48 protein-coding genes and 1 pseudogene are annotated in these 52,817 nt (G+C 70.9%); 27 read left to right on the top strand and 22 right to left on the bottom strand.

The window, feature by feature from the left end:
- Nucleotides 1-40 precede the first annotated feature (40 nt).
- From ACGF0D_RS35340 to ACGF0D_RS35330, 3 genes are all read right to left on the bottom strand, one after another.
- Nucleotides 41-397, bottom strand: coding sequence for a hypothetical protein (locus tag ACGF0D_RS35340; protein ID WP_392923320.1), 357 nt, complete (start codon nt 395-397; stop codon nt 41-43).
- Nucleotides 394-564 carry a hypothetical protein gene (locus tag ACGF0D_RS35335; protein ID WP_392923317.1) on the bottom strand — a complete coding sequence of 57 codons (171 nt, stop codon included), beginning with the start codon at nt 562-564 and terminating at the stop codon, nt 394-396. The genes ACGF0D_RS35340 and ACGF0D_RS35335 overlap by 4 nt, the downstream gene beginning before the upstream one ends.
- Nucleotides 565-1,021: 457 nt before the next feature.
- The gene (locus ACGF0D_RS35330; protein ID WP_392923314.1) at nt 1,022-2,053 is read right to left on the bottom strand and encodes a PucR family transcriptional regulator; all 1,032 of its coding nucleotides are present in this window, start codon (nt 2,051-2,053) and stop codon (nt 1,022-1,024) included.
- Nucleotides 2,054-2,170: 117 nt separating this feature from the next.
- Between ACGF0D_RS35330 and ACGF0D_RS35325 the strand changes: the two genes are divergently transcribed.
- The 7 genes from ACGF0D_RS35325 to ACGF0D_RS35295 all read left to right on the top strand — a co-directional run bounded on the left by ACGF0D_RS35325 (nt 2,171) and on the right by ACGF0D_RS35295 (nt 11,493).
- Complete coding sequence (locus tag ACGF0D_RS35325) at nt 2,171-3,085, top strand: alpha/beta hydrolase (RefSeq protein WP_392923311.1); 915 nt, start codon at nt 2,171-2,173, stop codon at nt 3,083-3,085.
- A gap of 46 nt (nt 3,086-3,131) precedes the next feature.
- On the top strand, nt 3,132-4,370 hold the full coding sequence (locus ACGF0D_RS35320) for a serine hydrolase domain-containing protein (protein ID WP_392923308.1): 1,239 nt from the start codon (nt 3,132-3,134) through the stop codon (nt 4,368-4,370).
- Between the two features lie 862 nt (nt 4,371-5,232).
- Nucleotides 5,233-5,568, top strand: a complete 336-nt coding sequence (locus tag ACGF0D_RS35315; protein WP_392923305.1) for a hypothetical protein — start codon at nt 5,233-5,235, stop codon at nt 5,566-5,568.
- Nucleotides 5,569-5,932: 364 nt separating this feature from the next.
- On the top strand, nt 5,933-7,171 hold the full coding sequence (gene fxlM / locus ACGF0D_RS35310) for a methyltransferase, FxLD system (RefSeq protein WP_392923302.1): 1,239 nt from the start codon (nt 5,933-5,935) through the stop codon (nt 7,169-7,171).
- 75 nt (nt 7,172-7,246) lie between these two features.
- Nucleotides 7,247-7,414, top strand: a complete 168-nt coding sequence (locus ACGF0D_RS35305) for a hypothetical protein (RefSeq protein WP_392923299.1) — start codon at nt 7,247-7,249, stop codon at nt 7,412-7,414.
- A gap of 73 nt (nt 7,415-7,487) precedes the next feature.
- Complete coding sequence (locus tag ACGF0D_RS35300) at nt 7,488-10,277, top strand: lantibiotic dehydratase (protein WP_392923296.1); 2,790 nt, start codon at nt 7,488-7,490, stop codon at nt 10,275-10,277.
- Nucleotides 10,270-11,493 carry a lanthionine synthetase LanC family protein gene (locus ACGF0D_RS35295; protein ID WP_392923293.1) on the top strand — a complete coding sequence of 408 codons (1,224 nt, stop codon included), beginning with the start codon at nt 10,270-10,272 and terminating at the stop codon, nt 11,491-11,493. Before ACGF0D_RS35300 ends, ACGF0D_RS35295 begins: the two co-directional genes overlap by 8 nt.
- 238 nt (nt 11,494-11,731) lie before the next feature.
- Here the strand turns inward: ACGF0D_RS35295 and ACGF0D_RS35290 are convergent, their stop codons facing one another.
- The 9 genes from ACGF0D_RS35290 to ACGF0D_RS35250 form a co-directional block, all read right to left on the bottom strand.
- Complete coding sequence (locus tag ACGF0D_RS35290) at nt 11,732-13,093, bottom strand: hypothetical protein (RefSeq protein ID WP_392923290.1); 1,362 nt, start codon at nt 13,091-13,093, stop codon at nt 11,732-11,734.
- 382 nt (nt 13,094-13,475) lie between these two features.
- A complete protein-coding gene (locus ACGF0D_RS35285; RefSeq protein WP_392923287.1) occupies nt 13,476-13,601 on the bottom strand; it encodes a hypothetical protein in 126 nt (41 codons plus the stop codon).
- A gap of 168 nt (nt 13,602-13,769) precedes the next feature.
- Nucleotides 13,770-14,321, bottom strand: a complete 552-nt coding sequence (locus ACGF0D_RS35280; protein ID WP_392923284.1) for a hypothetical protein — start codon at nt 14,319-14,321, stop codon at nt 13,770-13,772.
- A 74-nt stretch (nt 14,322-14,395) separates the two neighbouring features.
- Nucleotides 14,396-14,887 carry a hypothetical protein gene (locus ACGF0D_RS35275; protein WP_392923281.1) on the bottom strand — a complete coding sequence of 164 codons (492 nt, stop codon included), beginning with the start codon at nt 14,885-14,887 and terminating at the stop codon, nt 14,396-14,398.
- 560 nt (nt 14,888-15,447) lie between these two features.
- Nucleotides 15,448-16,191 carry a hypothetical protein gene (locus ACGF0D_RS35270; RefSeq protein WP_392923278.1) on the bottom strand — a complete coding sequence of 248 codons (744 nt, stop codon included), beginning with the start codon at nt 16,189-16,191 and terminating at the stop codon, nt 15,448-15,450.
- A gap of 273 nt (nt 16,192-16,464) precedes the next feature.
- On the bottom strand, nt 16,465-17,370 hold the full coding sequence (locus tag ACGF0D_RS35265; protein WP_392923276.1) for a phosphotransferase family protein: 906 nt from the start codon (nt 17,368-17,370) through the stop codon (nt 16,465-16,467).
- A 32-nt stretch (nt 17,371-17,402) separates the two neighbouring features.
- Nucleotides 17,403-18,593, bottom strand: coding sequence for an XRE family transcriptional regulator (locus tag ACGF0D_RS35260; protein WP_392923274.1), 1,191 nt, complete (start codon nt 18,591-18,593; stop codon nt 17,403-17,405).
- 440 nt (nt 18,594-19,033) lie between these two features.
- Entirely contained in the window at nt 19,034-19,582 is a 549-nt protein-coding gene (locus ACGF0D_RS35255) for a hypothetical protein (RefSeq protein WP_392923271.1), read from the bottom strand.
- Nucleotides 19,583-19,873: 291 nt separating this feature from the next.
- A complete protein-coding gene (locus ACGF0D_RS35250; protein ID WP_392923268.1) occupies nt 19,874-21,055 on the bottom strand; it encodes a helix-turn-helix domain-containing protein in 1,182 nt (393 codons plus the stop codon).
- 301 nt (nt 21,056-21,356) lie between these two features.
- Here ACGF0D_RS35250 and ACGF0D_RS35245 point away from each other — a divergent pair, with 301 nt between their 5' ends.
- From ACGF0D_RS35245 to ACGF0D_RS35185, 13 genes are all read left to right on the top strand, one after another.
- Nucleotides 21,357-21,746: a 6-pyruvoyl tetrahydropterin synthase family protein gene (locus ACGF0D_RS35245; RefSeq protein WP_392923265.1), complete on the top strand. Its 390-nt coding sequence runs from the start codon at nt 21,357-21,359 to the stop codon at nt 21,744-21,746.
- Entirely contained in the window at nt 21,743-22,462 is a 720-nt protein-coding gene (locus ACGF0D_RS35240; RefSeq protein ID WP_392923262.1) for a 7-carboxy-7-deazaguanine synthase QueE, read from the top strand. Before ACGF0D_RS35245 ends, ACGF0D_RS35240 begins: the two co-directional genes overlap by 4 nt.
- A gap of 46 nt (nt 22,463-22,508) precedes the next feature.
- Nucleotides 22,509-23,123: a GTP cyclohydrolase I gene (gene folE / locus ACGF0D_RS35235; RefSeq protein WP_392923259.1), complete on the top strand. Its 615-nt coding sequence runs from the start codon at nt 22,509-22,511 to the stop codon at nt 23,121-23,123.
- A gap of 37 nt (nt 23,124-23,160) precedes the next feature.
- Nucleotides 23,161-23,685 (top strand): phosphoribosyltransferase, encoded by a 525-nt coding sequence (locus ACGF0D_RS35230; protein WP_392923256.1) that lies wholly within the window; start codon nt 23,161-23,163, stop codon nt 23,683-23,685.
- Nucleotides 23,682-24,500: a class I SAM-dependent methyltransferase gene (locus ACGF0D_RS35225; RefSeq protein WP_392923253.1), complete on the top strand. Its 819-nt coding sequence runs from the start codon at nt 23,682-23,684 to the stop codon at nt 24,498-24,500. The genes ACGF0D_RS35230 and ACGF0D_RS35225 overlap by 4 nt, the downstream gene beginning before the upstream one ends.
- Nucleotides 24,497-25,219, top strand: coding sequence for a thymidylate kinase (locus tag ACGF0D_RS35220; RefSeq protein ID WP_392923251.1), 723 nt, complete (start codon nt 24,497-24,499; stop codon nt 25,217-25,219). Before ACGF0D_RS35225 ends, ACGF0D_RS35220 begins: the two co-directional genes overlap by 4 nt.
- A complete protein-coding gene (locus ACGF0D_RS35215; RefSeq protein WP_392923248.1) occupies nt 25,209-26,273 on the top strand; it encodes a radical SAM protein in 1,065 nt (354 codons plus the stop codon). The genes ACGF0D_RS35220 and ACGF0D_RS35215 overlap by 11 nt, the downstream gene beginning before the upstream one ends.
- Complete coding sequence (locus ACGF0D_RS35210; RefSeq protein ID WP_392923246.1) at nt 26,270-27,382, top strand: DegT/DnrJ/EryC1/StrS family aminotransferase; 1,113 nt, start codon at nt 26,270-26,272, stop codon at nt 27,380-27,382. The genes ACGF0D_RS35215 and ACGF0D_RS35210 overlap by 4 nt, the downstream gene beginning before the upstream one ends.
- 70 nt (nt 27,383-27,452) lie before the next feature.
- Nucleotides 27,453-28,226, top strand: a complete 774-nt coding sequence (locus ACGF0D_RS35205; protein WP_392923243.1) for a dTMP kinase — start codon at nt 27,453-27,455, stop codon at nt 28,224-28,226.
- The gene (locus tag ACGF0D_RS35200; RefSeq protein WP_392923240.1) at nt 28,223-28,930 is read left to right on the top strand and encodes an HAD family hydrolase; all 708 of its coding nucleotides are present in this window, start codon (nt 28,223-28,225) and stop codon (nt 28,928-28,930) included. Before ACGF0D_RS35205 ends, ACGF0D_RS35200 begins: the two co-directional genes overlap by 4 nt.
- Before the next feature lie 32 nt (nt 28,931-28,962).
- Nucleotides 28,963-29,928, top strand: a complete 966-nt coding sequence (locus ACGF0D_RS35195; RefSeq protein ID WP_392923238.1) for a phosphoribosylaminoimidazolesuccinocarboxamide synthase — start codon at nt 28,963-28,965, stop codon at nt 29,926-29,928.
- 97 nt (nt 29,929-30,025) lie between these two features.
- Nucleotides 30,026-30,688, top strand: coding sequence for a PolC-type DNA polymerase III (locus ACGF0D_RS35190; protein WP_392923236.1), 663 nt, complete (start codon nt 30,026-30,028; stop codon nt 30,686-30,688).
- A gap of 54 nt (nt 30,689-30,742) precedes the next feature.
- Nucleotides 30,743-31,378, top strand: coding sequence for a disulfide bond formation protein DsbA (locus ACGF0D_RS35185; protein WP_392923233.1), 636 nt, complete (start codon nt 30,743-30,745; stop codon nt 31,376-31,378).
- A gap of 102 nt (nt 31,379-31,480) precedes the next feature.
- Here the strand turns inward: ACGF0D_RS35185 and ACGF0D_RS35180 are convergent, their stop codons facing one another.
- Nucleotides 31,481-32,029, bottom strand: coding sequence for an NUDIX hydrolase (locus ACGF0D_RS35180; protein ID WP_392923231.1), 549 nt, complete (start codon nt 32,027-32,029; stop codon nt 31,481-31,483).
- Between the two features lie 575 nt (nt 32,030-32,604).
- On the opposite strand from ACGF0D_RS35180, the pseudogene ACGF0D_RS35175 reads away from it, so the two are divergent.
- Nucleotides 32,605-34,089, top strand: a pseudogene (locus ACGF0D_RS35175) (ATP-binding cassette domain-containing protein); the annotation flags it as partial.
- On the opposite strand, the gene ACGF0D_RS35170 reads toward ACGF0D_RS35175, so the two are convergent.
- The 4 genes from ACGF0D_RS35170 to ACGF0D_RS35155 form a co-directional block, all read right to left on the bottom strand.
- Nucleotides 34,013-34,228 carry a hypothetical protein gene (locus ACGF0D_RS35170; RefSeq protein WP_392923229.1) on the bottom strand — a complete coding sequence of 72 codons (216 nt, stop codon included), beginning with the start codon at nt 34,226-34,228 and terminating at the stop codon, nt 34,013-34,015. The pseudogene ACGF0D_RS35175 and the gene ACGF0D_RS35170 sit on opposite strands and share 77 nt — an antisense overlap.
- Entirely contained in the window at nt 34,158-35,138 is a 981-nt protein-coding gene (locus ACGF0D_RS35165) for a hypothetical protein (RefSeq protein WP_392923226.1), read from the bottom strand. Before ACGF0D_RS35165 ends, ACGF0D_RS35170 begins: the two co-directional genes overlap by 71 nt.
- Nucleotides 35,139-35,184: 46 nt before the next feature.
- Nucleotides 35,185-36,423: a helix-turn-helix domain-containing protein gene (locus tag ACGF0D_RS35160; RefSeq protein ID WP_392923224.1), complete on the bottom strand. Its 1,239-nt coding sequence runs from the start codon at nt 36,421-36,423 to the stop codon at nt 35,185-35,187.
- A 95-nt stretch (nt 36,424-36,518) separates the two neighbouring features.
- Nucleotides 36,519-36,953 (bottom strand): hypothetical protein, encoded by a 435-nt coding sequence (locus ACGF0D_RS35155; RefSeq protein ID WP_392923221.1) that lies wholly within the window; start codon nt 36,951-36,953, stop codon nt 36,519-36,521.
- Between the two features lie 370 nt (nt 36,954-37,323).
- Here ACGF0D_RS35155 and ACGF0D_RS35150 point away from each other — a divergent pair, with 370 nt between their 5' ends.
- Entirely contained in the window at nt 37,324-37,986 is a 663-nt protein-coding gene (locus ACGF0D_RS35150; RefSeq protein WP_392923219.1) for a hypothetical protein, read from the top strand.
- A 245-nt stretch (nt 37,987-38,231) separates the two neighbouring features.
- Here ACGF0D_RS35150 and ACGF0D_RS35145 read toward each other — a convergent pair whose 3' ends face one another.
- Nucleotides 38,232-39,398 (bottom strand): hypothetical protein, encoded by a 1,167-nt coding sequence (locus ACGF0D_RS35145; RefSeq protein ID WP_392923217.1) that lies wholly within the window; start codon nt 39,396-39,398, stop codon nt 38,232-38,234.
- 204 nt (nt 39,399-39,602) lie between these two features.
- Here ACGF0D_RS35145 and ACGF0D_RS35140 point away from each other — a divergent pair, with 204 nt between their 5' ends.
- Nucleotides 39,603-40,043, top strand: coding sequence for a hypothetical protein (locus ACGF0D_RS35140; RefSeq protein ID WP_392923214.1), 441 nt, complete (start codon nt 39,603-39,605; stop codon nt 40,041-40,043).
- 337 nt (nt 40,044-40,380) lie between these two features.
- Here ACGF0D_RS35140 and ACGF0D_RS35135 read toward each other — a convergent pair whose 3' ends face one another.
- The 4 genes from ACGF0D_RS35135 to ACGF0D_RS35120 form a co-directional block, all read right to left on the bottom strand.
- Entirely contained in the window at nt 40,381-41,460 is a 1,080-nt protein-coding gene (locus ACGF0D_RS35135; protein ID WP_392923212.1) for a hypothetical protein, read from the bottom strand.
- A gap of 151 nt (nt 41,461-41,611) precedes the next feature.
- Nucleotides 41,612-41,761: a hypothetical protein gene (locus ACGF0D_RS35130; protein WP_392923210.1), complete on the bottom strand. Its 150-nt coding sequence runs from the start codon at nt 41,759-41,761 to the stop codon at nt 41,612-41,614.
- Nucleotides 41,758-43,203 (bottom strand): hypothetical protein, encoded by a 1,446-nt coding sequence (locus ACGF0D_RS35125; protein WP_392923208.1) that lies wholly within the window; start codon nt 43,201-43,203, stop codon nt 41,758-41,760. The genes ACGF0D_RS35130 and ACGF0D_RS35125 overlap by 4 nt, the downstream gene beginning before the upstream one ends.
- Before the next feature lie 183 nt (nt 43,204-43,386).
- Nucleotides 43,387-44,691 carry a replication-relaxation family protein gene (locus ACGF0D_RS35120; protein ID WP_392923205.1) on the bottom strand — a complete coding sequence of 435 codons (1,305 nt, stop codon included), beginning with the start codon at nt 44,689-44,691 and terminating at the stop codon, nt 43,387-43,389.
- Nucleotides 44,692-45,572: 881 nt separating this feature from the next.
- Between ACGF0D_RS35120 and ACGF0D_RS35115 the strand changes: the two genes are divergently transcribed.
- The 4 genes from ACGF0D_RS35115 to ACGF0D_RS35100 all read left to right on the top strand — a co-directional run bounded on the left by ACGF0D_RS35115 (nt 45,573) and on the right by ACGF0D_RS35100 (nt 52,474).
- On the top strand, nt 45,573-46,427 hold the full coding sequence (locus ACGF0D_RS35115) for a hypothetical protein (RefSeq protein ID WP_392923202.1): 855 nt from the start codon (nt 45,573-45,575) through the stop codon (nt 46,425-46,427).
- An 89-nt stretch (nt 46,428-46,516) separates the two neighbouring features.
- Nucleotides 46,517-47,812 carry a helix-turn-helix domain-containing protein gene (locus ACGF0D_RS35110; protein WP_392923199.1) on the top strand — a complete coding sequence of 432 codons (1,296 nt, stop codon included), beginning with the start codon at nt 46,517-46,519 and terminating at the stop codon, nt 47,810-47,812.
- A 298-nt stretch (nt 47,813-48,110) separates the two neighbouring features.
- Complete coding sequence (locus ACGF0D_RS35105; RefSeq protein WP_392923197.1) at nt 48,111-48,533, top strand: hypothetical protein; 423 nt, start codon at nt 48,111-48,113, stop codon at nt 48,531-48,533.
- Nucleotides 48,530-52,474, top strand: coding sequence for a hypothetical protein (locus ACGF0D_RS35100; protein WP_392923194.1), 3,945 nt, complete (start codon nt 48,530-48,532; stop codon nt 52,472-52,474). The genes ACGF0D_RS35105 and ACGF0D_RS35100 overlap by 4 nt, the downstream gene beginning before the upstream one ends.
- The last annotated feature ends 343 nt before the right edge of the window (nt 52,475-52,817 follow it).

The following is a 52,817-nucleotide window of genomic DNA, read 5'->3' as shown; positions in this document are numbered from 1 at the left end:
CGCCAGCAACCCCACCCGGTCAAACCTCGATGGCAGGAACCTAGCGGTGATCAAACTTCGGTGACAAACGGTGAAGCTTCGCTGTCACAAGACAGTCACCCACCGCAATCGACCTGGCCGATCGTCGGATCATCGACCCGCAAACGTTTCGGCCGAAACGCTTGCGGGCTGGCGTTCGAATCTCGGGCGCACGTCCAGGAAGAGTTTCGACCGAAACTCTTCCTGGACGCCCGAGCACCCGCAGCGGCAGCACGAGGCCCTCGGCCGCAACCAGGGCACGGGCCTGCCCGGCCGCGTACTTGGCCAGCGGGGTCCGCGCCGCCTCGTCGGCGGGCAGCTCGCACTCGACGCCGTTCAGGAAGCCCTTGAGCTCGGCCACCAGCATCGACGCGGTCACGAACCCTCCCAGCCGACCAGCGCGGAGATCAGCTTGCGCGCTGCTGCCTTCGTCAGTCGCTTGGCGGCGGTCGCGGTCCGCTCCCGGGGACGGCGCGGCTCGATGCCGGTGCCCTCGACAGCCCTGGCGAACTCGGCGTCGAAGCGCTCCTTGCCTACTTGCCCCACGAGGTTGGTGAGGTACTTCAGCTGCGCGGGGGTGGCCGGCTCGATCTTCGCCGCGGCCTTGCGCTTCGCGCTCTCCTCGCGGATGCGCCCGTAGTACTCGTCGTTGGCCGCCTTGCGGGCCGCCTCGGCCTTCGGGCTGCGGCAGGTGACGTGAACGGTCTCGTACCTGGTCTGGGCATCGGGCTGGCCGGTGACCGCCTCCCACAGGGCGTTCGCCGTCAGCGCCGACTCGTCGACGCCTCCGTCAGCCCGGGGCCGACAAGGCCGTAGTAGCCGGTCCTGCCCCGCGGTAGGACGGTGAAGCCGGCGGGGATGGCGTGGGCTTCGAGCCAGTCCTGTTCTGTGGCAAGTTCGAGCGTGTTGTGCTTGGCATGATGTTCACGGAGGCAGGGCCTAAACCTCCCCCTCCCCCCTCTGCTCGTTGGCCCCCAACGAGCGGGCGCGGGTGTCTCCAGGGTCAGTCGCCGAGGAGGCGCCAGGCGGTGAGGGCTAGCTTGGCCCGGGTCAGGCCGGTGGGGTCGGTGAGATCAGTTCCCAGGGTCTTCGCGATCTGGTCGAGTCTGCGGGCGACGCTGCTGTGGTGCAGGTGGAGCAACTCTGCGGCGCGGCGCAGGGAACCGGTAGCACAGTAGGCGTCCAGGGTGTCAAGCTCCTCCGAGCTGCCGGCGATCCGGGCGATGGCGGCGATGTCGGCGATGTCGCGCAAGCTCTCCGGCGGCACCTCTGCCAGCAGCGCCAATGCGCCCAAGTCGCCGTAGTGGACGGCTGGTTCGCGCTCCGTGGTGAAGCGCAGGGCAGTTCTGGCCTGCCGCCAGGACCGGTCGGGGCTCCCAGGCATGCCGAGGCCCGCGCGGACGCCGGCCGGCAGGCTGGCCAACTCCATGGTGGTGGCCAGGATGACGCCCACGTCGGTGAGCGGCGCAGCCTTCACCAGGTGGGCCGGGCAAATCAGCAGCCCGATCCGGTCGAGCGGCAGCGGCGAGCGCACAGCAGCCACGCTGAGCGGCCCAGGGGCGAAGCCCAGCAGCCGCAGCGCCCGTGCTCTGGCCACCTCGTCGCTGTCGGCACTGATGGCGAGCTCGACCAGCGCCGGGTCGGCCATGGTGGTGCGGGCCGGGCCGTACCGTTCGACGGCAGCCGCGGCGGCGATGGCGAGCCGGTCGAGGAGGACGTCGTCCAGCGAGCCCGGCGGGCCGGGGCGTTCCAGCCACACCGTGCCGATCTCCTCCTCGTCGAGGGTGATCGGTACGGCACTGGACGCGGGTGCCGGCGGGCCGGACGCCTCCGTGCCGTGGGGTGAGACGCGGGTGCTCTCGCCCGTACCGTGCAGCCGGATCCCGGCGACGCACTCGGCCAGGCCCGCCGAGGCCCGCGCGAGCGCGGGCAGGTCGACCCGGCGGCGCATCAGCGTGTCGTAGAACGTGACGATGCGGATCGCCCCGTCAACGTACGGATCAAGCCCCGACAGCCGTACGGCCAGTGCCTCCATGCCAGCAGGATAGAAGGACCGTTAGGGTGGCAGGTGCGCCGATCGGCGCACGATCGGCACGGGACGCGCGACAGTTGGCGGCCGACCCACGCGGCGGCGGTCGCCAGGATGGTCGTCATGGATCCCGAACTCGAGGCGTTCATCCCGCTGTTCCCACGAACCGACCTGGCCGACCCGGTTGCCGCCCGCGGCAGGTTCTCCGAACTGGCCGCCGCAGTACCGGTACCGGACACCACGGACCTGGACGTCGAGGACCGCACGGTGCCCGCCGACCCGGCCGTGCCGGTACGGATCTACCGGCCGCGCCGGGCCGACCCCGTGAAGCGCGGCCAGGCCGCCCTGGTCTGGCTGCACGGCGGCGGGTTCGTCATGGGCGACCTGGACACCGAGCATCCCTGGGCCACGCTGATCGCCAACGGCTCCGGCGTGACGGTGATCTCGGTGGGCTACCGACTGGCACCCGAGCACCCGTTCCCGGCCGCCCTGGACGACGCCTATGCCGTCCTGCGCTGGACGGCCGAGCACGCGGCCGCCCTCGGCATCGACCCGGAGCGGATCGCCGTCGGCGGTCACAGCGCCGGGGGCGGGCTCGCGGCGGGGGTGGCACTGCGGGCGCGGGACGAACGGGGCCCCGCGATCCGCTTCCAACTGCTCAACCAACCGGGACTCGACGACCGTCAGGAGACCTGGTCGGCGCGCAACTTCACCGACACGCCCTGGTTCAACCGCGACAAGGCCCGCGCGGCATGGCGGCACTACCTGGGTTCGGCCCCCGCCACCCCGTACGCGGCCCCGGCGCGGGCCGAGGACCTGTCCGCTCTGCCGCCGGCCTACATCGCCACCGCGGAACTCTGCCCGAACCGCGACGAAGACCTCATCTACGCGCAGCGCCTGCTGCAGGCGGGCGTGTCGGTCGAACTGCACCAGTGGCCCGGGACCTTTCACGGGTCCCAGGCGATCGTGTCCGCGGAGGTGTCCCAGCGGCAGAACGCCGAACTCGGCGCCGCTCTGCGCCGCGCCCTGGCCGGCTGAGCCGGGCATCCCGTCCCACGCTTCAACCCACGAGAGGGAGAACGTCATGAAGACCCGACTCGCCCTGGCCGCAAGCGCAGCCGCGCTCTGCGTCTGCGCGGGCACCGTGGCAGCGGCGCCCGCACCCGAGGAAGGCACCGCCCAGTCCACCGGTCTCGACACCGAGAAGCTCCAGGCCGCCCTGGACGACGTCCACCAGGCGGGCGTTCCGGGGGTGTTCGTGGAGGTCCGCGATGCGGACGAGACCTGGCGCGGCGCCTCCGGCGTCGCCGACCTCGACACCGGCCGGCCCGTCCGGCCCGGCATGCGCCAGCGCGTCGGCAGCGTCACCAAGACCTTCACCGCTGCCGCGATCATGCAGCAGGTCGAGCAGGGCCGGATCAGGCTGGACGCGCCGATCGGCGACTACCTGCCGCAGCTCGTACCCGGCGACCGCGGCCGGAAGATCACGGTGCGGATGCTGCTCAACCACACCAGCGGCATCGCCGACTACATCCCGTACGCGTTCCCGTCAATGGTGAAGTACCCGCACGTGCCGGAGATGTCGCCGCAGAGCATCGACGACAACCAGTTCCGGCACTTCGAACCGGCCGAGCTCATCAAGCTCGGGCTCGACGCGCCGCCCGCCACCGAACCTGGCGCCGCCAAGGGCGTGTACTCCAACACCAACTACCTCCTGCTCGGGCAGCTCCTGGAGCACGTGAGCGGCGTCCCGGCCCAGGAGTACATCACCCGCAACGTCATCGAACGCGCCGGCCTGCGGCACACCGGGTTCCCGACCAGCCCGTACATCGAGGAACCGCACCCGCGGATGTACGAGTCCTTCTACGGGAAGATCGACCCGCCGCGCGACTACAGCGCCTACGACGACTCCTGGGTGGGCGTGTCGGCCGGACTGGTGTCGACCACGGCCGACCTCGACCGCTTCTTCGCCCAGCTGCTCGACGGCAGGATCGTCAGCCCCTCGTCCCTGACGGACATGCAGCGCACCGGCCCGGTCGTGGCCCTGGACGGCTCCAGGATCCAGTTCGGCCTCGGCCTGGAGAAGGTCGACGTCGGCTGCGGCACCTTCTGGGGCAAGGACGGCTCAGCCTGGGGCGCCGGGACGATATCCCTGATCCGGGCCGACGGCAGGCGCCAGATGTCCGTCGCGATCAACCTCCAGCGGTGGAACAAGCCGGACGCCTCCGGCCGGCCCCAGCCCCACCCCATCGACGGCGCGCTCACGGCCCTGTACCGGCAGGCGATGTGCGGCGGCGCCACCGACGCCGAGGACGCCTTGTAGGTCCGGGTCCCATCCCCCGCTCGCTCGTTGGCCTCCAACGAGCGAGCGGGAGTCGTTCCTGGCCGTGCAACACGACCTGCCGCAACCCGGGGAACGTACACGGAAGTCGCCCCCGCAGCCGCAGTGCGTGGCGTGGTACTGGCTCCACTTGCTCTCCAACGGCTCGTACATCAGACGGTCGCCGTAGTACTTCGTATCCCGTGTGAATCCTGACAGCGCGCACTGCTACAAGCCGCTGCGGGCGACTGTCCGCAGCGACGCACGGTTCTGCGACCGCGCGTGCAAGCAGGCCGCCCGCCGACAGCGGCGCCACACCGCGGAGGCCATCCGGATCGGGCTGGCCCTGATCAGCGGCGAGGATGACGAGCGGGTGGCGCGCTGCCCGTCGTGCCGGCGCCGCTTCGTTCTTGGCCACCTCCACAGACGCGACTCGAAGTTCTGCGGCCCGCGGTGCAGGCAGGCCGCTTATCGGGCCCGCCAGCGGGTCCGCGAAGCCGTCACCACCCCCGCCCGCCGTGACGGCTCCCATCCCCCTCTACGGGCCGGGTGACCAGCGCAAACGCCAACGGGAAGACCCCGGCGACGGGGCCGCCACCGCGCCCGGGCTCACGATTCGGCCTGCTCCGGGTCGCGCAGCGGCCTGAGTCCGCCGGGCATCTCGGGCGGCAGGAAGCTATCCCGGCCGAGCATGTTCACGTGGTGCCGCACAAACGGGGGAGAGGCGGGGTCGCAGCTCCGAATCCGACCCGGCCGGCAGGACGCGCCCGTGCGAATCTCCCTCGCCCACTGATTATCGTCTAGGTGACGATAATCTGCTAGCTTCGATGGCATGAGAGTCGTAGTGACCCGAGACAGCGTGTGCATGGCGGACGACGTCGATGCCCCGCATGAGGCCGTGTTGGAAGTCAATGGCACGGCCACGCTGCCGAACTTGCTGGACCAGACCGCTGGCCACTGCCTGCGAACGCAGGGCTCTTGCTGGGTCGCCTACCTCGGATACAACCGGGCTGACGGTCAGCCGCTTGCGCTGGCCGCCCCGCAGTGGCCGCGGCCCCGCATGCTGCCCGGTGTGAGCACCGCCGCTCAGCTTGGTACGCCCTCTGACACGGTGGAGATCTTCTGGGCCTATCGGAACCTAGTGGATGCGGAAAACCTGTGGCGGCAGCTGGGCAGAACCGTTGGAAACGGGGGCGGCTAGGTTCGGCGCGCTCCGAATCCGACCCGGCCGGTAGGACGTGCCCGTGCGAATCTCCCTCACCGCCGCTGGTCTTCAGCAGCTCGCGCAGACGCCGGCAGACCAAGCCGCCAACACCTGCTTCCGACTCAACCGCTGGGGCTGGCCCCTGGACCCGCGCAAGCCCGACCAGCAGCACGCCGGCCTGGTTACTGGCGCCTCCGTGGGGCCCGGGACGCCAGCGCGAGGACCCCGCTGATCAGTCCTCGTCCGCGTCCATGTCGCCGATGAACACGCGAACGCGACTGGCCGAAAGGTGCCTCCGCGAGCATCCCTCTCTTCTGCGAACCGGCCTCCTCGAGGTCTGCCGGTGTCTAAGCTCCCCAACATGAACACCCTCAGTGACTCGAACGTCACCGAAGAGCAGACCGCCCAGGCGGGTGAGCTGAACGAGCGCCTGGTCTCGGCATTGGAGCGGGCCGGCAGGATCACCACCCCGGAGGTCGCAGCGGCGTTCCGGGTCACGCCCCGACACCTCTTCGTCCCGGACGTCGCGTTGGCCGAGGCGTACAAGGACGACTACCAGCCCACCGACCGCGATGGAGAGGGCCGGCTCCTCAGCTCGGTCAGCGCCCCGTGGCTGGTCGCGCAGATGCTCGAGTACCTGCGCCCGCGTCCCGGAGACAGCGTGCTGGAGGTCGGATCCGGCGGCTTCAACGCCGCCTTGCTCCACCGACTCGTCGGCGAGGCGGGCTCGGTGACCAGCATCGACATCGACCCTGCGGTGACCGAGCGCGCCCGCCGCTGCCTGCAAGCCGCTGGCCTGGAGGACTCCGTCCGCGTCCTCACCGGCGACGGCGCACATGGTGTGCCCGAGCGGGCGCCGTACGACCGGATCGAAGTGACGGTGCAGGCGGCCGCGATCGAACAGGCCTGGCTCGACCAGCTTGCCCCCGACGGCGTGCTCGTCGTCCCGCTGCGCGTGCGCGGACTCGGCCGCCTCGTCGCCCTCGTCCCCGACGGCACAGGGCACTACACCGGTGGCGGCTGGCTGCCCTGCGGTTTCGTGGCGATGCGTGGGGAGGCGGCGAGCTCCACCCAGGTGCACGCGCTGACCCCCGGGGCCCGCGTGCGGGTGGACGGCGCCCCGCCGTTCGACCCCGAGGCCCTGACGAAAGCCCTCGACAGCGCCGGCAGCGCCTACTGGTCCGGGGTCGAGGTGGGCGCGAGTGAGGGCACCAGGCCCGTCATCGATCTGTGGTTCGCCACTGTCCTCGACACCTACGGCACCCTGCTGGTGGACCCACAGAAGTCCGCGCTGCGGGCGCTGCCCGGCGGCACCCCGCTCACCTGGAACACCGACTCCAGCTCCGCGGCCTACGTGACGATGCGTCCGGTCGAGGGGCAGACCAGCCGGTACGAGTACGGCGTCGTCCTCCACGGAGAGGACCACGCTCTGGCCGAGGCCCTGGTGGCGAGTCTGCGGGAGTGGAACCGGGACCACCGGGGACGCCCCGGCCCCGTCCTCCACGTCTACTCCGAGGGCACCGACCCCGCCGCCATGGCCCCCGGCCGGGCGCTGGAGCGGCCCGGAGCACCGATGGTCCTCACCTGGCCGAAGGGCTGACGGCCACCCCGCACTCCCGGACCCGCGCGGTCCGGGCGCACCATCCCCACCCGGACGATGGAAGGAGGACGCACCATGAGCACCGCACTGCTGGACGCCTTCGCGCTCGACGCGGTGAACACGCCGCTGACCGGTGTGCGCGAGACCTACGCGGACACCGAGGGCGACACCACCGGTGACGGTTGCGGGGAATCGCCCCCGGCCGGCCCGACCAGCGGCTGTCTGATCCCGGACCAGCTGTAGCAGCACGCGGGTGTGCGGCACCGGCGTCCCCGGTGCCGCACACCCGGCCGTTGAGCCAAGAGGGGAACCGCCTGTGCGCAGCCGTTTCGTGCCCGACCCGGTGGTACTTGCTCGCCTGCCACTGCTGGCGGCCGACAGCACGAAGGGCGGCGGGCTGGTCACCGAGGGGCTGTTCCTCACCTCCCGAGACCTCGATGGCGCACCCGACGGAGCACTGGCGAGGGCCGCCTACGACCTGCGTGCTCGCACCCGCACCACCCCCAACGGTGTCTGGGCCGCCACCACCACCGCCCGCCTGGCCCCCGGGGAACCGGTCCTGCTGCTGGGTGAGGAGCACCGCTGCGCCACGCTCCCCAGCCCGGCCTGGCTCGCGGCAGCCGCGGACCGCGCCCTTGACCTCCCGGACGTCCACGACCGCCTGCGCCTGTTCGCCAACCCGGCCGCGCTGCGGCGCGGCGGGGTGCTGGAGGCCGAGCACCCGGGGCCGGACGGCACGGCGCAGCTGGGAACGGTCCGGGTGACCGAGGTGTCCACCTGGCTGCTGAGCGAGTGCGGCCGCACCGGCGGCGCTGCGGCCGGGCGGGTCGTGAGCGCGGCGCTCGAGCGTTGGCCCGGGGCCGACGCCGCGGCCGTGCGGGCCGCGATCACCGCGCTGGTCCGCACCGGCCTGCTCCTGACCGACCTTCTGCCCGCCGACCTCATCGACGACCCCCTGGGCCACCTCGCCACGAAGCTTCCGTCGGCAGCGGGCCTGTGTGCCGCGGTCCTCGGCCTGCGCGCGCTGCTGGCCGACGCGGACCGGTACCGGCCCGGCGCACCCGAGCGTCTGCCGCTCCTGGCCGCCGCCCGCCGGGCCGCCGACGCGATCCACACCACCGACCGCCCGCTGACCTGCGACACCGTCGCCGACGGCGAACTGCGCCTCCCGGCCACGGTGGGCAGGGCGGCGGCGGGGACGGTCGATGTCCTCTGGCGCATCGGCCACCGCACGGTCCCGCTGCAGGCGTGGACGGCGAAGTTCCAGGAGACGTACGGGCCGCACCGCATGGTTCCGCTGCTGGAGGCCGTCGACCCGGCCACCGGGATCGGCTCGCCCGGGCCGCAGGACGCGATCGGCGCCCGCACCGACCTGGACGACCGTCGCACCCAGCTTCTTCTCGAGCTGCTCACCGCGGCGATAGCGCGCGGCGAGCAGGAGGTGGAGCTGACCGAGGAGATGGTGAACGCGCTGGCCCACCGCGGCGACGGGCGGCCGCCGCGCACGGCCGAGGTCCACGTCCGTGTCCGGGAAGACGACGGTGGGCGCCTTGCCCTGGCGATCGGCACCCACGCGTCGCAGGACGCCGGGTCGGCCGCCGGACGGCTCGCCCGCTACCTGTCCGACCTCGCGCCCGAGCCGCAGGACGGCGGCGAGCCGCTGCCGGTCGAGATCGTCTGCCGCCCGCTCACCGCGAGCACCGGGGCCCTGGCGGTGGAGAGCGGGTACACGGCGTACCGCATCCCCGTGGGCCTGCCCCTCACCGGCTCCCGGGACCTCGACCCCCGCGCCCTGCTCGTCACCGTGACCCGGGCCGGCCACCTCGCCCTCTACTCGCCACAGCTCGGCCGCCTGGTCCGGCCCCTGCTTCTCAGCCGTATCACCCGCGCGCTCCTGCCGCCGGCCGCCCAGCTCCTTCACCTGCTGGGCCACGCGGACGAGCGGCCCTGGCACCCCTGGTCCTGGGGCCCGGCCGCCCTCGCCCCCTACACCCCGCGCGTCACCTACCGCTCTACCGTCCTCGCCCCGCAGCGCTGGCTCCTGCCGCAAGGCCTTCACGCGCTGGTCGACCACCGCGACCGCTGGCACGGCTGCCTGGACGACTGGCTGGCCCGCCCCACCATGCCGGTCCCGCGGCAGGTGGTGATCGAGGAGAGCGACCGGCACCTGCCCATCGACCTGCGCGAGGCCGGCCACCGCGAGCTGCTGCGGCGCAGCGTCCGCCGCGGCTGCCGTACCGTCAGCGAGGTGCTGTCGGGCCGGCCGCCGGTGCACGGCCGGGACGGCCGCCACCACCTCGAACTCGTCATCGGCCTGCGCCGGCAGCACGAGGCGGAGCTGCCGGAGCTCCTCGACCCCCGGACCGTGGCCCGCGCCCGCGCCGCCGACACCACCCCCCACGGTGGCACGTGGCTCTCCCTCGCCGTGCCCGCCCCGGTCCGGCACCAGGACGCGATCCTCGCCCAGCTCCCGCACTACCCAAACATGCTGTCCTACTGGCTGCGCTACACCACCCCCGGCCTCGGCCCCCACCTGCGCCTGCGCTACCACGGCACCCCCGACCTGCTGGCCGCCGTTCAGCAGGAACTCGCCGGCCTCTCCGCGCGGCTGGCCGAGCAGCACCTGACCAACGGCCACCTCGCCGCCGCGCCGTACCAGCGCGAGACCCAGCGCTACGGAGGCCCGGGCGCGATCGCCGCAGCCGAGGCGGTGTTCGCCGCCGACTCCGCCCTCGTCCGAACCGCCCTCCAGGAGCTGGACGACGACCAGAGGATCGTCCTCGCCGCCCACACCGCTGCCGCCATCGCCCGCACCCTCAACGCCCCTACCGCCGCCCGCCCCCAGCCCCTCCCCGGCAACCTGCGCCGCCGTCGCGAGACGCTCCGGGCCCGGTGCCGGACCGTCACCGTCCCCGGCGACCTCGCCCACTCCTGGAAGACCCTGCTCGACGCCGTGACCGCCTACCGGCCCCTCCTCGCCGAGAACGTCGCGCCGCTGTGCGCCTCCGACCTGATCCACCTGCACTGCAACCGTCTCCTCGGCACCGACCGCGGCCGGGAGCACCTGGCCCGCTCCCTCGCCACCGATCTCCTGCGCCATGCCTGACCCCCTCCTGCTGGTCGAAGAGACCGTGGCCGCCGTCCTCGACCCCACCCAGGTCGTCGCCGGCCTGACCCCCGGCGCCGCCGCCACCCTCGCCGACGGCCTGCCCGGCACCGCCCTGCTCCTCGCCGTTGTCGCCGACGGCGACACCGCGCTGATCGACGCCGTAGACCGGCACTGGAACGCCGCCGCCCCACTGGTCGCCGGCTCCCGCCCGGACGGCATCTACGCCGGCCCCGGAGCCCTGGCCGCCTCCCTCGTCTACGGCAGCGCCCACCTGCCCGCCGACCGGCGCCGACACGACGCCCTCGGCCGCGCCGCCGCCTGGCTGTCCGCCCGCGCCCAGGGCCTGGCCGAACACCAGACCACCCGACTGCGCGCAGGCCCGCCCGGAACCCTGTGGGGAATCTACGACACCATCAAGGGCCTCGCCGGGATCGGCCGCACGCTCCTCGCCGCCGTGCAGCTCGGCCTCCCGGAAGCCCGGCCCGGACTGACCGCCGCCCTCACCACCCTCACCCGCATGATCACCACCACCGACGACACGGGCCGCCCCGGCTGGTGGGTCGCCGCGAACGACCACGCGCTCGCCGTCCCCGGAACCCTGCCGCCCTCCGGCACCGCGAGTACCGGCGCCGCGCACGGGATCGCCGGGCCCCTCTGCCTCCTCGCCCTCGCGCACCAGGCCGGTACCTCCGTGCCCGAGCAGGAGAAGGCCATCGCCACCGGAGCCCGCTGGCTCCTTGACCGGGCCGCCCCCGGACCGTCCTGGCCCCCGTACATCAGCGGGTACGACCTCGCGCACCCGCCGAACGCCGAACGCCTGGCCGCCACCCCAGGACGCCGCGACGCCTGGTGCTACGGTTCCCCCGGCATCGCCGCCGCCCTGCACCACAGCGGCAGAGCGCTCGCCGACCCCTTCCTCGTAGCCCTGGCCCGTCGATCCCTTGACACCCTCGCCAGCCGTCCGCCCGCCGCCTGGGACACCACCGGGCCCGGTCTCTGCCACGGCAGCGCGGGAGCTCTGCAGGTCGCCACGCGCCTGAACCACCGAGCGCTCGCCGACACAGCCGCCCGGCACACCACCATCACCTTCCACGAGGCCGCTCCGGTCACCGGCTTTCTCACAGGCCGCGCCGGAGCCGCCCTCGCGCTGGCCACCCACTGCGGAACCACGAGCCGACACGTCCCGTGGGACGGCCTGCTCATGCTGACCTGACCCACCCGACTCGTGTCCACGGCGCTCCAACGCGCTCATGGGGTGCGCAGCCGCCTTGCTGCGATGTCCCTGTCTGCCGGTGGCCCCGGTTGAGTTGGTTGGCCGACTTGGGCTAACTCGCGCTTCCGGTCGATGGGCAAGCCTTGGCGAGGCCGAGGACAGCTTGGGCAGCTGAGGTGAAAGGTAGCCTCTGGCCCTGCGGCAGCCGTAGATGGCCCGGGTCGCACTCGGGCAGGTTCTACCGGAGGTTCCACTCCTCGCTGGGCAGTGAGTGCCAGAGGTCGAGCCAGTTGTGCAGCAGGAAGAGCGGTCGGGTCAGGTTGACGTCGCCCGCGTGTTGGAAGCGGATCGCAAGGCCGAGGTCGGGGAAGACCGGGTCGGCGGCGGGGCTGTACATCAGACGGCCGTGCGCTGTGCGGTGGACGAGCCAGTCCTCCGCCCGGGACGGTACGCAGCCGGTCAGCGGAACGCCGTCCAGCCGCACCTGGGGGCCGGTGAGCGCGTTCACCGCCACGCACTCCAGACGGTCCATCCGGAAGAGAGCCCTGACCCCGGCGGCGCGGAAGTCGGCGTAGTTGAGCCGGCGCTCGTCGCTGCCAGGGTCGTAGGAGGACGAGGCGGACCCCTCTTCGCCGAGGGCGGCGGTGATCTCCTCCAGGGTCATTCCGAAGTGCAGCGGTCCCACCCCGACGTACGGCGTGAACGTCCACTCATCGCGCTCCTCGCCTCCGGCGATCCGCCACGGGCCCCGATACCCCGGTGCGCTTGCTTGGGCGGCCGTGGGCGGTTCGGGTGCCGGCTCGTGCTGGGCCGCTGGCTCCGGTGCCGTCCGGGCCGGGTGCCAGCGGCCCGGGAGTTCCAGGGCGGCGGTGTCCTGCGGCTGCTCGGCCAGCCATCGGATCGCCTGCTCCTGGCCTTCGTCGAACGGGTCGTCCGCCAGTGCGTGCGCCCGATCCGTGGCCGCGCGGTATTCCTCTTCCGCGGTGATGAGGACTGTGGTGTCCTCGCCCCAGGTCTCCAGCCGCTCCCGTGCGATCCACCGGTAGTACGAGTCCGCACTCCGGGCCAGCACATCGCGGACGACGGGCGCGTAGCGCGGGATCGACGCGGCGAGGGAGGGATCTGCCAGCAGAAGGGCGGTGGCCGCGACGGCAGCCTCCCTCACCTGCGGATCGTCGTCCTCGCAGAAGACTGCGACGTGGGTGTGGAGCGCCGGCCGTGCGGCGCGGGCGGCGGCAAGATCCTGCGGTGCGCCGACACCGTTCCCGGCGTCCAGGCGAGCGACATCGGCAAACGAGGCCAGCCAGTTCAGCAGCTCCGCGCGCAGCGACCGCCTGCCCGCTCTCCGCTCCCACCGGCCCTCGGCGAGCATGCGCGGATCACCGAGAAGGGCGGCGACGACCAGAGCCGCCGGGGCGGTCGCCGGGAACACCCGCTCCTGGTTGAGGAGCAGCCGGTATAGGTTCCAGACCGCCCGTGCCCGGCGGGTGTGATCGCCGTCGAGCAGCCCGATGAGGATGTCCGGTGTGTCGGGCACGGTGTGCAGACCGGTGCAGAAGTGCGGCAGCTCACTCCACGCGGTGCCGGTGAGCTTGGCCAAGGCAGGAGGCGGCAGGAACACCGTGGGAGCGTTGGAAGGGTCAGCGGCTGTTTTGTCGATCACGGCCGCAGTGTTCCAGCCGGCTCCGACACTCGCGGGGCGTCGACGCAGGTGAGAGACAGCCCACGTAGGAGCGGTTCGGGAAACGATCTTCAATGAATTGGGAAGCGATCTTCGCCAGGCCGCAACCTTCCCTGGTCAGCGCCACTTGTGAACAGCCCCGGAGGTAGAACAGCAGCCTCCGGCCGTCCCCGCGTCAGCAGTTGTGGGCGCGCAGGAACTCGGCCGTACCGGCATCGGCCGCAGCCAGGTGCTGCATGCCTTCGCCCGCAGGATCTGGCGTCCTCGGTCCGATGCTGCAGTCATCCCCGCTCGGACTCGGTCACACGGTCCTGCGGTGCTGCACCGCCTGGCGGACGGCCGACGGCACGGAGTAGCGGTGGGCGGTCGAGCTCAACTGCCACTGGGGCCGGGCGCTGCCGTACGACCAGGTAGTCGAGCTGCTCACCGACAAGCGCTTTGGTCTGCCCCTGGCCGTGGTCGAGCGCAGCTGCCGGTGCCCGCATGAGACCCCGTGGACGCGGTGCCGGCTTCTCCTGCTGTCCCCGCTGAGCGAGCAGGTCGAGGTCGAGCTGCGCTTCAACCACGGAGGCGGATCACCCGGTTCGCCGGGTGGTCAGGAGTCTGTACGAGAGGGTGCCGTCGGCGTGGCTGGCCGTCCGACCCAGGTCTGGTGTTCCGTCGCAACGAAGGATCCCTGGCGGCGGCGCCCTCTCAGCACACCGACGCGCGTTCGCCCTTCCACGACCTGGAGGCCGGTCTCCGCCGGGGCGAACAGCCTTCGGTCGATCAGGACGGGCGGGCGCTTCCACGTCCCGAGCTCTTCCCAGTACCGAGCGACACCCTCATGGATCCCTCTGTGTCGGACCGCGACCCAGTGGTCCGGATTCTCGGCGTAGTACTCGATGCAGCCGTGGTCGGACGCTCCGGTCGGCATCTCGCCTAGCTCCTCGGCTGGCGTCGCTTCGAGGCCCCACACGATCCTGGAGAGGTCGACGTCCCTGTAGTCCTGTAGGAAGGAGCTGTTGTCACCGTGATCGTAGAGAAACTGCTCGACGACGTCGTCAGGCCACTGGAGTGAGGCGATCACGGGATCGGCGCAGAAGCCTTCGAGGCTGAGACCGTCCCGCCGGCGCACCATCAAGGCTTTGAGGTCAGCGAGTTGCATACCGCCACCGTAGACGCCGATCCCCTGGACCAACGATGTCGCCGGCGCGGGCGCCCTGGATCAGGTTATGGCCTTCAGACTCCGGTGTGCCCCGGTAGTGTCTGCGGCCTGGTGCACACCCAGGGTCCGGCAGGCCGTGGCCGGCCCTGCGGAGCAGTAGATGGAGGTTGTCGATGGTCTGGCGCTTCAGGAAGCCCGCGGCTGCTGCACTGCTCGACCCGGCGCTGCCGTGGGAGATCCGTGAGACCGTGCACCGGATCGGCCGTCAGCACCCGCAGCTTCTCCGCGCCCCGGATGCGCCGCTGCCCTGGGCTGCCGCAGTCGACAGCGCGCGGCCGGGGCGGGTAGAAGTCGCTGGCGAGCCTGTCGACCGCGCTGCTCCAGTCGGCGACGTACCCGTTGACCATCACGATGGTCTCCAGAGCGTGCTCCCGCAGCTCCTTCGGTGACGGCCGCTGGTAGCCCTCCAGCGGCAGGAATCCGCCCTCCTCGAAGAAGTAAGCCTCGTCGTAGGCGGCGGCGTCGAACGCGGAGCGGCGCGGGCGGCGTCCTGCTTGCTCAGCCACTTGCCCGGACGCAGGCTCGGGTCGGTTTCGCCGCCCGCCCGGTTCATCGGACCGGTCAGGGTGCCGCCCGCCTGAAGGTAGGCGACGACCCGGCGGTAGCTCCGGTTCCAGGCGCCACAGCGGGTCCAGGGCGGTCAACGCGGTGACGAGGTCGTCGGGCAGGTCGTCGGCCTTGCGCTGGGAGCGCATCCACCGAACGACGTTGTAGTTGTTAAGCACCTGGGTGGCCGGGAGCCGTGGCACCGGCCGGTCGAAGCCCTCAGCACGACGGCTCCTACATGACACTCGCGTACGCCCGCGACACCGAGGCCGCCCCCTCACACACTCCACCCCTGATGGACCGAGACCGGTGCACCTGTCCGGCAGCCACCTGCGTGATCTGCTGCTCCATGCCACCACCGGCGGTGAGGCCCACACGCTCCCCGGCGGTCCCTCCCGCAGCCCGCCACCACGCAGGCCCCGGCTCCGGACCCGGCACGGGGCTGCCGGTTCGGCACCGGCTGGTGATGGGCCCCGGCCCTCGCCGTGGCACGGCGAGGGCCGGGGCCAGGCACTGCCTCCTACTTGATGCTCTTCACCAGCGGCACCGCCAGCTGCATGAGATTCGGCAGCCGGCCCAGGATGTTGTCCCCGCTGAGGAACAGCACCCGGTCGCCGATCCGGGTCATCACAATCTCCGAGGTGCTGTACGGGCCCGTGGGAACCTTCTTCATGTCGACGGCCTCGTCACCGAGCCCCGGCACGGGCTGCGCCGTCACGGTCATCGGGATCGGGGCGCCGTCCACGCTCTTTCCGGTGAAGGTCTTGCAGCGCTCCGCGTACGCCCGGAGGTCGCCGAGCAGCTTGGCCGCGTCGCCGGGGCGGTAGGCGGCCAGGTAAACCTGGACCATGTGCTCCCCGTCGTAGACCTCGGTCATCGCACCCGAGACCTTGTAGCCCTGGGAGAAGATGGTCCCGGCGAGACGCATCTGGGTGCACGGTTCCGTGATCTGCGGCGGGTTGGCCCGGTACTCGTTGATGGTGGTACCGGTGTCGACCTGATTGCCGTTGCCCTTGATCGTCCACCCGGCAGGCAGCACCGCGGCGGTCGGAAGGGCGGCGCGCAGGTCCACTCCGGTGAGAAGCGGCGGTCCGGTCGGTGTGCTGCTGGGAGTGCCGAAGGCCGGAGCGCCGGACACCTGGAGCGTCGGTGTGCCCGTCGGGGCGGCGGCCGAGGAGGTGGCAGGGGCTTTGGTGATGGCCGACGACTCGCTGGAGACGGTCGCCGTGCCGGAGGAGCACCCCGTGACAACGGCCGCGGCCACTGCGAGCGGGATTCTGATGGTGGATCGGACCATGGACACAAGGACCCCCGTAGATTCGTAGCCGAATGCAGTGCTTCGTGCACAAGGGTGTCACCCCCAGTGGTGACAATATCGCTGGCCGACGGGCCCCAGGCCGTTGTAGCACTTCCTGCCCGACCGGCTAGCCAAACTCTGCTGGCTCTTGGCCGTCCACGGCGTCAGGATTGGCTGGTGAGATCGCAGATCCCGGTAGCTGGCCTTCTGGCCCGGCTGTTCGGTGCCGGACGTTCAGGCTCAGAGGATGTTCCACCGTTGCTCGCTGTCTCCGTCGGTCAGCTGGTTGATACGGCGTCGGACCTCGTGGAGGGTCGCGCTGCCGAGGGCCGCTCGCTTGGCGTTGGTGGTGATCATCCGGAGTTCCCGCAGTGCGGTCAGGACCGGGTAGCCGTCCCAGGTGGTGATGTCCATGCCATACTGCTCGGCGAATGCCTCGTAGTGTGCCCGGCCGTAGCCGAAGCGCCGACAGTGGATCTCGACCGTCGTCAGGTCCCACTCGGGCTGACCGAAGCCCGCGGTGTCCCAGTCACACAGGACCGCCCGGCCGTCGCCGGTGTGCAGGGCGTTCCGGTGTTGGGGGTCGCCCTGGGTCACCGCGGGCCGCAGCAGGTAGGTGGTACGGGCGAGGTCCGCCTCCAGTTGCTGCAGGTGTCGGTGGAGGTAGTCCAGTTCCTGCGTGGTGAGTGTCGCAGCGGCGGCCAGGGAGCGGCGCACGGCGGCGACCGTGTCCACCGGTGGCAGTGGCACGGGCGGGTCGGTCAGCCGGTGCAGCGCTTTGAGTGGGCCGGCCAGTTGCTCGGCGGCCACGGGGTGGCCGGGCTGGGGCAGGTGGGTCCAGATTGTGGCGAGGTGGCCGTCGGCCTCTACCGGCTGGCGCACGGGGTGCAGGCCTACCGTGGGGAAGCCTTGTGCGCCGAGCCAGGTGGCCAGGGCGACGGTTCGACGGACGGACTCGGCGGGTGTGCCGCGCCGGGCGATCTTGACCACGACGTGTTCGCCGGGCAGGTGGTAGACGGCGTTGGTGTGCCCGCGTAGCAGGACGGCGCCTTCGGGGCGGAGCCCGGTTGCGCGGCACACCTGATCGAGGACGGCGGCCAAGTGCGCGGCGGCGAAGCCGCCGGCCGCGACTGGGGTGATGGTCATGGTGGTCAGGTTTCCTATGCCGTGGGCCGACGTCACTCCTGCCCGGCGGGCAGGGCGAACATCTCCGCGATCTGGCGGGCCGGGCGGCCCGACCGGAGCGGGGTGGGTAGTATCGCGATGACGTCCCGGGCCCGGGCTCCAAGGATCGCGGTGCGGTGCGGCCCGGGTACCCGGTCGTACGTGTGGACGGTCAGCTGCAGGGCCTCCGTTGGACTGTGGTCGATGACCAGGCACATCGCCTCCTCCAGGCGCAGCAGGGCCGGGTCGATGCCGGTGTGGCCCTCTGGGTAGAGCGCCAGCGCCTGCTGCTGGGCTTGACGGGCCTGGCTGGTTTCGCCAAGGGCAGTGTGCGCCCCGGAGAGGTAGAGCCACAGGCGCCGCTCAGGGAAAGCCCAGGCGTCGTCCTGGTCCTGGTCGGCTTGGCAGTGTTCGAAGAAGTCCTTCGCCATGCGGATGGCGGCCTGCGCGCCGTCGCGATCGCCGAGTCTGGCGAGGGAGCGAGCTTCGGCAGCGACCGCGAACACCGCGGTGGGTCCGGGGCGGCCGCGGCTGAGCAGGCGGGCCTCACGGGCGAGGTTCGCGGCGGCCAGCAGGGGCCCGTAGTAGTAGGGGAGCATTGCGGCCTGCACGCGGACGCGGGCTCGCAACTCGGAGTTGCCCGCGTCGTCGGCGGCCAGCCGGGCGGTGCCGTACCAGCGCTGCGCCCCGGGCAGCCGACCGAGTTTCATCCAGGCGTCGGCCACCAGGGTGGAGACGATCGCGGTGAGCTCGGACAGGCGGGCCTGCGCTGCGGCGGGCTGCCGTTCGGCGGCCAGGACCTGGATGTCGTCCAGGTCGGCGAGCAGGTGGTGGATCATCTGCTCAGGTGCAGCGGTGACGTAGAGGCGGCGGACGTCGTCGAGGCGCTCGTCCAGCAGATCCAGTCCCCCCGGGCTGACCGTGCTCGCGGCGAGGGTCCGGTTGATCGCTCGGCGAGTCCGCTCAGCGTGTTCGTGCACCGGGTCCGGCGGCTGGAGCTCTTGCGGCGGCGGTGCGGGGATGGGTGCGGACGATGCCAGCCCGAGGTCTGCGGGCGAGGCTTCGTAGAGCACGCACAGCAGTCGGAGAGCCCGCTCGCGGGGTTTGGCGCCGAGGTCCTCCCAGGTGCGCAGCAGCTCCCGGGTTCCCCTGAAGCGCGGCTCGCCTCGCTGTTCGGCGAGCTCTACGAGCCGGGCGACGACCACCGGCCGGCTCCAGCCCCGAGCCTGCCGGTGGGATCGCAACCGGCTGATCCCGCAGCATTCCTGCAGCGCCGACACCAGCGCGGGAAGGCCGGCTTCGAGTACCTCGGGGCTCCTGCGCAATCTGGCTGCGCACGCCCGTCCGTGACCGCTCGTCATGTCGCCATTGTGCGGTCAGACGAGGGCTCGAGTCCCGGGTTCCGCGGGCACCCAGGCCGAAAAGGCCCGGATACCCGGCACGAGTTGGGCCGATCCACGAGAACGGCCCAACTCGCCGCCTGGAAAGGCGGCTTCGGCTCAACTCCGTTTGGTTGCCGAGCTCGTGCGGCGCAGCGATTCTTTCCGGACCCGAACAGCTCTGCCGCTGGTTGCGGCTCGGCGTCCCGAAGGGGGAAGGCATGAATCCCGCCAGCTCTGCATCGCCCGGCGGTGCCCTGATGCCGTCACGGCGCCGCCCGATGACGGGGCTGCTGCACCGGCTCGGCAGCCGCCTGCCGCGGTACAGCTCCGCCCCTGCCGTACGCGTGCGTTCGGAGATGGCTGCGTGCACGCCGTCGCAGCCTCGCCCGAGCGCTGTGGAAGCCGTGTCCGGTGAGACGGACCTGCCCGACCTGGCGGCCGGCTTCGCACTGCGGGACCAGCTGGTACGCCTGGCACAGGCAGTACTGCGCGCGGACGAGCTGGCCGCCCGCCGACCCACGTTCGGCGCTGCCGAGGTACACCTCGCAGAGGTCCGCTACGGCGTGGGTGAACTCCTGCAGATCGTCGACTGCGGTGGGTGGCCGAGCTTCGCCCTGGTGGGGCGGGACGGTCTGGATGCCGCTCTGGTCATCGCGCAGGCCGCCAGCGTGGAGGAGCAGGTCACGCTGCGACGCGCCCTGGCCACGGCCGTCCACAACGGCTGTGCGCCCGAACCGCACCTGGTGCACCTGGCGGCGCTCATCGCCCGCGCGAGCGAAACCCCGATCGACGACACGGACCACTTCGGCCACGGTGTGCTGGGTCCTCCGCACGATGCGCTCGCCGACGCCTGGGCGAGATCAGCTCTGCGGAAGGGGAATCCCCTCCCGCCGTGTACGAGGAGTCCCGATGCGACTTGCGCTGGCCGGCGAGCCTGCAGGACCAAGCTGGTCACCTGCCGTACGGCACCGTGCTGCACTGTCGCCTCTGATCGCCTCCCGCACCACGGCGCCCAGGTCGGGCGCACCAGCTGCCAACCCACGACGGAGAGGACCGATGCCCAACAACGCGCAGTGGCGCATCGACCCGCTCGCCGCACCGCCCTACACGGCTGCGGCACGCATCTCGGCAACGGCGGAGTCGAGCCGGGCCGACCCCACCTTGGAGGCGAGACCGAAGGCGATCGCGGCATGGTGGCGGGCCTCGTCCACCTCGCTCTGCCGGAACAGCACGGTGGCCAGGCGCGCCGCACCCATCGCTTTCGCTCTCGGCTGCGACGCTTCGCAAACGCCTGCCGTGCGCCGTAGGTGGGATACGAGGCCGGACGCCACATGGCCGGTGGTCGCCGACAGCCGGTACAGGGCGAAGCCGAGGTCGGACTGCAGCTTGGCAGGGGTCAGGGTTTGCATCCAGCCCTCCTGCGTTCCAGCCCCGTCGGCGCGGGACGCGTGGGACTCGGCGGCGGCGACGGAGCGCATCACGCCGCGGACGTCGCCCCGGAGCGCGAATGCCTGCGCGGCGACGGCGGAGATCATCGCCAGGACGGTGGGCGGGTGCGGGCCGGCGACAGACGCAGTGAGCGCCAGCGCCCGCTCGGCGGCACCGTCATGGACGGCTTGCCGGGCGGCGTTGGTCGCAATGTGGCAGTACGTCCCGTCGCCACCTGCCTCCCTGGCCGCTTCGAGGGCCAGGTCGAAGGCGAGAACGGCCCCGGCCTCCCCCGCGTCGAACGTGGTCCAGGCGTACAGGCCGGCCAGCCGCGCCACCGCGCCGCTCCAGGCGGTACGGACGGACGGCGTCATCGAGGCCGAGCCGAGGTCGACCGCCCGCCGCAGCTCCAGGCCCGCGAAGTGCCGGGGCGCGCGGCCGCCGGATCGGCGGTCCCACTCCTCCAGCGCGGCGGTGTGGCAGTCGAGACGGTGCACGTCGTCGGTTCCGAGCCGGCTCGGGACCGACCAGAGATCGGGCATGGCGGCCGCTGCGCCGAGCGACAGGAAGGTTCGGCGGTTCGTCGGACTCACCTCGCGGGTCTTGGTTCGCGGCCGGCGTGTGCCGTCGAGACCGAGCTCCGCGTCGGTCTCGACCTCGAAGACCGCCCGCAGCGCCCGCCGCACCTCGTCCCGCGGCCACCTGATGCGACCGCATTCAAGGCGGCTGACGGTGGCGGCGTCAAAGCTCCCCGGATCCAGCCCCTCTTCTCGGCACCAGGCCTGTACGAGGACGGCCACCTTCTCCTGCGTCCAACCCCTGGCCTCCCTGGCCTGCTGCAAAGCCGTGTTCTCCATCGCCCTGCCCCCTCAACTGGACGTCTGCGAAGGGCAATGAGCCTACCCGGCACCCGTAACTTGCCCACCCAACTTGCCCTGCCCGATGCACCTGATCGGGTGTCAGATAGTGCTCGGCCAGATCGAGTACCGAACCCGCGACCGATCTGCCGAAGGCTGCTCGGTCGACCGGACCGGGGCCCGCGCGAACCCTCGCGGCTCAAGCGGTCCGCCCTTCCCGAGCGCTGTTTCCCCGCGGCCGAATGCCGCCCGCCCCGAGGAGATTGCCCTGTCCACCGTCACCGCTCTGCCCGCTGTCCAGATGCCGGCCGGTGAGTTCCGCATCGGCAAGTCGTTCACCTTCGAGGCCGGCCACCGGCTGACGGGGCTTCCGCCCGGGCACCAGTGCTCCCGGCAGCACGGGCACAGCTACACCGTCGAGGTCGAGCTGGCCGCGGACGAACTCGTCCAGCCGGGCTTCGTCACCGACTTCGCCGACCTGCGGCCTTTCAAGAACTTCCTGGAGAGCCAGCTGGACCACCGCAACCTCCACGAGGTCCTGCCGGTCGAGCCCACCTCCGAGCTGCTCGCCCAGTACCTGGCCGGCTGGTTCATCGAGCACGTCCAGCCCGGCATCACGGGGCGCTTGGCCGCCATCCGGGTCAGCGAGACCGGGAGCAGCTGGGCCCGGTTCGAGGTGGCCGCCCCGTGAGCGGGCGGACCCGGGGCGATGGCGGGGTGCTGGTGGCCGAGCGGTTCGGCGTCGAGTTGCCCACGTTCCAGGGCGAGGGTCCCAGCTGCGGTCAGCCGGCCCTGTTCATCCGCCTTTCGCGGTGCAATCTGACCTGCGCGCAGTGCGACACCAAGCAGACGTGGGATTGGAGCCGGTTCAACCCCGCCGAGGTGTCCGCGTGGGAGACGGTGGCGGAGCTGGCGCGGTGGGCGCTGTCCTCGCCGGTCGAGCTGGTCGTGATCACCGGCGGCGAGCCGCTGATCCAGCAGCGGCGACTGCTGCCCCTGGTGCGCGAGTTGCTCGCGGCCGGCCGGGTGATCGAGTTCGAGACCAACGGCACCATCACGCCGGACCCCGGGCTGCTGGTGGACGGCGTCCGGTTCAACGTCTCCCCGAAGCTGGGGAGTTTCGGCGCGGACGAGGGCCGCAGCATCGTCCCGGAGGCGCTGGCCGTCTTCGCCGCCAGCGGGCGGGCGGCGTTCAAGTTCGTCGCCACCGGGCCCGACGACCTCGGGCGGATCGCCGACCTCGTCGAGGAGCACCGGCTCGCCCCGGTGTGGGTGATGCCGGAGGGCACCACCGCGGAGGCCGTCATCGCGACGACCCGCGCCATCGCCGACCAGGTTGCCGCGCGCCGCTGGAACTTGACCACCCGCCTGCACACCCTCGCGTTCGAGGACGCCAGCGGCCGCTGAGCCGCCCGCCCCAGGCACCACCACCTTTCCGAGAAGAGGACGCACCATGACGAGTACCGACCTCGCCACCCGCCCGGCCGCCCTCGAAGCGGCCCTGCCCCGCGTCGACACCGCCCGCGTCGAGTCGCTGGTGGCCGAACTCCTGGACGCGCTCGGCGAAGACCCCACCCGCGAAGGCCTGGCCGGCACCCCGAAGCGGGTCGCCACCTGGTTGTCCTCCTTCCTGTCGCCCGGGCCCGCGGACGCGGTGTGCTTCCCCGAGCCGCGGCTCGTCGGCCAGATGGTCCTCGTCGACGGTGTCAGCGTCTGGTCGCTGTGCGAGCACCACCTGCTGCCGATGAACCTGAAGGTCGCCGCCGCCTACCTGCCGGGCGAGGAGGTGCTCGGCCTGTCGAAGTTCGGCCGGATCGCGCAGCACGTCGCCGGCCGGTTCCAGGTCCAGGAGCGCTTCACCGGGCAGGTCGCCGACCACCTCGTCGCGACGGTCGGCAGCCAGGACATCGCCGTGCACGTCGAGGGCCAGCACCTGTGCATGAGCATGCGGGGCGTGCGGATGGAGGACGCCCGCACCACGACCCTGCACGCCCGGGGGCGCTTCGAGACCGACCCCGTTCTCGCCCAGCAGTTCCTCACCATCGCCACCCGGTACCGCGCGGCCTGAGAGGCCGACCCGCCCACCGACCAAGGAGGAGTATCCGATGGCCACCCCACCGACGGCGCCCGCGCACCACGCCGCCCCGCCCGCCCCCCTTCACCTGACCTGGGACGACATCGGCTCCGCCGCGCAGGTCCTCGCCGAGCGGGTGACGGCCGGAGGTCTGCCGCAGGCCGTGGTCGGCATCATGCGCGGGGGCATGGTCCCGGCCGTCTGGCTCGCCCACCACCTCAAGGCCCGCGACGTTCGGAGCATCGAGGTCGTCCGCACCGTGGGCGACGGCGTCAACGCCGGTAAGAACCCGCTGCCGGAGGTCCGCAACCCCGCCTCGCTCGGCGACCTGAGGGGCCTGGACGTGCTCCTCGTCGACGACATCGCCGGCACCGGCGTCACCCTCGCCCACACCGCGGACATGCTCCGCGACCTCGGCGCCGCCCGCGTGCGCACCGCGGTCCTCGCCGTGAACCGGGCCAACTGGGAGCAGGACGCCCCGCCCGAGGACGCCATCGACCACATCGCCGCCCTCTACGACACCTGGATCGTCTTCCCCTGGGAGGGAACCGCATGACCCCCGAGCTGACCGAGCAGCACCTCACCCGGCCCGGCACCCCGATGATCGGCCCGTACAGCACCAACCAGATGGACGACTTCTACAGCGCGCTCGCCGTGGGCGAGGCGAAGGCGTCGGGGTTGATGAACCTGATGCAGCACCTGATCGCCGCCGAGGGCTGTCCGCAGGGCGCCAACATCCTGGACGTGTGCTGCGGGCGCGGCCTGGCCCTGCCGCTGCTGCACCGCTACGCCCCGAAGACCGCCCGCTACGTCGGCCTCGACATCAGCCCGGACAACCTCGCCGAGGCCCGCACCCGGCTGGAGGCCCTGCGCGGGTACTACGGCAGCCCGTTCCCCGTCGAGTTCGTGCAGTGCGATGTCTCCGAGCCCTGGCCGGACCTGCCGCCGTTCGACGTCGCGATCTACACCTCGGCGCTGGAGCACCTGCCCTACGAACTCGGCGTCAGGAGCCTGGCCGCCACCGGCGCCGCGCTCGCCGGCGGCGGCGTGCTGTACCTGTCCACGCCGCAGGCGTTCGGGCCGCCGCCGCGCCCGCTGCAGTACCGGGTGCACGTCTACGAGTGGTCGCGTGAGGAGGCCGAGCGCGCCATCGCGGACGCCGGCCTGGTCGTCGAGGACGTGATGGGGCTGCTGCCGCCCACCCCGCAGGAGATCGCCGCCGAGCTCGAAGAGCGCTTCGGCCCCGGCGCGGTCGACTGGTACCGCCACCTGGCCGCCCGGGTGCCGAAGGCGCTGCTGGACACGGTGTCGTCCGTCGCCGCTCCCGACCGGGCGACGGAGCTGCTGTTCGTGTGCCGGAGGCCGGCGTGAGCACCACTGCCGTTCCCCGGCCCCGCCGCGCCCCCGGCGGCGCGGGGCGGCCGCTGTGGGTGAGCGTCGAGGGCGTCAACGGGGTCGGGAAGACCACCGCGGTGCGCGCGGTGGCCGCGGCGCTCGGCCCGCGGTGCCTGCGCCTGGAGGAGCTGACCGACCAGCGGGCCGACTCCCTGCCCGGCCAGGTCATCGCCGCCCTCGCCGCGACCGGCGACGTGTGCCTGCGCACCGGGCACCCGGTCGCCGAGACGCTGGCGCTGCTCGCGCTGAAGTTCCGCGAGTCCGAGCGTCTCGCCGCCGCCCGGCCTGACGGCGTGGAGATCGTCCTGGAGGACCGTGGCGTGGACAGCGTCGCCGTGTGCCAGGCGGCGATCCTGCACGCCGAGCACCCGGCCACGCCCGCCCTGGCGATCGCCGAACGGATCCTGGCCACCGCCCGCCGGTGGCGGCCCATGCCCGACGCCACCGTCCTGCTGGTCGGCGACGGCGACGTGTGCACTGCCCGCTTCTCCGAGCGCATCGGCCGCGCCGTCCCGCCCGACGCCCAGGCCGTGATCGAGCACACCGGCCGGCTCTACCGGCAGCTCGCCGCCGCCGTACCCGCCCGGTACACGGTGCTCGACGTCAGCGGGCACAGCCCCGAGGAGACCGCGCAGGCCGTCGAGGACGCCGTCCGCGCCGCCGAAGCCGGCCGGGAGGCCGCCCGTGTGGCCTGACACCCGGACCCGGCCGCCGCGGAAGCGCGACATCACCCTGCTGTGGGCCCTGCGCTCCCCGTGCAGTTTCGGCTGCCCGCACTGCTACTTCGGCGAGCTCGCGGACGACAAGGCGGCCCCGCCCAAGGATGTGGGCCTGCTCTCCCACATCCCCGTACGCGACCTCGCCCGCGCCGAGCTGGAGGCGTTCGCGCGCACCCTGGCCGACTCGCCCGTCGAGCGGGTTGTCCTCGCCGGCGGCGAGCCGCTGGACTGGCTGCCCACCCTCAGCGTGATCAAGACGATCAAGGACGCCGGGTGCGAGGTCGTCATCGCCACCAACGGCGTGCCCCTCACCCGGCCCGGCATCGCCCGCAGGCTCGTCGAACTCGGCGTCGACGGCGTCTCGGTGTCCCTCGACAGCGCGGACGCCGCCGTCAACGACCACCTGCGGCCCTCCCGCTCCGGCCGCGCCGGCCACCGCGAGGTCCTGGCCGGCATCCGTACCCTCCTGGTCGAGCGGGCCGACAGGCCGGGCCCCCGTGTCGGCATCTACACCGTCGTCATCCGCGAACGCCCGCAGGAGATCACCGCCGTCGCCCGCCTCGCCGCCGAGATCGGCGTCGACTACTACGTCCCGCAGCCCATCTCCCTGCCCCCCGACCACAAGCTCTTCGCCGAGCGCTGCCACACCGGCGCCGACGTCCCCGCGGTGGAGGAGGAACTGCTGCGCCTCCAGCGCGACCCAGGCGGCCTGGCCCTGCCCGGGACCGCCTACGCCCGGCAGTTCCTCGACTCGATCGCCACCCAGGAAAGCGGCCGCGTCGAACAGTGCTTCGGCGGGGCGCAGCTGTTCTTCGTCCAGCCCGACGGCACGGTGTGGGACTGTCCCTCCGACCGGCGGATCGCCGCGACGCCGCCCGCGGCGCGGCGCAACATCGTCGGCGCCGACGCCCGGACGCTGTTCGACGGCCGTCCGGCGTGCACGGACTGCTCCCACTTCTCCCGGGACTGCGTCAACATGACACCGCTCGTGCTCGGCATGCCCCGCTTCCTGGGCCGGGTGGGAGCATGAGCGCCCTGCCCCCGCTGCCCGCGGCCGGTGCCTTCGGCGCCGGGGTGCTGGAGACGCTGGCTGGCATGCCCGACCCGGCCCGAGCCGCGTGCGCTGACGCGTTCGAGCGCGACCTGAGCGGCGTGTTCGACGGTCGGTACGCGGTCGCAGTGAACTCCGGCACGGCGGCATTGCACGCCGCGCTGTTCGCGGCCGGCATCCGGCCGGGCGACGAGGTGCTGCTGCCGGCGCTCACCGTCGTCATGACGGCCGCGCCCGTCGTCCAGCTCGGTGCCATCCCCGTGTTCGTCGACAGCGACCCCGCCACGCTCGATGTCGACTACGCCGACGCCGCCGCCAAGGTCACGGCCCGCACCAGGGCGATCGTCCCGGTGCACCTGTGGGGGCGGATGGGCGACCCGGCGGCCCTGGCCGCCTTCTCCTCCCGCCACGGCCTGGCCGTGGTGGAGGACGCCGCCCAGGCCGCCGGGACCTCGCGCGCCGGCATCGCGGCCGGCACGTCCGGTGCTGCCGGGTGCTTCAGCATGAAGGACGGCAAGATCCTCTGGAGCGGGGAGGGCGGCTTCGTTGTGACCGGCGACGCCCACCTCGCCGCCCGGGCCCGGGCCTTTCGCGGGCACTGGCTCACGCCGCCGCCCGGAGACCGGCCCCAGCAGCAGCTCGCCGTCAACGCCCGCCTGGCCGAGCCTCTCGCCGCACTCGCCCACGCCAACCTCCGCCGCCTCCCGGCCCTGCTGGAGCGCCGCCGCGCCCAGAACACCTACCTGCTGCGCGCCCTGGCCGGCGCCCCCGGTCTCACCCCGATCCGCCCGGCCACCGACGAGACGTGGAACCACTACTCCCCGCTCCTGTCGATCGGCTTGGCACGCCCGCGCGCGTTCGCCGAGCACCTCGCCCAGCGCGGAGTTCCGAACTCCACCGGCACCTTCCACCTGATCCCGTGCGACACGCGCCCCATGTTCGCTGGCGGCACGCTGCCGCCGTGCCGCGGCGCCGCCCAGATCCTGGAGCGCACCCTGGCCGTCGTCCTCACCGACCGCGACGACGAAGCAGTCCTCGACCGGTACGCCGCCGCCATCACCCACACCAGCGCCGAGTGGAGCGGCTGACCGCACTCCCAAGCCCGGGCCGCCGCCGCACCCGCCGCGGCGGCCCGCCCTCCCGATGGGACACCGCAGCATGACCACCACATCGCACCGAAGGCGCTGCCGCCGCGGCCCGCTGATCTCCGCCGAGGGCCTCAACGGCGTCGGCAAGACCTACCTCACCAACCGCGCCGTCGAGACCCTCGACGACAAGCCGGTGTTGCTGGACGAGTTCTCCCAGCGCGCCGGCGGCCGCCCCGGCCTGGGCGAAGCGCTGCTGCAGGCGCTGCGCCAGGCCAGCACCGGCGACCCGTTCCTGCGCGGCGGCACCCCGATGGCCGAGGCCCTGCTCCTGATGGCGATCAAGCGGCACGACCTCGACACCGTCCTGCCCGACCTGGCCCGTGGCCGGGCCGTCGTCGAGGGCCGCAGCGTCGACACCACCGCCGTGTGCCAGGCCCTGCTCCTGCACCCCGGCGCCCCGGACGCCGCCCTGCGCACCGCGACGGACCTGCTGGACCTCGCCTCCTCCTGGCGCCCGCTGCCCGACCTCACCATCCTCGTCACCGACGACCCCGCCGAAGCGCTCAAGCGCGCCCAGCAGCGCGACCAGTGCGTCTTCACCGACGAGCAGGCCCGGTTCATGAGCGAGGCGTCCGCGCTCTTCGAACGGCTCGCCGCCACCGACCCTGTCCGCTACCGGGTCGTGGACCGCCGCCACGTCGACGAGTACGAGGCCGCCGACCGGATCCGCACCTGGATCCGCGGCGCCGGCGACGGCCTGGGCTGCCTGCCCGAGCCCTGGCAGGGCCCCGGCGCCGCGTGCCTGTGCTGCCACCGGCCCGCCGTAGTCGCGGAAGCGGCATGAGCACGGGCAGCCGGAAGCCGCCGTCCTGCCCGGGCCGGTACGACTGCGTTCCCGCGCTCGACAAGGGCACCGGCGCGCTGATCCTCGACTTCGACGGCACCCTCGCCGACACCCGGCAAGGACACGAGGACGCGCTGCGCGCCGCCCTGCAGCCCTACAGAGTCGCCCTCGACGCCGCCTGGTACGCCCGGCACGTCGGGCTGTCCATCCACGACCTGCTGGCGGCGCTGCCCGGGGGCCGGGCGCTGCCCCACGACGAGGTCGTCGCCCGCAGCCGCGCCCACCTCCTGGCCGAGGTGCACACGATCAAGCCCGTCGCGTGCACCGTGGAGCTCCTGAGGCGGGCGCGGGCGGCCGGCCTGCCGTGCGCCGTGGCCTCCGGTGCCAGCCGGCAGCTCGTGGAGCCGGGGCTCGACGTGCTGGGCCTGCGCGGCGAGTTCGCGGCCGTCATCGCGCGCGAGGACGCCGCCCGCGGCAAACCGGACCCGGAGCTGTTCCTCACCGCCGCCCGCCGCCTCGGCATCACATCGGGGCACTGCCTGGCCGTCGACGACGCGCCCGACGGCATCGTGGCCGCCCGGGCGGCGGGCATGCGGGTGCTCACCATGGCCGGCGCCCACCTGGCCCCGGCGAGCAGCGCCCAGGCAACACCCCAGACCTCCGCCGCCACGGGGCCGTGCCCGACCCACGACCCGATCCGATGACGGCGCCCGTACCGTCCGACCCGAGGAGCGCCGTGCCCGTTCTGCACTCGACCAAGCGGACCACCGTCCTGCGCCCGCCCACCGCCACCCGCGAGGGCGTCGGCGAGTTCGAGTACACCGACCACTACAGCGTGTTCCACTACGGTCCGATGCCGGACGCGATACCCGGCAAGGGCGAAGCGGCCTGCCGGATGGCCGTCTTCAACTTCGAGCTGCTGGAAGCAGCCGGCGTGCACACCCACTTCCTGCGCCAGAGCGCCCCGAACCGGATCGAGTTCACCCTCGCCCGGCTCCCGGAGACGCTCGACCACCCGCCCACCCCCCGGTCGGGCAACTACCTCCTGCCGCTGCAGGTGCTCTTCCGCAACGAACTCCCGCCCGGCAGCTCCGTCCACCGCCGTCTGGCCTGCGGCGAGCTGAGCCCGGCCGACCTCGGCCTCGACGCGGCCCCCGCCGTCGGCGAGCGCCTCCCGCAGCCGACCATCGAGTACGCCACCACCCGCGAGCCCGTCAACCGCTTCCTGACCCCCGCCGACGCCCAACGCCTCTCCGGCCTCGATGATCGCCTCTTCCGAGCCCTGCGTCAGACCACCACCGCGGTCAACACCGTCCTGAGCGAGCACGCGGCCGCCGTCGGGATCGACCACTGCGACGGCAAGACCGAGTTCCTGGTGACGAACGATCAGGAACTACTGCTCGCCGACAGCCCTGGCACCCCGGACGAGAGCCGCCTCATGTTCGACGGCGTGCACTGCGGCAAGCAGATCCTGCGCGACTGGTACGTGGCCTCCGGCAACGAAGTCCCGGTCGGCCGGCTGATCGCCGACGGCGTCCCCCGCCACCAATGGCCCCTGCCCACCTCGCTGCCGCCCGCGTTCGTCCCCGTGATGACGGACCTGTACCGGGCGCTGTGCGAGAGGTGGACGGGCGAGCGCCACTGGATCGCGCCCAGCCTGGAGGCCGCGACCCGGGCGGTACGCGCCCTCGCCGAAGAGTGAACGGGCACTGGAACGGCAACCGCGCGGGCATGCTCGTTCCGGCGCGGCCGCGCGCCCGGCACACAGCAGCCGAAGAACTCGAGGAAGTGGTGGACACATGGGCGGCCTAACCGGCGACCCGGACTTCCGGGCGACGACGTTCGTCGTGGTCGACTTCGAGACGACCACCCCCGCCGGCCACCCGGCCCAGCCCATCGAGGTCGCAGCCCTGGCCTTGCGCCTGCACGACGGCACTTGGCAGGAGAGGGGCCGCAGCACCTCCCTGATCCGCCCGCCCGCGTTCGCACCGGTCACGCCCGCCGACACCGCCCAGACCGGCCTGAGTGCCGAACAGCTCGCCCACGCCCCCACCCCGGACCAGGCCCTCGGCGCGCTCGACCGCCGCCTCACTTCCGGCACCCCCTACCTGCTGGTGGCCCAGCATGCCGCCACCGAGGCGAACGTCATCCACCATCAGGCCCAGCACTGTCCCGCGCTGGCCCGCACCAACCTCATCGACACCATCCCGCTGGCCAAGCACCTCATCCCCGGCCTGCCCAACTACAAGCTCGACACCCTCCTGGCCCACTACGGCATCCCCCAGCCGCCCAACCGCCACCGGGCACCCGACGACGTCGACGTCACCGCGAAACTCTTCCTCCACCTCATCGCCGCCGCCGACCGCGACCCGCGCCTGGACAGCCTCGCGGCCCTGTTCAAGACCGCCGGACGCACCGCCAAGGCCAACCAGCCGGTCCAGGCCGGACTGTTCGACACCTGACCAGCCGTCACGCCACCCGTACGACCGACCCGAGACAAGGACGGTGCCCGCCCGATGCTCCGCGACGACGAACTGCCCCGCACCGAGGTGCCCTTCTGGTTCGACCCGCTGTGCCCGTGGGCGTGGGTCACCTCCCGCTGGCTCCTGGAAGTCGAGAAGGTCCGCCCGGTCCGCGCCGACTGGCGGATCATGTCGCTGGCCTACCTCAACCTCATCCAGCGGGAGGGCCAGGGCCTCAGCGACAACTACCGGGCGCTGATGGAGAGTGCCTGGGGCTCGGTGCGGGTGTGCGCCGCCGCCGCCGAGCACGCCGGCCCCCAGATCCTCGGCCCGCTGTACACCGCCATCGGCACCCGCCTGCACAACCAGTGCCGCCGCGAAGATCCCACCGTCATCCCCGAGGCGCTCGCCGAGACGAACCTGCCTGCCGCCCTGGCCTTGGCCATCACGAGCACCCGCTACGACCAGCGCATCATCGACTCCCACCACGAGGCCTTCGACGAGGTCGGACTCGACGTCGGCACCCCCGTCCTGCGCATCGCCGGCACCGTCCTGTTCGGTCCCGTGCTGCGCCAGGCCCCCTGCGGGGAGGCCGCCGGGAAGCTCTGGGACGGCCTGGCCCTGGTCGCCGAGACGGACGGCTTCTTCGAACTCAAGCGGACCCGGGACTCCAAGCCGGTCTTCGAGTGATCGAGGCCGCTCCGAAGCCCACGCCGCCTCGGCACGGGGGGGAGGGGGACGCCATCGGGGTGTGGTGCCAGGGACCGAAGCGTCACGCCCGTCCCTGAAGACCTACGCGGTGACGCCGAACGCCCGAGCGACGCGCTCCCCGACCACGCTCACCGCCAGGTCCACCGGATACCACGCCGCGCCGGTCACCTCCGTCTCCTGGATGAGCCCGATCTCAGCGCGCTCGGTGGAGAAGGCGTACCCGATGTCCAGGTGGTAGTGCTCCGGCTCGTCCTTCGCGGGCCGCGCCGGCACCAAGCCGTACTCGATGTAGACCGGCGCCGGGGAAAGCGGCGCGATCAAGCGCTGGTCGAGACCGGTCTCCTCCGTCAGCTCGCGCAGCGCCGCCCCGAGCAGTGTGGTGTCGGTCGGCTCGAGGTGGCCACCCGGCTGCAGCGTGATCCCGTAGGCGAGGTGGTCGATGAGCAGGACGTCGGGACCGCGGACCAGGAGGGCTCCGACCGTCACGTGCATCGGGAAGGCACGCCGGGACGCGAACCCCGCGCCCACGCCGAGGAGCCGCAACGGCTCGGCCAGGGCTGCGGCCTCGTCCGGGAACCGCCCGAGGTACGCCGACAGCGTCTGCGCGATGGTCGCGTCACTGATCGCCACGGCTCACCTCCGATCCGCCCTGGGAGCGGAAACCCCATCGACCAACTGCTCGGACACGGGCAGCTAACATGCGCACAATCAGCTCCAGCGAAGCGCGGCCTACAAGAGTCGCACTCTACAAGCCGGGCACGCCCGAACGTGTCCCAACGTGCTCCTGACTCTGCCATCGTTCCCCGCGCGCCGCTCAGCACCACCAGCCAACCGGATCTACCCGCCACCTCCCCTTCCACGCTGGCCACGCCGTGCCCGACGGCCTGCTCGGTGAACTCCCGCATCCGCGCCCCAAGGCCGCGCCCCGTTCGCTGAGCCCGCTGGAGCGATCCTCGGCGATTCGGCCAACTCCGCGACTCGGTAGACCCGTTGTGCCGGACGGGTTCATGCACCTTCCAAATCCGTCACCCGCTCTATCTCGGGAAATCCGGAGCGTCTGAAACACACCAGTTCGATATTCCAGTCGGCTCGTTGAGCCTCACGGACCAGCCGTGACCGACAGATCGGGGGGCAGCTTGAGCACGGGCAGCACATCCGCGCAGCAGGGTGAGGACACATCGGAGGCGAGTCTTGCGAAGGACGCTGTGAGCGCGCCGCAGGAGGAGGAGTTCCTCTACCGGGACACCTCCCGGCTCCAGGCCGGTGCGCAGATGACGACCGTCACGATGGCGCGGCGCCTGCCCGCGCTGGTGCTGCGGTCGTTGAAGATGGCCTGGCGGGTGGACCGGGTCGCGACGGCCGGCCTGCTCGCCTGCCAGGTCGGCACCGGCGTGCTCGCGGCCCTGGGCCTGCTGGCGGTCACCAGGACGTTGACCGCGCTGATCGCCTCCGGCGACCTCTCCGACCGGCTGTGGGAGGCGGCTCCGCAGCTGGCCGTCATCGCGACGGCGACCGGCCTTCGCGCGCTGCTGGGCATCACGGTGACGTGGCTGACCGGGCGACTGAGGCCGGTGCTGGCCCGGGCCGCGGAGCTCACCATGATCGAGGCGGCGCTCGGCGCCGAGCTCGCCGCGAACAACGAGCCCGGCTACAACGACTTCTACGACATCGCCGACCGCGGCGCCCAGGTCACCCCCGACCTCGTCGAGGAGGCACAGAACGTGCTGGCCGCCACCGCGACCCTCGCGGCCGGAGCCACCGTCCTCACCGTGATCCACCCGCTCCTCCTCCCTCTGCTGCTCCTGGCGTGTCTGCCGCAGGCCGTCGCGTACGTGCGGGCCGCCCGCGTGGTGTACCTGGCGGGCCTGGAAACCTCCGGTCGGCGCCGGATGCTGCACAAACTGCGCTGGCACATGGCCTACATGGAATCCAGCGAGGAGATGCGCGCCTGCCTGGCTGGCCCCTTCCTTCTCGGCCGGTACCGGCGGCTCGCCGCCTCGGTCAACGCCGCGGAACGCAAGGCCGCGAACACCGGCGCGTGGATGGGCCTGGCGGGCGCGGCCGCCGGCGGTATCGCCTCGGCTGCGGTGTGGGCCGCACTGCTCTGGCTCCTGGCCTCCGGGCGCATGGACCTGGCGGCCGGCGGCGGCGCGGTCTTCGCCCTTCAGACCGCGACCGGATCCGTCCGCGGCATCATCAACGGCGGCGCCCGCCTCGTACGCACCGGCTGGTACGTGCAGGACTGGCAGAACTTCCTCGACAACGCCCACGGCCAGGCCATGGCCGGCTCGCGCGGTGCGAGGACGCTGTCCGCGGCACCGGAGCGGTTCGAGGTCCGCGATGTCACCTACCGCTATGACGGCGCCGACCGGGACAGCCTCAGCGGGGTGTCGCTGCGGGTACGGCGCGGGGAGATCGTGGCGCTGGTCGGGGAGAATGGATCGGGGAAGTCCACGCTGTCCCGGCTGATCTGCGGCCTGCTGCTGCCCACCTCCGGCGAGGTGGCCTGGGACCACACCACCACCGCCCAGATGGAGCCCTGGGAGGCCTGGAAGCACGTCGCCCTGGCCCCGCAGCGGTACACGTACCTGCCGCTGACCCTCCGCGACAACATCACCTTCGGGCAGGGCGACACCAGCGACGCCGCCGTCCTGGCGGCCTGCGAGGCGTCCGGAGCCGCCGACATGCTGTGTAGTCCTTGAAGTCCGCGCTGAACAGGACCTCGCGGGAGGGGCCGATCAGGGCGTGGTCGAACGCATCATCGAACGGCCAGAGTGCGGCGGTGCAGTCGGTGGCCGTCAGCTCTTCTTCGAGGGCTTGATGGAGCATCAGCTCCGGCAGTCCCGCGACGGTGGTGTACCGCCACACGGCGCGGTGCAGTGAGATGGTCGGAGGCCCGTTGGGGCTCTGGAAGGTCCGGACGTGTTCCAGTCCACAAGCGGGCGTAGCGGGGGGAGGGCCGGCGGCATTCGAAGGCGGGGTGCAGAGTGGGCGGCTCGCTGCCGGTGGTCGGAGTGAAGACGTAGACCGCGCCGGTGTCGGCGTGCCACGGGTACAGGCATCGCGCCGTGCCGCGGGCCCGTCGGCCGCTGCCGGTGACCGTGACCTTCATCGGCCATCGGCAGGCCGTGCACGGGAAGAACCAGCCGTGGTGCTGCGCGTACTGCTCGACCGGCTGGTAGAACCGGTTGGCCTGCATCGGAAGGAGAAGGTCGGACAGGCCGTCGGCGGGGACGACGGGATGGTTGATCAGTGTGGTTCGGTGGCGTTGGTAGAACTCACCCTTGATGGACCTGAAGACGGATTCCTGGCTGTACTCCGCGTCGAGGTCCTGCGCGGTGACGCCTTCGGGGCTCCTGCTGAGCTTCGACGCCTTTCGGCGGACGAGTTCGGCCTCGTGGCGGAAGTCGAAGCCGCCGGCGGTCAGGACACCCTCGGGGTCAAGGAGCCTGACACCGTCCAGATCCGTCGGGTCGAGCCAGGCGGGGATCAGACCTTCAAGGTCGCCGGCCAGCTCACCGCTGAGGCGCTCCAGGAGATCGTTGAAGGTGATCCGGTGCCCAGGGCCGAATGCCGCCATCAGGGAGCCGTGCGCGTGCATGAGCCGATCGACCCTCTCGGCCGGTTTCAGGCCGGGGTGCGTCGCGGCATTGGAGCAGACTTCGAACGCCTTGACGACGTCGAGAAGGATGGTGGCGTTGTCCCGTGCCCCGGACGGTTCTGTTGGCGCGTCTTCCACGGGGCGGACTTTAGGGGTGCTCGGGTGAACAGTTCCCGGTATTCGGCTACATCGGACCGTTCAGGTGAGCTTCGAGCCCTTCGGTGTTGACTCCCGGGTACAGCTGCTGGTAGGCGGCGAGGTGGTCAGCGGCGTGGTCGAGCCCCGAGCGGGTCGGATACCAGTAGTGCGGTCCGCCCTCGGCACCGTACGGCTGCCGGTGTTCGATGAAGCCCCGCGCCGGCACCCCTTTGCGGACGGAGTGCCCGACCGCGAGGTGATGGGTTCCGCGGCCCGGCACGTCTCCGTCGGAGATGGGCGCCTGAACGATGACGCGGACCAGGAGGCGCCACAGCCACTGCGACAGCATGCCTGCGGGAGTGGCGAGGCGTTCGATCCCGAGGCCGGAGCGGGCCGCCGACCGACCGGCACGGGTCAGCTCGACGCGGGTCCGCCTCACCTCGCCGATCGATAGGACGTACACGGTGTCCTGGTGGCGCACGATCAGGCCGCGCCGCTCCAGTGCGCTCAGCGAGGCTCCGGCTCCGGGATCGTGAACACCGGCCGCGCGCAGACGCTCCTGGACAGGTGTGTACCCGACGGCCCGAGCGGGCGCGTGCAGGCAGAACAGGAACCTGCGCCACTGCGGCGCCGGGGTGTACGACGAGCCGTCGAGGCGCCGCTGTACCTGTTCCTGCTCCTGCTCCTGCTCCTGGTCCTCATGGAACAGTTCCCGAAGGTACAGCCGCTGGCGGTCGTTCAGGGAGTCCCACGTCTCCTGGATCCGAGGGTCCGGAGCCCGCTTCGACGGCGGCGCGATGCCCGGAGTGGCGACGCTCGTGTTCGTCCTGCGCCATGCGTCGATCAGCAGCCGCCGGGGAACCCGGTACAGGGCAGCGAGGGCTTTGGCGATCGTGGCGCACTCTGGTGTCGATCGCCATTCCCTGCCACGGACGTGGCCGCCCTGTTCCAGCGCCCGGATCTTGTCCGCCGTGATCTTCATGTGGGCGGTCGTGCGGTACTTCCTCAGGTGCGTCGCGACCTGCTCGGCGCTGAGCGATGCGGTACGACGCAGGTCGCGCAGGGTCTCCTCTCCGCGGTGCCCCTGCCCGATGGCCTGGGCATCGCAGCGCAGCGCGGCGAGCACCCGGCCGAAGTAGCGGTCGCCGATCTCCCGTACCCCGGCTTCCCAGTACCGCACGGCTCGGGTGGTGACGCCGATCTGTTCGGCGAACTCCTCGACGCTGAGCCCCGCGAGCTCGCGCCGGTGCCTCAGCCTGGCGGGCATGTCGGTGTCGGCTGCCATGAGGTACAGCAAAACGTGGGGAACTGTTCACTGCAACTACCTCGTCGAAAACGTCACGACGGGTCGGCCTTGCGCCTGGCCTCCTCTCCAGGTCCCTATCCGGGCCAGCCGTTGCAGTTCTCGAAGCCGTCTTCCACGCTGCCGGTGAACGCCAGTGCTTCGCGACCGATCCCGAGGGCACCGAGCAGGGTGTCGAGCGCCGCATTCGGGTCTTCCTCCGAGCGGCTCACCCACACGGACGTGTAGTAAGGGGAAACCGTCCCTTCGAACGCGCTCAGCGCGAAGTCGGTCTCCCCGATGCGAAACATGGCCACGTTCACGTAGCCGATGTCTTCCCAGCCCCGCTCGACGGTCAGCCGCAGCCGCGCCGCGAGCGCGTCCAGCGGCGGCTGAAGCCCCGCCACCACACGGAAGCAACTCGCGGCGAACTCCCACATGCTCTGCTGGAACGCCGGGTTGCGCTTGCCGCCCTGGTACGCCGGGGCCGCTTCCCAGTCCGGCTCGGGTCCCGGTACCTCGACCTCGGTCACCTCGGCCCCCTCCGGCCTCGTCGTTGCCACCGACGCCCACCCTAGTCCTGGCCCGGACTCGGCCGTCACCCCGGCGGACGAGCAGCCGTCGGCCGCCCAGAGCTACTCCTCGTCCTGGTCCTCGTCCACCGCGGCCGGCCGCGAGCAGGGTGGAGAGACGCTCGGCCGGGGATTTCCCAGCTGAGCTTCTTTCGATTGCGACCCGCCGCCCGCACTCCGCCCCGGTCTAGCAGCGCACATGCTGGCAGACCGATGATCCCCGGAACGTCGCGCATTGGCCGGGCAGCAAGCTCATGGCGGACGCGGCCGGTGTGTCAGTGGTCCCGGGTACCGTCCGAACCGGTGTGAAGTCTGCGCGGGAGGGATCGGCATGACTGCGGAACGGAAGTGCGGGGAGTGCGGGAAGGGGGCGAGCGCCAACCGGAAGGGAAAGCCCGGCAGGTGTGTGCCCTGCATCGACGAGCACTACCGGAAGCTTGGCTGGGCCCCTTGCGAGCCGCACGTCTCCGCGGAGCATGAGCGTCGTTGCCTGTGCGCCACCTGCAACCAGCCCGATGCGATCGCGTACAGCGAGATCCGCGGCAAACAGGTCCGGTACTGCCGCTGGTGTGCCTCCCGGAAGATGTACGAACAAGGCCTCCTACGCGAGCCCGAGAAGTGGGACATCACGAAGGAGGAGGCCGCGCGGATCGTGTTGGGGGAGGAGTTCCTGGCACGCGACGCAGGCGGGGCCCTGGTGGACGAGCCCGGACTCGCCCAGTGGATGGAGCACGTGTGGTCGCTCGTGGACGTGGAGTGCGTCGTCTGCGGGACAGCCAGGAGGTGGAGCGCGTCGATGAGCCTCGGCAGCCGGGCCGCGCCCGGACGCAGCCGGTGCTCGAACTGCTCCGCGCTACCCCTGACCGCCTGGCAGGTCGAGTTCTTCGAGGCGCATGGGCTCGTGCGCGATCACGCGGGTTACGCCCGGCTCGGCGAGCGGGTCGACGTGCACTGCACCACCCGCTGTCCGCATATGAGCGCCACGATCAGGTGATGTCCCGGCCCGTCGGTTCGCATTCGGAGTGTTGCGGCCGGGCGGCGGCCAGGGGTTGCACATGCGTCACCCGCGAGTCCCATTGCCCGCCCTCCATCGCCGTCTGACAGTACGGTGCGGGGTCGCTCTGCCCGGTGGAGATGACCTGCCCATCGACTGCGAAGGCCCGGTGGGCAGCGAGGATCCGACGTCGTTTTCCGGCACGAGGAGGTGCTACTCCGAGCGAGGTCGAGTTCGGACCTGTCCTACCCTGCGGGATGGGACGGCGGTGACACAACCAGGGCGTCGAGGGCCTGCTGGGCCCGGCCGAGGTTGTCCTTGCCGGCGCGGCGCAGGCCGGCCTTGGCGTACTTCTCGACCATGGTGGTGGACTTCCAGTCCTCGGTGATCACCAGGATCTCCGCCGCGCTGTAGCCCTGGGCGGCGAGGTCGGCGGGGACGCCGGCGCGCAGGCCGTGGCTGGTGGCGTTCTTGGCGTCGAAGCCGGGGGTGCGGGTGACCATGCGCTTGAAGGCGCGGTTCACCGCGTGGCCGGTCATGCCGATTCCGGAGGCGGGGACGGGCATGATCCGGCCCCAGCGGGTGATGCCGCGCAGCAGTGGCAACTTCGGTGCTACTTGGCCGAGTTCGGCGAGCAGTGAGATGTAGGTGCGCACGACGGTGATCGCTACCGGGTCGCGGACGACGTACTCGCGGCCGGTGGACCAGTGGTCGTTCTTCGACGTGCGCTTGCCGACGACCATCTGCTCGGTGCTGTCGTCCAGGCGCTCGAAGATGACGGAGTCGATGCGGTAGGCCGCCTGCTCGGAGCGGCGGGCGCGGGTGCGGTAGCCGAGGTGCAGGATCGTCAGGTCGCGCCAGCGGGCGAGCGGGATGTCGGCGGTCGTGCCCTCCTGGAGGTGGGCGATGCGGGCGGCGTCGACGGGCGGGCTCGACTTCGGTGTGCGGCGGGCGCGGGCGTGCTCGGCGGCCTGCTTGCGGATCAGTTCGGCGGTCGCCTTCTTTGGAGGCCAGTTCTCGTACCCCGCACGGGCGTTGGCGTCGCGGATGGCGGCCATCGCCAGGCGCAGGGAGCTGACGGGCGCGCCCGTGCCGTCACGTCCGCCTCGGCGGCGCAGGTGGGAGACGTAGGAGACCATGTTCGCCTCGCTGGTGCGCGGCCCGGGGTGGCGGCCATTGTCGGCGCACCAGCGGGCGAAGTAGCGCCACTGCTCGGCGTAGGTCTGACTGGTGCGCGCCGGCCGGGCAGAGGCGAGGTCGTCGGCCGCGTCCTCGGTCAGCGTCTCGTTGGGGTCGACCCCGGTGTGCGCGAACCGTGCGAGCGCCTGAGCGTCGTCCACCAGCTCGGCGACGACGACCTCGGCGGAGCGTTCCACCAGGGCGGGCAGGCCATCCGACGCATCGGCTTCCACGGGCGTTCTCCTTCCGACGTAGCGGGCTGATGATCCGTCCGGGACAGCCTATCTGTACCAGGCCGTGTGTTGCGTCCTCTAAATCCAGTTAGAGGACGCAACACATACATTGGCACATAACTTGGTCCCGAGCGCCGACATCGTCTATAACACGTTTTCCAAGGTTATTTGTGTTCAGCCTTCCAGGCTGCGAAGGTGTCCGTCATGAAGATCACGATCACTGTGGAGAATCCGACCCCCGAGGTGCTCGAGAAGCTGCTCGCCCTCGCTGCCACGCCAGCGGCGGTCGTGACCGCGGCGCCCGACGACCGCTGGACGCCGGAGCGTGCGCGCTCGTACTACGACCGCCTGCCGCCCCGCGCCCAGCAGATCCTGCTCCAGGTTGTCGAGGGCGAAGGCGAGTGTGCCGCCGACGAGTTGAAGGCGAACGGCCGAAGCCTCAGGGGATCCACCGGTGCGTTCCGCCGTGTGCTCACGGAGGGCAAGCGCACCGGCCTCTGGCCCGATGCCCTCCCGGTGCCGCTGCTCTCCCACATCGTCGGCGGGCAGCTCAAGAAGCTCGAGATGCCGGGGTGCGGCACTGAACAGTATCCGCACCCTGCTTTTCGAACAGGGCTGCGCGATCTGCTGCCGCATGGCCGCTGAAAATCTCCTCGGGTGGGTCTCTGTTTGCCCGAAGTTCTCATCGCGGCGAATCATGGCCATGTCGCCCGAGGTCCGCCAAAGGATTCCCTCGGGGATTGATTCTCCGATCATCCAGGGCGGTGTCAATCGATCGCGGGAATTGAAATTCCTCGGTCCCGAAAAGGGTCGACAAATTCTCCCTATTGTCGACTGTTTCCACCCTCGCGCCAGCTGCGGCGTACCTCGTGCCAAGCACGGATGAGTGCCGGAAGCTTTTCCAGCATCTCGTGAAGCTGCGTGATGGCCAGAGTGGTGGCTCCGAAAGCGGCCAGGACAAAGAGCGAGACGGCGTCCCAGTTCACGAGCGCCCTTTCCCGTCGGACCATCGTGATGGCCGCCCTTCATGGCGGGCGGGTGGCGAGACATCCGGGCTGCTCGTCGGGAGGACGCGGTCGAGCCATCCAGCCGGGGCGCCTACGCTTGTAAGCGTCCTTCGCGCATCGCCGGCATCGGTGCCCGACCCATGACGGAAGCGAAGTTGCAGACCACCACGACCGGATCCGTCGGCATGTTCTAGATGGTAGGTGCATTGAAGAGTGTAAAGGTTATGACCCAGCCGCTGATGGCGGTTGCAGGAACAGAACTGACTGCGAATCCGAAGGGGAACTCCCCATACAGGATCCATGAGCCTGCCGAGAAAGGCATCGTGGTCGAGTTCTATGCCCCGCACTGTGTCTAGCTCGAAGATCCACTCATCGTCATGGATCCATGCGTGGCATGAATACGCTGTGCTGGACGTATGGAAGACTGCGATGCGGCGAAGCAATGCGGATCCAAGCCAGTCCAGCCGCCTGCGGGAGTTCCAGTCAAGGGGGAATTCCCGGATGTGTTGCTCTTCGTCAGCGGTCAGCTGCGGCGCATGCCAGAGAGGTACTTCTCCTGCTTTTTCAAAGCGTTCCCATCGCTTATCGAGCTCGACTCCCCAGTCCGTCTCAGGGGTGCCACGCAGCACCAGGTCGCAGCCCCCACCGACGAGGGTGAGCCGGAGGTTCGGGCCGTTGATGCCTGCGATGCGGAGACCGACGACGCCGCTGACCTGTGCACCGGACTCGGTTCCGGGCAACAGGTTGTCCAGGGCATGGGCACTGCGGGGGTACGAGGTACCCCTGCGAAACGTGGTGTGGCCGTCGAGGTGTACGACGGCCGACTGTGCGCTCGTTTCCACGGCGGCGACCCCCAGAGGGTGGGCCCACCATTGTCCTCCGGTGCAGATCTTGTTCAAGATCTCGGCCTCGAGACGAGCCTGCAGGGTGTGACCGAAGAGAAGAGGGGACCGGTTGTTCCCGCCGCGCAGTGCCGCCTTTGCCGTGTGAAAGGGCTCACCTGTGTAGAACTGCCGGGTTCGTACGAGCTTGGGCAGACGCCCACCGCTGGCCATGTGTGATCCGTCCTCGGATACCGCCGCCCCAAGGCATCCGACAACTGATCTGGGCTTGATCCGGTTTGACAGACGCTCCTGATCAGGGGCTTCATCGCGGGCGTCGCATGGCCCTTCCTCGCCGTGAGTGCGGTCCGCAGGACGGAGGCGGTCAGGACGGGTCGTCTTGGGCCTCCGGGTCGGCTTCGTCCTGCGGCCCGTGCTGCTGGTACGCCGACCAGTCGATGTGGTGAACGAGCCAGGCCGGGAGCGCCCAGAATGCGTGCCGCCAGCTCATGTCGTCGGGCCCTCCGACGCTCACGGTGAAGGCGTCGGGGCCCTGGAACCCGTCGCGGCTGCCGCCGTACCACGAGTCCACGTTGTACTGGCACTCGGCCGTGATCTCGCCGACGGACTCGAGGTAGTCGTCGTCCCCGGCCCACAGGACGACGGACACCTCCCAGTCCTCCGTGTCGCGCCGGATGCTGATCTCCACCCCGCCCGAGCACCGGGGAACTCCAGATCCGGGAGATTGTCGAAGGAGCCGTCCACGAAGACTCCGGGCACGACATTGAGCGCCTCGATGAGCCCTTCCTCGGCCTCCTCCGTGGTGTCGTACGAGTGGTCGAGGAGCATCGCCTGTCCGTCGGCCTCCGGCTCCATCGCAGTGATGACTCCGTCGGTGAAGTCGAAGCTCAGGCTCACCCGGACGAGGACGCTGCGAATCGGGTACACAGACGACTCCGCGCCCCCGTCATCGAGGACGGTCTGCACAGCCGTCTCGCCTTCCGCCAGGAAGTACGCGATGGCGTGGGCCGTGCGACGGTCAGCCGGTCCGACATGGAGCACCGGATTGCTCCGGCGGGCCGGGCCGCCGTCCGGCTTCGGCTCGTCGGCCTCGACGGTGACGCTGCCGAGTCCGGCCAGCGCCAGGATGCTGGTGACCGCCGCACCGTAGGTGTTGGGCTTGGGGCTGTCGCCGTCCCACTCACGGAGGATCTCGGCCTCCAGTCCGTCGATCCGGCCGAGGTCGAGCTGTCCCCCGTCGGCCGCGGCCGTCTCAAGCAGGCCGAGGAGGTAGCGGATGATGGCGATCCGCGCTGAACCGTCGTCAACAACCAAATGGAACAGGGTCGGCACCAAGTCGCGGAGCGCACGTGTAGTCGGCTCGGGCTTGTTCCACTCCTTGAAAGCGGCCTTGACGTCCTTGTCCTCGGAGATGATCAGGATCTCGTCCGGGCCGGCCAGCTCAAGCACGTCCCGGATCCAGGCGCTGTCGCTCGCACCGGTCTTCTGCCCCCGGCTCTTGTCCGTGGCCCCCTTGAGCTTGGCCGGCTTGCGCAGCAGCACCTGGTCCTTCAGGCCTTCGATCGCACTACGCCCAGTCACCTCGATGATCTTCACGTTCGGAATGGCGGCCAGATTGCCCAGCGCAGCGGCGATCACCTGCTCCCGGTCGCCGAACGGCATCGGGATCTCGATGCCGGCGTCCAGCAGTCGTCGGCGCTGGTCGGAGGCGGCGTTCTTGAGGACCTCCCAGTCCAGAGCGAGGTGCTCCGCCCATTCCCAGGCAACCGGCTGTGGCAACCAGGTGTCGATCCCGATGCCCGCGAGCCGGGCGGCAACCCGAGCAAGGTGATCGAGGTTCGGGCGGGCCTCCCCGTAGGCGTTGGCGTCCAACACCACTGCCTTGAGCTTGTCGCGTAGAGCGGGCTCCAGCCGTAGCTGTGCCTGGTCGATCGTCTGTCTCCCGGTTCTCCCCATGACGGGATTCTTCCAGACCCGGGCGGAGTGGAGTGGGGCTTCGAGGAGGCAGCCAGCTGGCCCCGTGAGTCGACCGCCCGGGGTCTGAATGCCTATGCCGGGTCGCCCCCGTGACCCGGCCTCCCGCAAACAGCACACCGTCTCACGCCGCCTGATCATGAACAACCGCCTCGCCCAATCCGGCTACCTGTGGGCCTTCGCCCCATCACCCGATCCCCCGGGGCGGGTAGGCACCCCGCGCCGGAAAGCAGCGCTGCGGTCAGGTCCGGCACCACCAGGGGCTGGCGCGTTTGGCTTCGGCGGCGGCCCGCTCGCGCTCGGCGGCCTCCGCCGCCTCCTGGTCGGCCGCGGCCTGGCGGCAGGTGGCGCACAGCCCGTCGTCCCTCCAAGCGCTCTCTTTCTCCGCCCACCGCTCGTCGGTGAACTTCGCGGCGCAGCGGGTGCAGGCCGGGCGGCTTCGTGCTCGGCCTCCTGTTGTTCGCGGCGGGCTTGGTCGGCGGCGGCGCGCTGGGCGGTAAGGAGTTGGTCGCCGTCGGGGTTGTCGAGCGCGTGGTGGAGGGTGTGCCAGCCGGGGCGGCCGAAGCGGCGCCACACCGCGGCGTCGGCGCCGCGGGCGCGCAGCAGGGGTAGGGTGGTGGCGACGACCGGCAGGGCGCGGTGGTAGTCGCGGGCGGTGGTGCCGTCGCCCCAGTACGGCAGCGGGGACCAGAGGGCTTCGGTTGTGGCTTCGACGTGGCGGCCGCGGGCCATGAGCCGCTCGTGGACGCGCCGGGCCTGCTCGCGCTTCTCCTCCTCGGTAGACGGCTTGGCGCCGGGGCGCTGGCGCTTGCGGCCGGGGACCAGGACCAGGGCGACTGCGGGCAGGCCCTCGCGGCCGGTGGCCAGGTAGCGGGCGCGCCACAGCCGCAGCTCGTGGGTGCGCGCTCCCCGGGCGCGCAGCGAGTCGGCGAACTTGGCCTTCAAGGCGCCCTTGGCGGGCAGCTCGCACCAGGCCCGGTAACCGGTGAGCTTCTCCGCGAGTTCGCCGGCGCTCTCGTTGTCGCGGTCGGCCTCGACCAGGAGCAGCGGGACGTCGGCGCCGGGGTCACGCAGCACCAGGTCGGTGAACAGCGAACGGCGCCTGGGGACGGCGTGCTCGACCTCGGTGGTGAACGCCTCCAGATGCCCGATCCCCGCGCGGGCGAGCAGGCCGGCGGTGGCGGCGACGTCCAGGGCGTGCTCGGAGTAGGCAGCGGGGCGGCCGTCCTTGACGGGGCGCAGCGCGGAGATCCGAGTGCCCGCCGGAAGGAGGCCGATGGCTTCGCGGCGGCCGGAACTGGTCAGGCACCACAGCTTGCGGCCGTCCGGCAGGCGCAGCTCCTCGCGGACCCGTCCGGCGGCCTCCAGGTCGACCAGGGCCTGGCGGACGGCCTTGTCCGCCTTCTGGTGGGGCAGGACCAGCTGCCACAGCTCCCGGGCGGTGGCCCGCTGGAACAGGCCGAGCGACACCAAGACCCCACGCCGCACCGGCTCCGTCGAGTCAGCCTTCCACCGAACCTCGGCAGCGGCAGGAAGAGGGTTGTCGCCGCGCCGCGGGCCCCTTGTCCGAGACTGCTGGTCTGCGGGAACAGCCTCACCGGCGGCCGGGGCACGGAGGTGTCGGCGGAGGTTCCCGCGGAGGCCGTGCCGGACCCCTTGTCCCGGTCGGGCGAGGCCTTCGCCGCCCGATCCTCGTGGCGGTCGGAGGCCTGGTCGTCGTCCGGGCCGGGCGCGGCGATCGCCGTCGTGGTCAGGGCGAAGTCCGGTACCCGCAGCAGCAGCGACTGCAACTCCCTCACACCCAAACCCCCGACGGCGGCCCGGGCGGCCGCTTCGGCGTCCAGAAGCGCCGGCAGGCGCTACTCGGCGCAAGCGTTCTCCAGCAGCCGCGCGAAACTCGCCGGCTGCACGGCTGCCAAGGCGTTGTGCCCGCGAGACGTCGACTGGTCGAGGACGGCGCTTGTGGAGTCGACATCTGCACCTTCGAAGCCACCATGGCACCGCCGGGTGCCGCGCTCTGACCAGCCGATGGTGGCAAGCGGTAACCCCAGTAGCGGGCGACACGGTCGTTCCCCTTGCGGATGCACCCGCACGTGTCCGTTCGACGTGACGCTGTTGACACCGACGAGCGCGGGCTGGTTCCTCACACCAACGTCAGGTGGGTCGGTGGCAGACCGGGCTGAGGAGCGTCTTGCCGGACGCGTGGACGCTCACTCGATCCCCCGACGAGGTGACCGGATAGCGCCTGGCCCGTCGGTACGGCCGCGCCAGATCGCCTCGGTAGCCGGGCCTCACCCGTTCAGCGGTATGACTACTTGGAAGGGAGAAGCCCGCACCTTGAACATGGCGGCATGCGCGAAGACCGACACTGCTGTGCCAAGCCCCGCCTGACCGTGAGGATCAACGGCTACGACTACAGGGTGGATCCGGTCGAACCAGAGGAGCTACCTGCCTGCACGACCTGCGGCGCGGTCCACGATGGACCCTGGCGGGTCGGCGCCGCCTTGTCTGCAGGACCGGGGCTGTGCGGCCGGCCCAAGAAGGACGGCACACCGTGCAGGTGGCGTACCGATGAGGAGCCCTGTCCGAATCACCTCACGCCCGAGCAGGAGGAGCAGGCACGCGTCGAGCGGGCGGCGAAGGAGGAGCGCCAGCGGAAGGAACAGGCGCAGCGGCTGATCAAGCGGGAGGAGACCGCCGAGCGGAACCGCCAGCACCTGGCGCTGATGTTCTCGGTCGCCTGCCCGCATTGCTCCGCCCCCGTCGCTGAGGTGTGCCGTGCTCCCCGCGGGGTGGCCCAGCGTGCGATCCACGCGGACCGACGCAGGCTCGCGGGTGTCTCTTGGCCGAAGGAGTTCGTCCTCTACGAACGGGAGTCCTACTTCGACGGGCGCCGAGGGAGCTCTGCCCAGGTCCCGCTTCCCCCTCCGCCGCCGCTCGACGCGGATCTACGCGAGCTGCTGGCGGATCCGCTCGAGGACTGGACGGCCCAGGCCAGTGCCGAGCTGGCCGAGGAACACCGGGTTGCGGCCGAGCGGAAGGCCGCGAAGCTGCGCCGAAGCCTCTGGCGGCTGACCAACGACGTCACCATCGTCAGCTGCCCGGTCTGCGAGGCCGAGCGGGGACACGCCTGCGCCACCACCCTCGGAAAGCCCCGGAACGGCCACGACGAGCGGGTGGACCTCGCCATGGCCGGTCAGGGCTGACCGGCTGCTCCGGGTCAGCGGGATACGTAGCTCTGCCCCGGGAGCCGCAGAGCCGGCACGGCGGTGCTACGGAGGTGGATGATGCCGGTGTGACCTCGACGCAGCCCCTCCTGTACGCAGCCCCCTCGGCGTTCACGATCGAGCGGGTCCACACTCTGGTCCAGCAGGTGGGACCGGAGGCACCGACTGTGGAATACAAGGAGAAGCTTGGACCGACCCTCGCGCGCGGGGTGGTGGCGCTGGCCAACACCTACGGCGGACTGTTGCTGGTCGGCGTCAGCGACCAGCGCAAGATCATCGGCGTGAAGGAGAAAGCGATCGAGGCGGTGGCTGAGCACTGCACCGCCAAGATCGAGCCGCCGTGGTCGCCGGAGATCATCCCCGTCCCGCTCGGTGACGGCTCCGACCTGTATGTTCTGGTGCTGCGGATCGTGCCGGGCACCCACCCGCGGCCGCTGCTGGTCGACGGCATCGCCTACGTCCGCCACCAGAACACCACCCACCCTGCCGACTGGCGGCGCTTGGGCGAGCTCTTCGCCGAGCAGACCGCCGCGCCGGAAGCGGTCTGGAACCTGCAGGCCCCGCAGATCCCCCACCAGCCCTCCGGCGGCGCCGACCAGACGGTCGATTTCGTGCTGCGCAGCGGGCTCAGACTCCCCGTCGCCACCGCCGCGGTGTGGCGGCCGCTGTCCGAGCGCGTCATTACCGCGCTCGCCGACGCACTCGACGGCTCCCGGCTGGCGGCCGTGATGGCCAGCATGGCGTCGGCCTCCAGCACCGACGGCATTGGTGGGTTCTACCGCGCCGGGCTCAACCGCTCGCGCTCGGTCCGCCTGGCTTGGTCTGCCTGCCCCGAGGGCTGGCCCGCCGACAAGCCGCACCCCATGGAGGCGCAGGCCACCCTGGAGATCCCCGGCGGGTACGGAACCTTCGGTCAGCACCTGACCTTCCAGGTCGACGTCACCGTCCGAGCCAGCACCATGACCGAGGGACAGTGGTACCCGGTACACCGGCCGCTCGGCCTGGAGGAGACCGCCCACCTGATCGACGCCCTGGCCGACGCACTCACTGCCCCGAACCTGATCGCAGCGCTTGCCGAGCTCGCTGGCGTCGACGCTTACGCTGTGCCCCAGCCACGCAACCTCCACCTGGTCACCGCGCGATCCCTCATCAGTGTGCTGGACGCCGACGCCCTCACACAGGTCCCGGGCTCCGGCATCAGCCACGGCGCGCACCTTCTCTCCGACCCCGCACACGACCTCGCCGACCCTGCCCAACGCTGGACCCAGGTCCTGCAGTGGGTCGAGCAGATCACTCTCGACGGCGGACTGACAGGCGCCGAACGCCTGCTGCGGCACCTCCCCGCGCCCCCGCGCCATGAGTAGCCAACGGCGCGGCAGCGCCTCGCCACTCGTCCCGACCGGGTCGCCGCCGGGAACAGCTGACAGGAGTCAGGACATCGGCCGCCGAAACCGACGTCCTGGGCCTTTCGAGGCTGAGGCAGACGCAGCCACCACATGACCTGTTGATACCTGGCAGAGCCACCTTGCCTGGGCCCCAGCTCACGGACCAACCCACACCCAAACAACGCCCCCGGAAGCCTCACCATGCAACGCCTGCATCCTTCTGGGAACTTCAGGGACCGATCTACACCAAGAGGGCAAAGCGCGAGATGATGTCCGAGTGTCTGGACAAACGCAGAAGTGGATCGGGATCGGCGTCGGCAGCGCCATCGCCACAGCCCTCGTGTGCTACTTCGCCATGGTCGGCCTGGATAAAGCAGACAAACTCGCCAGTGTGCTCGGACTGCTCCTCAGCATCGCCAGTTTCGTCATGGGATGGCTCGGCCACACCCGGGAGACGACACCTGGCCAGTCGGTCCAGAACGCGTCGGTTGGCGGGGGCGTCACCCAGGTATCCGGAACCCAAGGCAGCGTACGGATCCAGCGCCGGGGAACCTCGGCCGGCCCGACCTCACCGTCACCTACACCGACGACGGCGGGAGCGCCAGAAAGCGGGCAGAGCATAGGCGGGAGCTCTGTCGGCGGCCATGTGGAGCAGGTCTCGGACACCGGCGGTGACGTGCACATCGAGCAGGAGCCGTGATCGAACGGCTCCGTCAGCTGGCAGAGTGGCTCAGGTTGACCGGACCACGCCCCGTTCAACCAGCACCGCAGCACGTCAGCCACACAACAGTTGGCGGGCATCTCTTCCAGATCAGCGGCGTAGGTGGCGACCTGACGCTGTTGCTCGACAAGGACCCCCTGGCAGCGGCTCTGACGCCAATCCTGAATCCTGCGGAAACACTCGATGCGCTCACGGCGACGGTAGAACGGTTCATCCGGCGTGCCCAGAGCTCGCGGCCCGTATTCGGTATGGCTTCACGGCCTGATACCGAGAACCTCCTGGCTAGGCTCTTGGCCCCGGAGAGCCCCCAGATCGTGGTGTGTGAGGGTGGAGCGGGCCTGGGCAAGTCTGCTGTGGTTGCGGACATCCTCGCGGAGCTGACCGGCCGCGGGTGGATCGCAGTTGCGCTGTCAATGGATGGTGTCGAGGCAGAGACCAAGACGGCTGCAGCCTTGGGTTCACAGCATGTCGGCCCGATGCTTTCCCCGGCCCAGATGCTTACGAGTGCCTCCGATGGCAGGCCGGCCGTCCTGGTGGTGGACCAGCTGGACGCTGTGAGCACCTACAGCGGACGCATGCCCGATGCATACGAGGCCGTCGACGAGATGCTCAGCGAACTGTCCGCAGCCTCGAACGTGAAGGTGCTCCTGGCAGCGCGCACCATCGACATCGACAAGGACCCCCGGCTGTCCGGTCTTGTCGCTCAACGGAGCCGAGTAGAGCGCTTCCCCGTGCATGAGCTGAGTGAGGTGGCGGTACAGGACGCCCTCGCGGCGGCCGGGATCACCACCGGGCAGCTGGGAGCGGTGACACTTGGACTGTTGAGAACACCGCTCCACTTTTCGGTCTTCAGCAGACTGTCCCAGGCCGCAAGAACCACGCCGTATGGCAGCTTGCAAGAGCTGTATGTGCGCTACACCGAGGAGCAACGTTCTTCAGTCGAGGAGCAGCTCGGACCTGGGGTTTGGAAGGGCATCACCGGCTCTCTAGTGGCCTGGATGAGCCAGAACGAGACCCTTACCGCGCCCACCGGGTCCGTGGAAGATTATGCCCAGTCTCATGTGGGTGCCCTGGAATCGGCCGGTGTCCTGGTCCGCTCAGGACTCGACCGGATCGGGTTCTTCCACGAGACCTATTTCGACTTCCTCTTCGCAAGGGCCTTCGTCGCCTCCGGCGGAGACGTCCACGGTTTCCTCGCCGAGTCCGGCCAACACCTCTTCCGGAGAGCCCAGACGCGGCAGCTCCTCGAGTACCTGCTGGCCGACGACCGCCAGCGCTTCCATCGTGTGGTCGTCCAACTCCTGACCTCACAACACGTACGTTCTCACCTGCGGGATGTCGTTCTCACAGTCCTGCAGCAGATGGACGCCCGCGAAGAAGACTGGGAAGCCTTGGAGTCGCTGGCCTGGGACTCGACGCCCATGGCGGACAGAGTCCGGTGGTTCTTGTCTGCGCCTCAGTGGTTCGATGCTTCGGACCGCAACGACCGCTGGGAAGGCTGGCTCAGGACAGAACCTCGGCGCAGCCTCATCCAACCAGTTCTCCAGTCCGCAGCACGGCAACGACCCCAACGGGCCGTGGAGCTGCTGCGCCCCTACCTCGGCGTCTCCCCCAAGTGGGACCAGTACATCGCGTCTGTGGTCCACTGGTCGCTCACCCCCGAGTTGGCCGACTTCGCGGTAGAGGCCATCGCTCGGGGTCTCCTGGACGAAGTCCAGCCAACCATCGCGGTGAACAGCGACTTCTGGTCCCTTCTCTATCCCCTGGCCAGCACCGCCCCTGAAACAACCGCACGATTGATCGGTGCCTACCTCCAGCGCCACCGCCACCTGGCGGAGGCGGACGGCACTGGCGACCCATTCGAGGCTGGATACCTTCCCACCAACTCCCAGGGCACCAGATTCGTCCTCACCACCACCGCTAACGCAGTACCCCGTATCTTCGCTGAGCAAGTCCTTGACTTCGTCATCGCCGTCGCGACCGCGGGCGTCGGCCAACGGAGCGGGACCTACGCATCGGGAGGACGGTGGTCCTTGCGCATCCTCGGTAGCCACGGCGTGGACGCCGCCCTGTTCCAGGCCCTGGACGCAGCCCTGCGCTCCTTGGCGGACTCCGAGCCGGCGAGCGCTCGCGCTTTTCTCGAGCAGCTCACTGCCCTGGACACGCCCGCTCTGGAGCTCCGCTTCCTCGCCTGCCGACTGCACACCGCACTCGGCGACGGCGACGAGGCCATCGCCTGGCTGCTAGCAGATGAAAGAAACCTCCGACTCGGCTACCTGGACACCTCCCGCTGGGCATCACGCGAACTCATCGCCTCGGCAACAGTCAACTGCAGCGCTGAAGCACTCACTGACCTGGTTTCAGCCCTCCTGGACTACCACTCCAGCTGGGAGCGCCACATCAAGGGCAGGAAGGAGTGGGGGCTCGCGCAGTACGAGCTTCTCTCAGCAGTGGACGAGGCGAGAAGGGACTCCACCGTCACGCGTCGGCTCGGTGAGTGGCAGCGGAAGTTCCCCTGGTGGTCTCCTCGGCCTCCCGAGGAAATGCGAGCACGATCCATCGGCTCACCTATCCCCGCAGCCAACGCTCAACTCATGACGGATCAGCAATGGCGCCTTGCTCTTGCCTCACACTCATCACCCGAGGCCCAGCGCCGATGGATGATGGGCGGGGCTGGCGAACTGGCGCAGGTCCTTGGAGAGCAGGCGCAACAGAAACCTGAGCGGTTCACACGTCTCGCCCTGACTCTCGACGCTTCGTTCCCGGCCTGCTATCTCGATGCCGTCATCCGGAACGCGGGTCCTCACCTGTCCCCCGCGCAATGGACACAGCTGTGCGTCCACGCGCATTCCGCCGCAGGCGAGGAGGTCACCCGAGCCATCTGCCATGTCATCGAGACCGCTCCGGCGCTCTGCGGCCCTGAGGTCGTCGCCGTTCTACAGCGCTGTGCAGGCGATCTGGACGCCCATCTCGCAGAACCACGCTCGGATGCGTACTCGAACATGCCCGACCGAGTGCTGACAGCAGGGCTCAACTCCAACCGGGGCCGGACCGCCCTCGCGGTCGCGGCGCTCCTGCGTCACAGCGACCAGCACCTGCCGACGCTGGCTACCCTCACCGAGCAACTGGCCAACGACCCCAGCGTCGCTGTCCGCAGCTGTGCAGCAGACGCGGTCCGCGCTCTAATGACTCGCGACATGCCTCGTGCCTTGGATACGGCGTACCAGCTCTTCGCTGCGACCGATGAAGCCATCTACAGCGCCACCACAGCGCAGCGCCTGCTGATCGCAGCCCTGTACAAGGACCCGGCACGATTCGCCCCGACGCTGGCCCGGGCGCTTCAGACAACCGACGAGTCAGCGACCGGTGCCGGCCGGGTATGGGCCGTCGCCACCCTGCGCGGCGCACAACTTGGCAACGTCCCCATCAGCGTCCAAGAGCTCTCCCCTCACGCCAGGCAGGGGGCAGCCGAAGTACTCTCAGGCAACCTCGCAGACAGCCACACGATGATGCCTGTGCTCTTCAACGACACGGACAGCGCCGTACGCGAAAAGGCTTCCCACGCCCTACGCGACATCGCCGACCTCACCCCCAGTCAAGCCGACGGCCTGATCCAGGCATTCATCTCAAGCCCAGCCTTCACAGACCACTACGGCCGGCTCCTCGCAGGACTCCACCACCACCCCGGCCCACTCCCTTCAAGGGCAATCGACGCCTGCGAAGCCGTCACTACCATGCTCGGATCGTCCACGAGCAACATCCGAACCCGCCACGGCGCAGTCGGCCACGACCTGGTCCCCGTCGTCCTTCGGCTCTACCGCCAAGGAACCCACCACCAACGCATCCGCTGCCTCGACGTCATCGACCAACTCGTGGAAGCAGGCGCCTACGGACTCGATGCCCTCGAGACCGAACGCTGACACGGGCAGCAGTTGCCTGCGCCCCACGGCCCTTCGCGGCCCGGACGATCTGCACATCGTGGCCGTGGAGCTGGCGGACCCCAGCGGCATCCGGCGTTGACCAGGACGTCATCGTCCGACCCGGGCCGCATGAGAGGACGTTAAGTCCGTTTCTGGTAGCGGCCGCGTCCGGGTTGGTCGAGGAGTCCCTGACGAACGAGTCGTCCCAGGCGGGAGCGGGTGACATTGATCGAGGGCTCGTCGGTGGGTGTGGACGATCACGTAATTCCCCATGGCTGCGGTCACGTAATTCCCCAGGGGCCGGCTGGGTAAGGCGGTCCAGGCGGGCCGCCGATGTCAGTCC

Origin of the sequence: Kitasatospora sp. NPDC048298 (assembly GCF_043201465.1) — a bacterium.
Lineage (GTDB): Bacteria > Actinomycetota > Actinomycetes > Streptomycetales > Streptomycetaceae > Kitasatospora.
This window is presented reverse-complemented; position numbering and strand designations above follow the sequence as displayed.

Bases quoted from the DNA above. Each gene is read 5' to 3' on its own strand.
- ACGF0D_RS35135 (WP_392923212.1), bottom strand. From the start codon at position 41,460: ATGGCCAGCGGTGGGCGTCTGCCCAAGCTCGTACGAACCCGGCAGTTC.
- ACGF0D_RS35210 (WP_392923246.1), top strand. From the start codon at position 26,270: ATGAGCGCCCTGCCCCCGCTGCCCGCGGCCGGTGCCTTCGGCGCCGGG.
- ACGF0D_RS35205 (WP_392923243.1), top strand. From the start codon at position 27,453: ATGACCACCACATCGCACCGAAGGCGCTGCCGCCGCGGCCCGCTGATC.
- ACGF0D_RS35200 (WP_392923240.1), top strand. From the start codon at position 28,223: ATGAGCACGGGCAGCCGGAAGCCGCCGTCCTGCCCGGGCCGGTACGAC.
- ACGF0D_RS35330 (WP_392923314.1), bottom strand. From the start codon at position 2,053: ATGGAGGCACTGGCCGTACGGCTGTCGGGGCTTGATCCGTACGTTGAC.
- ACGF0D_RS35170 (WP_392923229.1), bottom strand. From the start codon at position 34,228: ATGCTCCATCAAGCCCTCGAAGAAGAGCTGACGGCCACCGACTGCACC.
- ACGF0D_RS35315 (WP_392923305.1), top strand. From the start codon at position 5,233: ATGGCGGACGACGTCGATGCCCCGCATGAGGCCGTGTTGGAAGTCAAT.
- ACGF0D_RS35295 (WP_392923293.1), top strand. From the start codon at position 10,270: ATGCCTGACCCCCTCCTGCTGGTCGAAGAGACCGTGGCCGCCGTCCTC.
- ACGF0D_RS35245 (WP_392923265.1), top strand. From the start codon at position 21,357: ATGCCGGCCGGTGAGTTCCGCATCGGCAAGTCGTTCACCTTCGAGGCC.
- ACGF0D_RS35305 (WP_392923299.1), top strand. From the start codon at position 7,247: ATGAGCACCGCACTGCTGGACGCCTTCGCGCTCGACGCGGTGAACACG.
- ACGF0D_RS35265 (WP_392923276.1), bottom strand. From the start codon at position 17,370: ATGACCATCACCCCAGTCGCGGCCGGCGGCTTCGCCGCCGCGCACTTG.
- ACGF0D_RS35325 (WP_392923311.1), top strand. From the start codon at position 2,171: ATGGATCCCGAACTCGAGGCGTTCATCCCGCTGTTCCCACGAACCGAC.
- ACGF0D_RS35185 (WP_392923233.1), top strand. From the start codon at position 30,743: ATGCTCCGCGACGACGAACTGCCCCGCACCGAGGTGCCCTTCTGGTTC.
- ACGF0D_RS35280 (WP_392923284.1), bottom strand. From the start codon at position 14,321: ATGCAACTCGCTGACCTCAAAGCCTTGATGGTGCGCCGGCGGGACGGT.
- ACGF0D_RS35190 (WP_392923236.1), top strand. From the start codon at position 30,026: ATGGGCGGCCTAACCGGCGACCCGGACTTCCGGGCGACGACGTTCGTC.
- ACGF0D_RS35160 (WP_392923224.1), bottom strand. From the start codon at position 36,423: ATGGCAGCCGACACCGACATGCCCGCCAGGCTGAGGCACCGGCGCGAG.
- ACGF0D_RS35250 (WP_392923268.1), bottom strand. From the start codon at position 21,055: ATGGAGAACACGGCTTTGCAGCAGGCCAGGGAGGCCAGGGGTTGGACG.
- ACGF0D_RS35225 (WP_392923253.1), top strand. From the start codon at position 23,682: ATGACCCCCGAGCTGACCGAGCAGCACCTCACCCGGCCCGGCACCCCG.
- ACGF0D_RS35320 (WP_392923308.1), top strand. From the start codon at position 3,132: ATGAAGACCCGACTCGCCCTGGCCGCAAGCGCAGCCGCGCTCTGCGTC.
- ACGF0D_RS35230 (WP_392923256.1), top strand. From the start codon at position 23,161: ATGGCCACCCCACCGACGGCGCCCGCGCACCACGCCGCCCCGCCCGCC.
- ACGF0D_RS35115 (WP_392923202.1), top strand. From the start codon at position 45,573: ATGCGCGAAGACCGACACTGCTGTGCCAAGCCCCGCCTGACCGTGAGG.
- ACGF0D_RS35125 (WP_392923208.1), bottom strand. From the start codon at position 43,203: ATGGGGAGAACCGGGAGACAGACGATCGACCAGGCACAGCTACGGCTG.
- ACGF0D_RS35150 (WP_392923219.1), top strand. From the start codon at position 37,324: ATGACTGCGGAACGGAAGTGCGGGGAGTGCGGGAAGGGGGCGAGCGCC.
- folE (WP_392923259.1), top strand. From the start codon at position 22,509: ATGACGAGTACCGACCTCGCCACCCGCCCGGCCGCCCTCGAAGCGGCC.
- ACGF0D_RS35140 (WP_392923214.1), top strand. From the start codon at position 39,603: ATGAAGATCACGATCACTGTGGAGAATCCGACCCCCGAGGTGCTCGAG.
- fxlM (WP_392923302.1), top strand. From the start codon at position 5,933: ATGAACACCCTCAGTGACTCGAACGTCACCGAAGAGCAGACCGCCCAG.